The following is a 54,656-nucleotide window of genomic DNA, read 5'->3' as shown; positions in this document are numbered from 1 at the left end:
GCAACGACCACCCCCCGGCCCGCCGCTCCTACAAAGGAAAAAAGAAGGTGGCCGCTCAGTTCCGGACAATCCCCAGCACGTCATCCAGCAGCGCCGCGGCGGTGACCTCCGCACCCGCGCCAGGTCCCTGGATTACGAGTGGTTGATCGGAATAACGGTCGCTGAAAATGGCGACGCGATTGTCGGTGCCACCGCCGCCACAGAGCGGATGGTCTGTTGGCAACGCCTGCAAACCAACGCTGGCACCTCGTTCGTCGAAACGACCCAGGAAGCGAAGCTTGGCACCGTCGCGTGTTGCCTCCTGGAACCGCTGCTCTAGCGGCGCGTCCAGCAACTCCAAGGCGTCGTCCAACGCAGCCAACGGCAATGCAGCCAGAGCGGTCGGTACGAGCGACTCCACTCGCACTTCTTCGCTCTGCAAAGGCAGCCCGGCGGCACGCGCCAGGATCAGCAATTTGCGGCGCACGTCCTCGCCAGAAAGATCAATGCGTGGATCGGGCTCGGTATATCCCGCCTGTTGCGCCTGACGAACGAAACCGGAGAACGGACGAGTTCCATCGTAATGGTGGAATAGCCATGCCAGCGAACCGGACAACACGCCTTCGACACGGTGGATGCGGTCGCCGCCTGCGACCAGTGCGCGCAGGCTGCTCAACAAAGGCAGGCCCGCGCCGACGGTGGCGCTGTCGCCATAGCGTGTCGACGCTTCGTCGCGAGCTCGTTGGATCGCGTGCGCCCGACCCAGTCCACCGCCAATGCCCAGCTTGTTGGCTGTCACGACATGAACGCCACGTCCCAACCATTCTGCGTGCCAATCAGCCACTGCGTCGCTGGCGGTCGCGTCGATCACGATGTCGCCGTTGCGTAACGCTTCGGTTTCCGCCCACGGCGGCAACGAATCGGTCCGTTGCGGCGCGGCGATCGCCGAGGCCAGCGCCTCGTCCAAGGAAGTTCCCTGCGGCGGCGAGCAGGCGTGGACGGCACGCGAGTTCGCCAGCCAGGCGAAATCAGGCAGCGGCGACTCACTCTCCTGCAAACGCTGATAGCGTGCGACGAACGCGCTGCCAACCACGCCGGTACCCAGCAGCGCCAATCGCGGCGCCGAACGTTTCACCGACGCCAAGCGGACGACGCTGCTCATGCGTCAGCAAGTTTTCGTTTGGATTCGGCTACGGCGCGTTCGGCGCGTGCCAGGCCCGCCGCCAGATCGGCCAGCAGATCGTCCGCCGACTCGATGCCAACGGACAGGCGCAGCAGGCCATTGGTGATACCGGCCTTGGCACGTGCCTCGGCGGACATGGCGGCGTGCGTCATGGAAGCCGGATGAGCCACCAGGCTTTCCACGCCGCCCAGCGATTCGGCCAGAGTGAAGTAACGCAAGCCGTCGACGAAAGCGCGCACGGCCTGCTCCTGTTCTGCCGCATCGGCGCCGTACAGTTCGAAGCTGATCATCGCGCCATATCCGCGCTGCTGCCGTGCAGCCACGGCGTGGCCTGGATGCGACGCCAGACCAGGAAAATAGACCTTCGCCACCGCGGAATGCTCGTCCAGCAACGCAACGATGGCATCGGCGTTTTCCTGATGCACGCGCAAGCGCGCATCCAGCGTGCGCAGCCCACGCAGCGTCAGGAAGCTGTCGAACGGCGAGCCGGTCAGGCCCAGCGCATTGGCCCACCACACCAGCTGCTGATGGGTTTCGGCACTGCGCGCGATGACCGCGCCACCGACGACATCGCTGTGGCCGTTGATATATTTGGTGGTGGAATGGATCACCAGATCCGCGCCGAATTCGATCGGCTTCTGCAAGGCCGGCGACAAAAATGTGTTGTCCACCACCGTGGTCGCGCCCGCTTTGTGCGCGGCATCGATGACGAAGCGCAAATCGGTGATGCGCAGCAGCGGATTGGAGGGCGTTTCTATCAGCACCAGCTTGGGCGATTGCGCCAATGCATCGGCCAGCGAGCGCGGATCGGTCAGATCGGCGGTGATGAGTTCGAAATGGCCCTTGGTCGCGAGCGCGTTGAACAGGCGCCAACTGCCGCCGTAAGCATCGTGCGGCACGACCAATCGGTCGCCGGGCTGCAACAATGCGTTCAGCACCAACGTGATCGCCGACATGCCAGTGGAAGTAACGACCGCACCGGCGCCACCTTCCAATTCGGCCAGCGCCTCGGCCAGCAGGTCGCGGGTGGGATTGCCGCTGCGGGTGTAGTCGTACTGGCGCTTGTTGCCGAAGCCGTCGAAGCTGAAGTTGGAAGACAGCACGATGGGCGGCGTGACCGCACCATACGCCGTATCGCGATCGATGCCGGCGCGGACTGCCGCAGTAGCGGCGCTACAAGGAGGATTGCCCGACTCGGCGTCAAAATTGCTCATGCTTTTTCTCCAGTGCCGCGCAGGGCGGATTGCAGGATCGCATCGATGCGATCGGTTTCTTTCAGGAAGGCGTCATGCCCGTAAGGCGAGCGCAGCACGCGTAGTTGGCCGTAAGTGCCCAGGCCTTCGACCAGGGTGACTGAATCCGACAGCGGCACCAGCCGGTCGCCTTCCACCGCGACGACAATGGTGGGCACGCGGATATCGGCCGGATCAACGCGGTGTAGATCGATGGATTCGGACAGGCGCACATAGGCGTTGATCGGCGTGCGCGCCACGTACTGCGCACCCGCGGCGTCCAGATAGTCTTCGGCGGCGCAGCGCACACGGCCGTTGACGATCTCCGGTGCGGCATCGAAGCGCTCTTCGAATTCTTCCGGCGTGCGGTAACTCAACATGGCGAACTGGCGCGCCAGCGACAAGCCTTGCGCATCGGCGCATTGCAGCTGGCCCAGCACCACCGCCTTGCGCTGCAGTGCGCGACAGGCGGCGGCATAAGGGTGCGCACGATGAGCGCCGCTCACCGCCACCAGCCGCTGCAGCCGGGAAGGGTGCCGCAGCGCGAACTGCAGGCCGACCAGCGCACCGTAGGAATAGCCGACGAAAGCGTGCAAAGAAGGAATATCCAGCGCCGTCAGCAGTTGCGCGATGGCGTCGGCCTGATCCGACGAGTCGATGGGCGCATCCAGCTTGCCATCGGCACCGATGAAATCGAATGCCAGCAGGCGTCGCCGATCGGGGTCCAGCGCGCGGTCGGTACCGATGAGCGAATTCAACCAGCCCGCCTCAGGAAAAACAGCGCTGGGGGCTAAGTGACGATGGGCGGAAATGCCGCCGGCCACGAACACCACGGGTGCATCTGCCGGCCCTTGCAGTTCGTAGCGCAGCGTAATGGAGCGGTTTCCGGCATGACGCATCGTCAGTTCGATAACGATCTCGCCGCGCACAGCGCGTGCGCTTTCCTGCGCATGGGGCAGGTAAACGGATTCATCGCCCACGACATGGGCGGGCGCGGCGACAGCTTGGAGGGTGGCGTTTACGAAGCTCATGGCGGTATCCGATGGAAAACTGGACTACGACCATCGAGCTTCGCGGAGCTCGCGTTCGCCGTGCGGTGGCACGGTACGAACCATCTTTCGGCAGACGCGTGGTCTCCGCAGGATTTGGCACCTACACGGCGCTTGCGCGTCGCTGGCTGCCCCGGCTTCTTCGGGCCTGTCCCTCTGCCGGTCTCGATGGTGGCGCCAGCTTGCCACCCCCTTTTCAGAGTGTCAATCGCTTTATTCGGATGAAGAGATAGTTTCTTTTCTTACTATCGCCGGCGGTGCCCTGATACCGCATAATTTGTTAATGAATCGGAAAATCCTTCTGGCCGGCGCATGCTGGGCGCTGTTGACGGCCTGCGCCGCCGCCCCTGCCCTGCGCACCTCCACGCCACCGGCCCCCGAGCCCACCACGGCGGCGGATGCGCGGGTCGCCGAAGTTTGGATTTCAGAACCTGTCCCGGGCGACGAGCTCGACTCGGTGGCGGCATGGCCGACCGAGGATGGCCAGGTCTGGCTGATCGCCACGGCCAAATCCACCCACCGCCTGGTCGTCTACGACGCCGACAGCGGACAACGACTGCGCACCGTCGGCGAACCCGGCACAGGCCCTGGCCAATTCAATCGACCCAATGGCATCGCGGTATTCGGCGATGTCCTGTTCGTAGCCGAACGCGACAACCACCGCGTCCAGGCTTTCCGGTTGCCGGACTTCGCCACATTGGGCGATTTCGGCGCCGACGTGTTGCGGGTGCCGTACGGGCTGTGGGCGCAGGAGACTGGCCCTGGGCAGTTGGAGCTGTTCGTTACCGACAGCTTCATGGCCGACTTCCGAACCGGCCAACTGCCGCCGATGGCGGACCTCAAGCATCGCGTGAAGCGCTTTCGGATCGATTTCGACGACGACGGCGACTTCCGTGCCGAGTATCGCGGTGACTTCGGCGACATCGGCGAAGCCGGCGCCTTGCGCATGGTGGAATCGATCGCCGGCGACGCCAGCCATGACCGCCTGCTGATTGCGGAGGAAGACCGCCGGATCGGCTCGACCTTGCGCGATTACACGCTGGCCGGCCTTTACCGTGGCAATAGCCTGCCGACCTTCGATGCCGACGCGGAAGGCATTGCGTTGTGGGATTGCGATGGCGAGGACGGCTATTGGATCGCGGTGGATCAGCTCACGCCAACCCTGTTCCGCGTCTTCGATCGCGTCACGCTGGCGCCGCAGGGCATTTTTTCCGGACACGTGGTGTCGAACACCGATGGCGAAACGATCTACGCCTCTCCGACGCGACGCTTCCCCGCAGGCGCGCTGTTCGCGCTGCATAACGATGAATCACTGGCGGCCTTCGATCTGCGCGATGTCGCCAGCGCGCTGCGATTGAAGGAAAATTGCGTGCGGTGAATACGCTGAGGCGATGGTGTCTGTTGTTGTCGGGATTGGCGGTGCTGACGGCCGCTATCGTTCCGGCCGACGCTGCGCGCCTGTATCGCTGGAAGGACAAAGAAGGCTATACCCATTACGGCGATCAGCCGCCGCAACCGGATCAGTTGCCCAGCAGCGACGTGTCGGTCCAGCGCTTCCGCAATTCGCCAAGCGCGCTGATCCGCTTGCGCCTGGAAAAGCAGGGCCTGCGCTATCAGGCCTGGGCCGACAATCTGATGCACGGCCCGGTGGAAGTGCTGATGAAGTTCAAGCGCAACAGCAACGTGCGCAGCACACCCGTTCTGCCCGCCCGCGCCGTGGTGCCGGCACGCAGCAGTGTGCTGGTGGCCACCATAGCCATGACCGATCCCATCCGCGGTGGAGATTTCGAGCTGTTGCTGGATGGGCTGCCAGGCGATCCGGCCAGCCAGCCGCAGGATTACGACTACCGCCTGCCATTCGATTACGGCCGTGTCCGCGTGGACCAAGGACCCGGTGGCAGCTTCAGCCACAACGATACACAGAACCTGTACGCCATCGACTTCGCGGTGCCGGAAGGCACGCCCATCCTGGCCGTCCGCGAAGGCGTGGTGATGCAGGTGGAATCCGATTTCGAGAAAGCCGGACTGAACCGTGAAAAATACGGCGGCCGCGCCAACTTCATCCGCATCCTGCATGGCGACGGCTCCATGGCCGTCTACGCGCATCTAAAACCCGAAGGCGCGCAGGTGCGAGTGGGCCAGTACGTCCGCAAGGGTCAACGCATCGGGCTGTCGGGCAATACCGGCTTCAGCACCGCACCACACTTGCATTTTGTAGTGCAGGTCAACCGCGGCATGCAGCTGGAATCAATTCCGTTCCGGATGTTCGGCCCACTGGGACAGCTGAAATTCCCCAGCAGCACGCCGGACCGGGAATCGGCACCCGTCATGGGTGCGGGTGCCGGCCCGGCACCGCCGCCGAACCGCTAGCGGCAAGCTCATCACACCCAATGTCAGGGCTTCCGGCGCGCTGACGCTATAATTGGCCTTTCCCCTTCCTCCCAGCGCCCTCGCGGGTGCCGTCGCCATGTCCGAAGTCTCCACCGAAGCCGCGCGCCGCCGCACCTTCGCCATCATTTCCCACCCCGATGCCGGCAAGACCACGCTGACCGAGAAGCTGTTGCTGTTTGGCGGCGCCATTCAGATGGCGGGGTCGGTCAAGGGCCGGAAAGCGGCACGCCATGCGACATCCGACTGGATGGCGCTGGAAAAGGAACGCGGCATCTCCGTCACCTCGTCGGTGATGCAGTTCCCGTACGAAGGCAAGGTCGTCAACCTGCTGGACACCCCCGGACACGCCGACTTCGGCGAGGACACCTATCGCGTACTGACGGCCGTGGACTCGGCATTGATGGTGATCGACGTCGCCAAGGGCGTGGAAGAGCGCACCATCAAGCTGATGGAAGTGTGCCGCCTGCGCGACACGCCCATCATGACGTTCATCAACAAGTTGGATCGCGAAGGCCGCGAGCCCATCGAGCTGCTGGACGAAGTGGAAAGCGTGCTAGGCATCCAATGCGCACCGGTCACCTGGCCCATCGGCATGGGATCGCGCTTGAAGGGCGTGGTGCACCTGGTCAGCGGTGAAGTGCATCTGTACGAACCCGGCCGCAATTTCACCCGCCAGGATTCGACCATTTTTGCGTCGCTGGACGACCCAGGCTTGGAAGCAAAAATCGGCGCCGACATGCTGGCCAACCTGCGCGACGAGCTGGAATTGGTGCAAGGCGCCTCGCACCCGTTCGATCTGCAAGCCTATCGCGAAGGCAAACAAACGCCTGTGTTCTTCGGCTCCGCGGTGAACAACTTCGGTGTGCAGCCGCTGTTGGATTTCTTTGTCGAACACGCGCCCTCGCCATTACCGCGCGCGACCACCACGCGTACCGTGCAGCCTGCGGAACGCAAGCTGACCGGCTTCGTGTTCAAGATCCAGGCCAACATGGACCCGCAGCACCGCGACCGCGTGGCGTTCATGCGTGTGTGTTCGGGCCGTTTCGAAGCCGGCATGAAGACCTTTCATGTGCGTACCGGCAAGGAAATGAAGCTAGCCAATGCGCTGACCTTCATGGCCAGCGACCGCGAGATCGCGGCCGAGGCGTGGCCGGGCGACGTCATCGGCATTCACAACCACGGCACGATCTCCATCGGCGATACCTTCACTGAAGGGGAAGCGATCAGCTTCACCGGCATCCCCAACTTTGCGCCGGAACTGTTCCGCCGCGCGCGGTTGCGCGATCCGCTGAAGCTGAAACAGCTGCAGAAGGGCTTGGCGCAGCTGAGTGAAGAAGGCGCCACTCAGTTCTTCCGCCCCCTGATGAGCAATGACCTGATCCTCGGCGCGGTGGGCACACTGCAGTTCGATGTCGTGGCTTACCGATTGAAGGACGAATACGGTGTGGATGCCAGCTTCGAGCCTGTCGGTGTAGTGACGGCGCGTTGGGTGCATTGCGATAACAGCAAGAAGTTCGAAGAATTCCGCGACAAGAATGCGCCGAACCTGGCGCTGGATGCGGCTGGCGAACTGGTTTACCTGGCTCCCACCCGCGTCAACCTGCAACTGGCGCAGGAACGCGCACCGGATGTCCGATTCCACGCTACTCGCGAGCATGCGCATGCGGTCGCGGTTGATTGATGAAGAAGTAGAGCAGATTGATCCTTTGTGGGAGCGACGGCTTTCAACAGCCGAATGGCTGGTCAAGCCGCGACCGGAAACATCAACGTCGCGACTTGACCAGCCATTCGGCTGTTGAAAGCCGTCGCTCCCACAAGGTACTGTGCCCGACACCGCGGGCTTGACAGGTTGACAGCCGGCATAGCCTCTCTGCTCCACAAGCCAGACGCCTCCATGCCAGAACCGTCACCAGCGTATAGATGCACCAAATGACGCAGTGCGGTAATTTCCCGGCATGAGCAACGAATCCACTCCCCCTCACGATATGCACGCACGCCAGCGTGCGGACCATCTCACCGACATGCGCGATGAAATCGCCAGTGCTTTGACTCATGGAGTAGGCGCCGCCGCCGCGCTGGCGGGAGGGGCGGTGCTGATCACGCTGACCGCGCTGCACGGCGATGGTTGGCAGTTGGGCGCGGCGATCGTGTTCGGCGCGACGTTGCTACTGCTTTATGTCGCCTCGACGCTTTATCACGCCATCCAGCATCCGGTCGCCAAGGCGCGTCTCAAAGTCTTCGATCATTGCGCCATCTATCTTCTGATCGCCGGCACTTACACGCCCTTTACGCTGATCGGCTTGCGTGGCCCGTGGGGCTGGGGATTGTTCACCGCCATCTGGACGCTAGCGGTGGCGGGCGTGATCTTCAAGCTGTTCTACACCGGCCGGTTCAAGCTGCTGTCCACACTGATCTACATTGCGATGGGCTGGCTGGTGGTCGTGGCCATCAAGCCGCTATGGGCATCGCTGGACGGCTGGACGCTGGCGTGGCTGCTGGCGGGCGGTATTTTCTACACGCTGGGTACGTACTTCTATCATCGTGAATCCATCCGCTATTCCCATGCCATCTGGCATTTGTTCGTGATCGCCGGCAGCGTCTGCCATTTTGTCGCGGTTACCGAACAAGTTCTGCTACCCAGATTGGCCACCGCTTAGAACCGGGTTCTGGTCCTGCTGCGCTCGCGACGGATCGAGAACCGGTTCGTATATCTACCCTCCCCCGGGACTGAACGGGCCTTGTCCGTCGGGTGAGCCGCAGACATTGCTTTCGCGGCATCTGAACACGCCATTCCTATATTGGCGGCATGACGCGCGATCGATCCCGCACGATGCCGCTTATGGCATGGCGCCCATCACGCAAAGCGCTGATCACGGCGGCCGCGGTGGCGGTTGTGGTGATCGTGTTTATCGTGCTGTTCGACTGGAACTGGTTCAAAGCACCCATCGAGCGGCGCGTCAGTGCCGAAACCGGACGAGAATTCCGCATTGGCGGCGATCTCGATGTGGACCTGGGCCGAATAACGACCATTCGCGCCGGAGCGCTGCGATTCGGCAATGCACCGTGGTCGCGGGAGCCCACGATGGCTTCCGCGGATCATGCGGAGATGGACGTCGAGGTATGGCCGCTGATATTCCGGCGCGAGACTCGCATCCCTGAAATACGTCTGACCAATCCGCACGTGCGCCTGGAAACCGGGCCCGATGGAAAAGGCAACTGGGTATTCGGAAAGCAGGACGGTGAAAGCCAGATGGTTTTCCGGCGGTTGTGGATCGACAACGGACGGCTGGAGTTCCTGGACGTCGCACGCAAAACCGATATCGACATCCAGCTCGACAGTGCGCCGCCCAATAGCGCGGGCGGGGCGCCGCCAGTCGATATCAAAGGCCGGGGGCATTGGACCGGCAGCTCCTTCACCCTCAAGGGCCGAGCGGAGTCGCCGTTGGAACTGCGCAACGCCGATCAGCCTTATCGCATCGACCTTCGGGCCGCAGCGGGACCCACTCAGGCGCATGCGCGCGGCACGCTGCTGGATCCGCTACGCCTGCGCGATTTCGATGTGAAGCTGATGCTGACCGGCCGGAACCTGGAGCACTTGTATCCGCTCATCGGCCTCGCCATGCCACCGACGCCACCCTATCGCTTGGACGGGCGTTTCACTCGTGATGGCGATACGTGGCATTACGACGATTTCACCGGTGAGGTAGGCGATAGCGATCTGAGTGGCTCGGCCAGCATCACCGTGGGACGCGACCGGCCGCTATTGAAAGCCAATCTGGTTTCCAAGCGATTGGATTTCGACGACTTGGCCGGTTTCGTAGGCGCAACACCAAAGGACGATGACGGAGGACCTGCTCGTCGTGAACCGCCGCAAGCTGCACGCGAAAGCGCCGACGCCCGCGTGCTTCCACAGACGCCGTACGACTTGAGTAAATTGCGCGCCATGGATGCGGACGTACGCTGGAAAGCTACACGCATCAACGCACCTAACCTGCCCATCGATGACATGGATGCGTACCTGAAGCTGGATGCCGGCGTGTTACGCCTGCAACCGCTGAACTTCGGCGTGGCCGACGGGGATCTCCGTTCGAACATCCTGATGGATGCACGCGGGCAGGTTATAAAAACGCGCGCGCAGGTTTCAGCTCGCAGGATCAACTTGGCCAAGCTCTTTCCCGATGCGGAACTCACGCGGAATGCCATAGGCCGTATCGGCGGAGATATCGCCATCGTGGGAAACGGCAATTCTGTCGCGCAGATCCTGGGGAGCGCCGACGGCGACATCGCGCTGGGCATGGGCCAGGGCCAGATCAGCAACTTGCTGATGGAGCTGGCTGGCCTCGACATCGCCGAGGCGCTGAAGTTCATGCTGACGAAGGACCGCACGATTCCCGTCCGCTGCGCCTTCGGCGACTTCGCAGTGAAGGATGGCGTGATGGATGCACGGGCGTTGGCGTTCGATTCCACCGACACGATCATCATCGGCAAAGGCCGGATCAATCTGAAAAACGAGACGCTGGATCTGGAACTGCGGCCACGCCCCAAGGACCGCAGTTTGTTGGCGCTGCGCTCGCCCTTGGTGGTGGGCGGTACATTCAAGGATCCCTCTTTCCGTCCAGACTTCAAACGCCTGGGCCTACGCGGCGCCACGGCGCTTGCGCTTGGCAGCATCGCGCCACCCGCTGCCTTGCTGGCAACGTTGGAGCTCGGACCGGGCGAAGACTCGCGGTGTGGCGGCGAGTATGCGAAGTGAGGTGTGGCCGGAGCCAGAGGCCGGGGGTCAGAGGCCAGGGGTCAGAGCGGCAAGACTTTTGTGTTCGCCGACCGCCATTCGGCTGATCCGCGTGCACTCAATCGATAACAGGCTTCAGCTCTGGCCCTGGCCTCCGGCCCCTGATCCCTCTTCAGTCAACTCGCGATATACCGCTGCAGCTGATCCAGCTCCAATTGCTGGTCTTCTATCACCGCCTTCACCAGATCGCCGATGGAGACCACACCTATGACATTGCCGCTTTCAACTACGGGGAGATGGCGGATGCGGTGGTCGGTGACGATCTGCATGCAGCGGTCGACGGTGTCGTCCAAACGGACGGTCACGACATCGGCGGTCATGATGTCGCGTACGGGTGTGTTGGAAGACGAACGCCCCTGCAAGACCACTTTTCGCGCGTAATCGCGTTCGGAAATGATGCCGACCAGCCGGCCATCCTGCATCACCAGCACCGCGCCGACGCCTTTCAGCGCCATCAGCTTGATCGCATCCAGCACCGAATCGTCCGGAGATACGGCGAAAACCTCAGGGGCCTTGGCCCCCAACAACTGACGTACCGTGCGCATGAGACTCTCCCTTTACGCTGGACTGTCCAAAGGATACTCCTGCCGCGCCCGGTTGCCACACGTCCACCAGGTACAACGGGCGTTGCTTTGATTCGTCGTATAGCCGGCCCAGGTATTCACCGATCATTCCCAGCGCGACCAGCTGCATGCCGCCCAGGAACAGGATCACTGCCATCATGGTCGGCCAGCCCGCCACCGCATCACCCCATAACAACGCCTTCACCACGATCCACAACCCGAAGACGAAAGCGAACAACGCTGTCGTCACGCCCAGGTAAGTGGCTACCCGTAGCGGCGCCGTCGAAAAACTGGTGATGCCCTCCAGGGCGAAGTTCCACAACCTCCAAAGCCCAAAGTGGCTGTCGCCCGCTACTCGCGGCTCGCGCCGGTAGGGAATGGCGATCTGTCGGTAGCCCACCCAGCCGAACAGGCCTTTCATGAAGCGATGGCGTTCCCGCAACTGCCGCAATCCTTCCAGAGCACGCGGAGACAACAGGCGGAAGTCGCCGGTATCAGCCGGAATGGGGGTTTTAGAGAGACGGCCGATAACGCGATAAAACAAGTGCGCCGTGGACCGCTTCAACCAACCTTCACCCTCGCGCTGGATACGGGTGCCGTGCACGTTGTCGTAGCCTTCGCGCCACCGCCCCACGAATTCGGGAATCAGCTCCGGCGGGTCCTGGCCATCGGCGTCCAGGACGACGGCCGCTCCAGATTCCACCTGGTCCAATCCGGCGGTCAACGCCGCTTCCTTGCCGAAGTTGCGCGACAAGCGCAGCAACGACACTTTGGCGTCCTGCCGTGCCAACCGCTGCAGTACCTCCCAGGTTCCATCGGTACTGCCATCGTCTACGTACAGCACGTGACCATCGACCCCCTCCAGTTGCCGCAGCGCCGAAACGATGCGCGGATGCAGCAGCGGAAGCGCTTCAGCTTCGTTGTGCGCGGCGATGACGACAGTCAGGCGATCCATTGATGTCAATTATCCATGGTCTGTAGATATCCAGCGCCGCCGATCTGGCGCACTTGACGCTGGATCCAACGAGCGCGGCGCTGCACATAAGGGCCCGCGTTCTTCGCATCGTACCGGCGTGGCGAGGGGAGCACCGCCGCCAGGCGCGCGCTCTCGTCGGCGGTCAAACGGGACGCATCCTTGCCCCAGTAGCGACGCGATGCCGCCTGCGCGCCATAGACACCGTCGCCGAGCTCAGCGACGTTGGCGTAGACCTCCAATATCCGCTTCTTGGGCCATATCACTTCGATCAGCAAGGTGTACCAGGCCTCGATGCCCTTGCGCAGCCAGCTTCGGCCCTGCCATAGGAACAGGTTCTTGGCGACTTGCTGGCTGATGGTACTGGCGCCACGCATCTTGCGTCCTTTGGCATTGTTGGCCCGCGCCTTCTGGATGGCCTTCAGATCGAAGCCGGAATGCTCAGCGAAATTCTGGTCCTCTGCAGCTACCATCGACACCGGCAGGCTAGGCGCGATCCGCTCGATGTCCCGCCAGTCGTAGGAAATCCGGAATCGCCAATCACCCTCGCTCCAGGCTTCCAATTGCCGCGCGGCCATGAACGCGGACAGCGGCGGATCAATGAAACGCAGCACCGCCACTTGCAGGATGCTGGCCGCCGCGAACAAAAACGGAAAGGCGAGCATCCAACGCAGCCAGCGGCGGAGACCGGCGCGAGGAGGGGAAGACGAACTCATACTTCCTCGCCTGGGTTGAGGATGGTCTTCATCGCCCCCATCGTGATGCTTTCCTGCCGATTCGTAGTCGCCTCATTATGCCGATGCGGCACGGCCACCTGTATAAATTCCCAAGGCACCCCCGATGACAGCCACCAGCACCGACGACGTATTGACCCGCTTCCTGCTGCCGAAAGCCGGCGTGCGCGGCGTCATCGTGCACCTGGACGACGCCTGGCAAACAGTGCGCGGCCGCGCCGACTATCCGAAAGCAGCAGCCGAACTATTGGGCGAGGCGTGCGCCGCGGCCGTGCTGTTCACGGGGCACACCAAAGTGGACGGGCGGTTATCCATCCAGCTTCGGAGCCAAAGCGACTTGCGCACTTTGTTTGCCGAGTGCACGGCTGCCGGCACCATTCGCGGCCTTGCACAGCTGACGGAAGGTGGCGATGCACCGCGAGACTTGCTGCAACTGGGCGATGGCACGCTGCTGGCTATCACCATCGAAAATCCGGGCCTGAACCCGCGCGAGCCTCAGCGTTATCAAAGCCTGGTGACGCTGCAGTCCAGCCGACTGGCAGAGGCGTTCGAAGACTACTTCCGACAGTCCGAGCAGCTACCTACCCGCCTGCTGCTGGCGACCAATGGCACAAGGGCGGCTGGGCTGATGCTGCAAAAACTGCCGGGTGACGAGGGCGACGCCGACGGCTGGGTGCGCGCGGGCGCCTTGTTCGACACGCTCGGCGAGGCCGAGCTGCTGGAGGTGCCGGTAAATCAGCTGCTGCACCGTTTGTTCCACGAGGAATCTCCTCAAATACTGACCGAGCGCCCAATTCGCTTCGCTTGTTCTTGCTCTCGGGAACGGGTGGCGAGCATGCTCCAGTCGCTGGGAGAAGAGGAAGCGACCGCCGCGCTGTCCGAAGGCGTCGCCGAAGTGCGTTGCGAGTTCTGTGGGCAGCGCTATCTGTTTTCACCGGCCGAAGTCGGGGAACTCTTTACATTACCGTCTGTCGGAATAGATGCCCCGACGAGGCTCCAATGAGGCTATTGGATGAGGTTTCACGGCTTCGGGGACTTGTTAAAGAAACATAAATCACATAGGATTGGTTCCCCCTTTGGTGGGAACTCCGTCCGTTATCGGGAGTCTCAAGCGAGCCATGAAACTGCGTTGTCTGCGACTGTCGTTTGCCGTGTTGCTCGCCCTTGGCGTGGCAGCAGGCGCGCACGCGCAGTCCGGACCGGTGAAGGCTCCCGCTACCAAACGAAACACTACGACCGCCCTGCCCGTCTGGAACAACAGCAACGGAAAAGTAGAGGCGGTACTGCTGCTGGAGCCTACAGGCGAGGCCTCCGCCGGCGCCCGCTGGCGCTTGGGCGGCAACACGCTTAGCGCGGCATTCGGGCTGGATGCGGACGATTCGCTAGGACTGGTCTGCAATCGTCAAAGCGGCATTGTAGGAAGCATCGGCAGTTTGGCCAGTCACTGCATGCTCGCGACCCTGGGCGAAGACCACGATGTCGGAAGCCAGCGCGTTTCCATCGGCGCAACGTTGAGCCGCCCCGGCGGCAAGCTGGGACTGTCGGCCGGCACGGGGCGCGACACCCTTCCCGCCTGGCTATCCGCCGGCAAGGCTGCAGGTGGCCAGGTGGAACAGAACGACCTGGCTGTTTTCGGCCAGAAAGACATTGGTAGCGAAGGCTTCTTTGTATCGATCGGCGGCAACGTCGCGCGCGCCCGTCTGGTCCCCGCTTCCGATTTGCCCGCGCTCGCCGACCGCTGGAACAGCAAGAGCATCAGCCTGGGCGGCGGCTACGGCCCCTTCAGCGCGAATATCGTCGGCCGCGTGGTCGACGTCCCGGGCCAGCCGGGCAAGGTGGAAGGCGTTGGCCTAGGCCTGACCTGGCGCACGCCGTGGAGCGGCCAATTGACCGTCGGTGCCGAAAACGTCGTCACTCGCGGCAAGAATCCATTCTCATTAACCAATGAGAATGCCGACGAAGGCACCGTGCCTTACGTCCGGTACGAGCAAGATCTCTAAGATTCCATAGCGGCAGTCCGTCAGGATGCCCGTTAGCCGAAGTGGGTCACCCCTAGATTTTGCCGTCTGCCGTCTCATGGCACATGGACTATGGCGTCACGCAACGTTTCTTAATTCTTTACACATCTTTAATTCTTTCTCAAACCCGATTAGTATCCGGTTACCCCTTAACTGTGCAGATTTCGACTTTTGGCTGTGCTAAGGGCAACTTTGGGATTACCCCTTCGGGAGAGAGAGAGAAATGAACTGTAAAACCAGCAAACTGCGCGATGCGATTGCCCTCGCGCTTGTCATTACCATGGGCGGCACCGGCGTTGCCTTCGCTCAGGAACAGCAAGACGAAACCACCACCCTCGACCGCATCAACGTCACCGGCTCGCGTATCAAGCGGTCTGAGATCGAAGGACCTAACCCGGTCACGGTAATCAGCCGCGCTGAAATCGAGTCTGCGGGTGAAATCTCGATTTCCGACTTCCTGCGCAACAACGTTTACAACTCGTTTGGCTCCACCCGCGAGTCCTCAGGCTCAGCGACTGGCTCTCAAGCAACCATCAACCTACGTGGTCTAGGTTCCGAATACACATTGGTTCTGTTGGATGGCCGTCGCATGACGACCTCGGCAGCCCTGGATGGCGGCGCAGCCAACATCAACCTGATCCCCACTGCGGCAGTTGAGCGCATCGAAATCCTGCGCGAAGGCGCCGGCGCCATCTATGGCTCGGACGCTATCGGCGGCGTGGTCAACGTAATCCTACGCAAGGATTATGAAGGGCTGACCTTGAGTGCAGGCTATGAAAGCCCAACGGGTCCTGGCCCGGACGGCAATACCGCTAGCATCACCGGCGGTTTCAGCTCTGAGCGCGGCAACGTCACCTTCGTCCTGGATCACCAGGAACGCGAAATGATGTACAACCGCGACATCAAGAATCTGGTAACGGGTGCCGGCATCCCGTGGGCATACAGTGCGTTCAATTCTTCGGCTGGCTTCTTCAGCACAACCACCGGCCTGGTCAGCGTCGCGAACTGCGATCAGTACGAGAACAGCGTGCGTACTGGTCCGAATAACTGTGGCTTCGACCATGGCGCTACTTCGGCCAACGAATCTTCGCTTTCGCGCGACTCATTGCTGATCAACGGCAATTACCAGATCACGGATAACACCTCGTTCTACTTCCGCGGCATCGCCTCAGATACGAGCAGCCTCGGAGTATATGCTTCGGCTCCGGTTGATACGTTCCCGACCATTGCTGCCGACAACCCATACAATCCCTTCGGCATCGACGGCACGCTGTACTATCGCTTTACGCCACTGGGCACCCGTGATTCGATCCGCAAGGACAGTTATCGCGACTACAGCTTTGGCTTGCAAGGTTCCAACGATTGGTTCGGTGGTTCTGATTGGCAGATCGGGGCCGGCCATGGCCGCGTCACCCAGAGCAGCGTGAACTACAATTATGGTATCGGCAGCATCCTGCAAGACGTGATCGATGCGGGTGAGTACAATCCGTTCGATCCCACCCACCCGAGTGTGACCGCAGCTGCTCCACTGGTTGCGCACACCGTGTACGTCGAGTCTGCACAGCGCACCGTCAGCGTTGACGGCAATATCTCTTTTGATCTGTTTGACATCGGCGACCGTCCGGTAGGTTTCGTCACAGGTTTTGAGTACCGCGACGACCGTCTTTCGCAGGTTTACGACGCTCAGAGCGCAGCAGGTAACGTATTCGGATCCGCCGGTGCCGGTGCGGGTGGTGAGCGCGCTTACTACGCAGCCTATTTCGAGACACTGATTCCCTTGCTGGATAATTTGAACGTTACTCTGGCCGGCCGCTACGACAGCTACAATGACGTCGGCAGCAAGTTCTCGCCACGCGTATCGCTTGAGTTCCGTCCGATCGAGGAGCTGTTGGTACGCGGCTCGTGGGGCAAGGGCTTCCGTGCTCCGACCTTGGTCGACATGTATGGCTCTTCTTCAACAACCAACTTGAACAGTCCACCGTTGGCCAGCGCTGGCTTGCCGGGCGGCGATCAGCTGGCTTGCACCGCACTTCAGGCGGTACGCACCGCTACTGGCAACGCTGCCTACCAGCCGTATCCAGTCGATCCTTGTGCTACCAACGGCCAGTACCAGTGGCTAGTTTCTTCCAACCCGTTCTTGGAACCGGAAGAATCTAAGAATTGGGGCGTCGGTGTAGTGTGGAGTCCAAGCGAATCGCTGTCGTTTGCGGTCGATTACTATGATGTCAAACTGGAAAACGTGATCTCAACCGTACCGCGCGCGCTGGCGTTCGCCTACGGCGACGCGGGTGTAGCTGGTTACGGCGTGGAGCGTAGCGCATCGATCGTCGCCCCCAACGGCACGTTGCTGCCGGGTGTGCCGCAAGAGATTCTGCTGCCCGTCGACAATGGTGCTCTGCAGACGGCTCGAGGCGTCGACGTGGAAGCCAACTACCGTTTCGAAACTGCCAGCGCTGGTACGTTTGCGACCAAACTGGCTTGGTCGCACCAGTTGGAGTATGACTTCACACCGATCGCTTCAGGTATTGTGGAGCAAGCCGGCACGGCGGGCTTCCCGAAAGACCGCGGTCAGCTGACTCTGGGTTGGAGCAAGGCTGATGTCAGCGCCACCTTGATCACCAACTACATCGATGGCAGCACTGATGGCACCCCATCCACCACGCTTCCGTCGTGGACCACGTTCGATGCGCAAGTCAGCGTGACCCTGCCCTGGAATGGCAAGGTCACAGTCGGTGTCCGCAACTTGGGTAACAAGATGCCCCCGTTCAACAACAGCCTTTATGGCTTCCCGTTCTACGACAACACCATCTACAACATCTACGGGCGCGTGCCCTACCTCCGCTACGAGCAGAATTTCTGATCCGAACCATCAGATCTACGTAGCACTAAACGGCCCGCCTTGCGCGGGCCGTTTTTATTGCCGCACAATCAAAGACCATAAAGAAGCCAGATGTCTATGGACTAGCAACCGCTAGTTAACCGCCAACGAGCTCTGCTCGAATCGAACGCCAATCCCTGACTGCAGCGCTGTAGATGCACGCCACTGCTCCCTTCGTGCTACACACTCGATGAAGAGGTAAAGGATGTTTCCTTCAGGCTCCGCATGGTGGCCACATCCAGATGTTCAACTGGAACGGCTATTCTCGACCGGTGATGCTGCCGCTCTGCTGCAGGGGATCCAACATCCTCGCGTAGCTGCCGACCCATATGCGCGGCTTCGCATCCTCGACAGGCTCCACAACGACTTACCTGATAGTGAGGAGATCGCGACAGCTTGGAGGCAAGCGATGTTGCTAGCCAACCGCCCAGCCCCAGTTTGGACTGAGACACATGCATGGGCTATCGGCGAAACGGTTGAACTTGCACCGCAGTTGTTGGCGGCGCAGGTTGCCCAAGTAGTTGGTGAGTATGATGAAGCCCGCCAACGCTACTTGGATCTGTTACAACGCTTTCCAAGCTCCGTTGACGCGTGGCAGAAGTACATCGAGTTCGAGGACGGCGAGCGGCTGCCGTTTAGCCATCCCGAGCAGTTACAACGATTACACGACTCAGCCGCCACCAGTTACGAACGCGAGAAGACTGCATTCGCTCTTGCTCACTACTGGAAAACGCGGCAACCAGGCCGGGCTTTTGAGCTAGCTAGTAGTGCACATCAATTGAAGAGGCGTCGCATCGGAGGTTGGAGTTCGGCTGAAAAGCAGCAGCAGTTGCAAGCAGACCTGAGATGGCTTCCGCAACAAGAATCACCCTTATCATCGCCGCCGCGGCTGGTCTTCATCGTTGGCCTGCCTCGGAGTGGAACTACTCTGCTCAGTAGCATCCTCGCAGCTAATCCACAGATCGCGAATGCAGGAGAACAAAACCTGGTGGCCAGTCTTGCGGCCGGTCCCTGCCGATCCCCCGGCGCAGTCGATCCCAAGCTCAGCAGATTCGTCCAAGCCTGGTATCGTGCCGCGGTCGGAGATATCTCCAGAGAGGCTGCCGCAGTAGTAGATAAGCTACCTGGAAATGCCGAACAGTGCGGCCTGATCCTGGCCATGTTTCCCGATGCACTGGTCATACATATAGAACGCGGCTTGGCCGATTGTGCCATATCGATTCACTTGCACGATTTCGAGTACGGCTGCCGCTATGCAGACGACCCCATCGACCTCGCCGCATACGCAACTATGCTATCCGCACATCTCCGGCACTGGCGTTCAAAAGCTCCCAATCGAGTTCTGCATCTCCAATTCGAAGACCTGTTGCAAGATCCCCAACGAGCGCTTGAGCCTGTAATGATTGCTCTCGGTCTGGCATGGGATCCAGGCATGCTCAGTTTCTGGAAACAAAAGGAAATAATAGGCACCTATAGCGAGAAGCAAATCCGTCGCCCCCTCAATCAGGACGGTGTGGCGACTTGGCATCGCTACCTTCCCCAGGCAGAGGGCTTTTATCGAGCCCTCGGCCACTGATCTGAGGGTTAATCTGGCCACTCGTTTAGGCAATGCGTCCATGGCATATTACCCACCATTGACATCTAGAACACGTTCGACATGACCGCTCCCAGAGACATTCATGCCACGGTGCATCCGCTTTACGCCACACCGATGCTGCAGAGTCAGCTACCGGATGCAGCAGAAATAAACCGGCAATTGACACTGCTATTCCTTTCCTTGGAATCCGAGGGGAAACGGCATCGGGATATCATAGAAAGAGACACACAATACGGAATATTCGAAAGCAACTTCTACTTGCATAAGCGCAAGGAACCGCCCGTACGGATGCTGTTCGATTTCATCGATAACGCACTACTGGCGTTCATACAAGGCATCAGCGCGTACTCCGATGAGCAGATGAGCAATATAGAGTTCGAGATGCATTCCTGGTTTCATGTTACGCGCCAAGGGGGCTTCCAAAGCGCCCACAACCATCCAAATGCCAGCTGGTCAGCGATCTACTGCGTAGATTCTGGCGATTCCAGTGCCGCTCATAGCGGCGCGGTCCGCTTCCACGATCCGCGGACTGGCAGCGATATGTATCGAGACCCAGCGAATGAGAACTTGCAGATTCCCTATCGGTTAGGGTCTTGGCAGCTTAATCATAAACCTGGGCAGTTGCTGGCATTTCCATCATATCTGCTCCATGAGGTATTTCCCTATATAGGAGAGCGCCCGCGGATCGTCGTCGCGCTCAACGCCTGGTGCCGATGGAAGAACCCTCCACTCTGACTGAAATCATAGATGCCGCACCGTGGAATATACCCCTTCACCAACTAGCCACATCACACCAAGCGATCTAGAGGCCATGGAGACAATATCGCCGTGGTCGCGATTCTGGAGGAGTGGCGTATTGCATTCTTGCTCGACCGCAATCTCCGGCAACTACGACGGCGCGATTCGCACGTTTTGGAACGCTCAGTTTGACGCGCTGCAGAATGGGGAACGCGTTGTCGACATAGGCACAGGAAATGGCGCTCTGCCACTGTTAGCCAAGGATTCCGCGGCTCGCCGCGGTATATTTCTGGATATCCACGGCGTGGATATCGCCGACATCGATCCACCAGCGACGGTAAAAGGCGGAGAGAAAACGTACGAAGGAGTAAAATTCCACCCAAAAACGTCATCCGCTCATCTGCCGTTTCCGGACGGATCGGTGACGCTGGTATGTTCGCAGTTCGCGTTCGAGTACACCCCGCGCCAAGCGACCATATCGGAGATCTTGCGAGTTATAGGTCGAGATGGGCGCGCAGCGTTCGTAGTTCATAGTGACCGGTCTATTATTGCCACGATCTCCGAGCAACAGCTCGCAGGCTGCTGCTATCTACTACAGGGCGACATTTTTGCGAACGCCCACGCAATGATAGGAGTACTTTCGAAAGCCCCCAACCCAGCACTCCGCTCCGCTCTGGCTAACGATCCCCATGCCGAATCGGCACGTACAGCTTTCAATACTTCTGCAGCTGCGCTAATGGAAATGATGGCAGCCAATGAAAATGCCGCGATACTGCGAAAAACAGCGGATCAAATACGTAACGCCCTGTCCGCCGCTGGGCATCAAAAATCAATCGCACTGAGTATTCTTGATTCAGCACAGGCTGCAGTCAATGACGAGAAACTCCGTTTGCAGCAGCTGCGGAGAGCTCTTGTCAATCCTGATGAGCTTGCCGCTATCGCGAGTTTCTTTCGATCAGCCGGATACACCGTCACGTCATCTTCGCTTGAGCAACGTCCGGGTATAGAAATGGGCTGGACACTGGTAGTAGGCAATGGATGATGCAGAGCAGGCACGAAGCTTCCACCAGCGAGGAGATTTTGTCGCTGCGGCTCGTCATTACTTAATTGCCATAGATGCAGCGCCAGACGATCTTCAGATTCGTCATGACTACGCTGTACTGCTTATGCAGTGCCGGCGAGAGGCTGATGCTTTGCCAATGCTCGAGTCGATCCTGACTGCATCACCATCACGTCCCAACACAACTACGGTTCTGGCATTGTGTCTCCGCGCAATGAGGGACATTGATAGAGGACTGAAAATTTCCTACCGTGCGACCAAGTTGAGCCCCGGAAACCCTTTAACGTGGCTGGCCAGAGGAAGTCTGGAAATGGCATGCGGCGACGCCGCCGCCGCGGAGACGTCTCTGCGTCGATGTCTCTCAATGGCACCGGCCTTTGGGGAAGCATGGCACTACCTGGGAGAATCACTGCAGGCCCAGGGGCGTTGGCGCGAAGCGGCACAGGCCTACCGCAACGCCATGATTGAGCAACCTTCCGATGTCATGAATGTCGCAATCTGTGCCGAACTTTCCGGTCAGATGGATATTGCACGTCAAGGTTACGAACGCATGCACCATTTGCACCCAGAAAGAGGTGACTGCCTCATGCGATTGGCGCAGATCGAAGCCATGATGTGTGATTTCGAAGCCGAGCAAACCACTTCCCGGAAGCTAGAATCCAAGCTGGCTGACGCCAGCCTGCTAGCGCATGATGATATCGCAGAGGTATTTCCGTTATCTTTCCTGCCCTTATCCGACGCGTCGAAGCGTGTTGCGCTGGAGCGGTATGCGCGTCGAGTCACCGATCATGTCAGATCATTTTCATCGCCCGGTCAAGCAGCACCCAGGCAAGGCATCCCCTTACGACTTGGTTACTTGTCGCCCGACTTCGGCAATCATGCGGTAGGAAGCTTGCTACGCGGCCTGTTCAAAGCGCACGATAGAGATCGATTTCAAGTCTTCGGATACTCGCTACGTGCTTACAAGGATGAAATCGCCCTGCATATCCACGAAGAATTCGATGTTTACCGGAACTGTCAGTCGATACGTAGCGACCAGTTGGCAAAGATCATCCACAACGACGGCATCGACGCTCTGATCGATCTCGGCGGCTATACCCAAGGCTCTCGGCCCGAGGTCCTGGCGTTACGCCCGGCCCCCCTTCAACTTGGCTGGCTTGGATTCATTCACGGACAGCAAGCACCTTGGCTGGACGGCGTCATCCTCGACGAGCAACTCCTCCCCAAAGGCTTCCAATGGCCATATTCAGATAGAGTCGTATACGCATCAGGGTTCTCGCTTCCAGCAGCACCGATGGCGTCGGGTACCAGGGATCGAGCCAGGTTTGGTTTGCCGGAACATGTACCGGTGCTTGCCAGTTTTAACAACAGCTATAAGTTCAACGAAGAACTCTTAACTGCATGGATAGAGATTCTCGGCCGCGCACCACAAGCCCATCTTCTGGTGTACTTACCCCAGCATGCTCGCGAAGGTTTCCAACGCAACTGGAGCCGTTTGGGTGGCAGTTCCGCACGCTTACATTTTGCCGAGAAGCTCCCCGCAGGCGAACACGCTGACAGGATGGCCAGTTGTGATCTGTTCCTGGACGCCTTTCGGTATCAAGCCGGCGCTACCGCGATCGCAGCGGCGGCGGCAAACCTACCAGTACTCAGCCGTGTAGGTGAGACCCCGTTGGCGCGCCTTAGCGTAAGCCTGAACCGCTTCCTCGGCCTGGAGGATCTGGTCTGCGCCGATACCGCCGCATATATTGAACGCGCGGCATTTCTCGCCAATTCTCCAGAGAGCTTAGAATCGTTACGTAAGGAGATGCGCTGCGCCGTTCAGCGTACGGGCTTGTTCGATCAACGGCGATCAGCCTCCGCTATCGAGGACATCGTAATCCGCCATCTCGATCGAAAGAATTGACGCGTCCTTGCCAGACCAATTTCATTTGTAATCTTACATGTAGAAGCTATGCCCATTGCTACTGACAAGCTGGAACCAGCACGCGAGGCGCTAAGGGCCGGACAAATGGAACGGGCACTGGCGTTGTTGGGCCCCATGCTTACGGCAGCTCCCAAAGACGCTGAATTGTATTATCTGCGGGGCATGGCTTACTCGAACTCAGGACGCCTCCGCGAGGCGCTGACCGATTTCGATGCCGCACTCATGCTTTCTCCTGGGGCACCACCTGTTTTGTTCAATCGTGCCCTGACGTTCTACCGCATGGAACGCTTAGAAGAGGCGTTGGCCGATTTTGAGCTATTGGTTAAAGTCGATCCAAATTCCGTCGAGGCTCTTGCAAACGCGGGAATCATTCATCTTCGGCGTGAAAGTTATTCTCAAGCCGTCAATCATCTCCAACGGGCTCTTGCATTGGCCCCCCGGCAACCACAGCTCATGCGCAGCCTCGCCAATGCATTTCGCGGCGAAGGCAAAGTGGACCAAGCATTACGACTGCATCTTGACGTAGAAGCCGCCATTCCGGACGACGCTGCCGCACTGACCGATCACGCGCTTACACTCCTAACGTCGAATCAAGTGGAGGTAGCTCAGTCTTATTACCTGAAGACACTGCGCTTGCATCCAGGGGATCAAACGGCGCTTGCTGGCTTGTACATGACAGCCAATGAGCTAGGGCAAACAGAATTGATCGATACACTGATGGATTATCACAGACTGTTGGCGTGCAGTATCTGCGGGCCGGAAGAGATGCTCGACTTAAACAGCCTTCGAGCTTCCATTCTCAGCCATGAGCATTTGACTTGGGAGCCAATTGGCCGCTCTACCCGCCGGGGTCAGCAAAGCGCGATGCTGGACATCTCGAGCAGAGCGCCGTTTAGCCATTTCGGACAAATATTGCGCAGCTTCATCGCTCGAAGATTCGAGGATCTCGAAGTTGCATTCTCTTCGCAAGCACACCCATGGCTAGTCGTGCGCCCTAGCCATTGGCGGCTGCAAGTTTGGGCTACCGTTCTTCACGAGGGAGGCCGGCAAAGTCCCCACATCCATCCCGCGGGCTGGATGAGTGGCGTTTTTTATGTGGATGTAGGTGATGCAGTCGGCGAAGACAGCGGAGCACTTGTCTTTGGCCATCCCCCTCATAACCTCCCTCTTTCTGCGGATGCTCGCGAATGGACGCATCGCCCACAAAACGGGCAATTTATTACCTTTCCATCCTATTTTTTTCACCACACTCTGCCATATGCTGGCAAACGGCCGCGAATCAGCCTGGCTTTTGACGTGATACCGACGACGTCTCCCCACTTTCAGTAGCGTTCGGATCTAGAGTCCGGGTTTGATGGTATCTGCGTTGGTCGCCAGCGGTTGTGCATAGACGGAGGGGATTAGTCCTCCAAATGCTCTTTTCGGTCGTTCCTCGTTGTATTCGCGGCGCCAGCTTTCGATGGGATGCGGGCAGTAGCAGATCGGGAGATCACCGGGAGTTGGACCACAAATCGTCGCGCTACTCAAAAGTGGGGGAACATCCGTTAGGGCGCTCCATTCATGGACTCAAGGAGAGAGTCGTTGGAAGAGATCACACGGACCTATTCAGAATTGTCAATGAAGTTTCATTTACTTAAATTTTGCAGGGTTCCGCTGAGGACTTAACGACACTTTAATTCTTCTGCGAGCGCGTCTATGATCGGGCCACCCCCGTTTTTGTGGCTGTTCTTTGGCAGCCAACGGGTTCCTCAGCGCTTAACCAGACTCATTTGGAGAGAGAGAATGAACTGCAAAGCCACCAAGTTATGCGAGGCCATTGGCTTCGCTCTTACCATAGGCATGATCAGTATCGCGGGTACGGCCACCGTAGCCGCGCAGGAAACCAGCGACGAAGCAACGACCCTGGACACTATTGAGGTTACCGGTTCGCGCATTAAACGAGCTGACTTGGAAACCTCCAGCCCGGTATTCACGATTGAACGCCAGACTATCGAGAATTCCGGTGCTGCAACCGTAGGCGAATTCCTGCAGCGCAGCCCTGCCATCTCGGGCGCTGCTACCAACCCACAGGTGAACAACGGCGGCGGCGCGGGCGCGGCCACCGTGGACTTGCGCGGCCTAGGCGTGAACCGCACGCTGGTCCTAGTGGATGGCAAGCGCTGGATCGGTACTGTTTCCAACGCCAATGGTGCTGTCGACATCAACTCGATCCCGATGGGATTGATCGAACGTGTTGAAATCCTGAAGGACGGCGCTTCGGCAATTTACGGGTCGGATGCCATCGGCGGCGTAGTCAACTTCATCCTCCGCAAGAATTTTGACGGATTGGAAGCCAGCGCGTTCTATGGTGTGTCCTCGCGTGGTGACGCCGATACAGAACGCTACGACGCGATCTTTGGTATGACCGGCGAGCGCGGCAATCTGATGCTGGGTGCCAGCTACGACAAGGAAGATTCCGTTAGCGCTGCTGATCGCAGTTATTCCAGCCAGCCCTACCAACTGTATGCTGGTGAGCATGGCATTGGCGGTACCAGCCGCATACTGACCGGCCGTTATGTCGTGCCGCGCTCCGCCGCTACGGGTGTGGACCTCACCGATCCTAATTGTGGAGCCGGCGCCAACGTGGTGCTGACCCGCATCGAAGGTACCCCCGGCTCTTCACAATCGAACTTCCGCTGCTTCAATCCTTCGACTGATGTCTATAACTTCCAGGCCGACGGCAACCTCAATCTGACACCACAAGAGCGCACCGCACTGTTCTTGAGCGGCAACTACCAGATATCGGACAACGTCGAGGCGTTCCTGCTCGGTTCGTGGTTGCGCACTGATTCCTCGTTCTTTATTGCGCCACTACCGTTCGATGGCCGTGCCGCGGTTGACAATGTGCCGATCAGCGCGGACAGCATCTACAACCCGTTCGGTGTGGACATCACCGACGCCCGTCTCCGCCTGCGTGACTTCATCCCAACGCGCACCACTCGTTTCGAAACCGAAACGTACCAGATCACAGCCGGTCTTCGCGGTGCATTCGGTGACAGTAGCTGGACGTGGGACGCATCGTATGGATACGGCCGCACACCCCAATCCTCAACCGTCCGTGGTTACCTGTACAGCCCCGCGTTAACGCAGGCACTGGGTCCGTCCATGATCGACCCGGCAACGGGCAATCCGATCTGTGTCGGCACCCCCGGAGATCCAACGACTGCAATACCCGGATGTCTGCCTGTCAACTTTATGGGTCCCGCACCAGACCCGAATACGCCAGGGGGTCAGGCGCAGCTGGCAGCACTGGATCTGATCAATCCGACTATCCACAACACGAACGAGAACGTGCTGAAAGTCTTCAGCGCGAACGTCACCGGCGATTTGTTCGAACTTCCGGCCGGCATGGCGTCGCTGGCCGTCGGCGTGGAAAGACGAGAGGAATCGGCTAGTTCTTCCAGTGACTTCCTGACCATCATCGCGCCTGGCGAAACCGTCTGTAAGATCACTCAGGAAGCCTGCACCTTCGGTGACATCAACGGCTCGTTCGACGTCAACGAAATCTATGCCGAGGCGCTGATCCCAGTGCTCTCCGACATGCCGTTCGCCGAGAAGTTGAACATATCGCTAGGCACTCGCTATTCGGACTATTCCAACTTCGGTGGCACCACCAACTCCAAAATCGGTATTGAATGGAAGCCTATCTCCGACCTGTTGATACGCGCCACCTATGCCGATGTTTTCCGCGCTCCGACCATTGGCGATCTGTTTGCGCCTACCGTCCCCAGCGCAAACACCTACACCGATCCTTGCAATGGTTACGTCGGTCAAACCACAGCCGACCCACGTGCTTGTGCCGGTGTACCCACCGATGGCTCCTTCCGCCAGAGCAACAACCAGGTCACTTCTTTCCAAGTTGCCAACCCCAATTTGGAAGCTGAGCAAGGCGACGTGCTGACATACGGCTTCGTCTACAGCCCGAGTTACCTGGAAGGCTTCAGCGTGACGGTCGACTATTGGCGGGTGAAGCTGGATGACTTCATCACCAACTTGCCTGAGAACGTAATGCTGAACCAATGTTTCAACTTCGGCCGGTTCTGCGATACCTTCATCCGTGACGACAGTGGCGATGTCGCGCAGATGACCAACGTCATCGGCAACTTCGGTACGATGAAGACCAGTGGCGTCGACATTGGCTTCCGCTACCTATTTCCGGAAAGCTCGTGGGGCAAGTTCCGCTGGAACCTGGACAGCACCTATCTCGCTGAGTACGACGTGCGGTTGCTGGCCAACGACCCAAGCAGTGACGTAGGTGCCTTCCCAGGCATTCCACAGAGCACAGGGCTGGCGGGAACCTTCGTCGACTCGACCTCATCCGGCTTCGGCAACTTGGCCCGCTGGCGTGCGCTTAACGACATCAGCTGGACACTCGGCAACGTTAGCGCAAGCTTGACTACCCGCTATGTGCACCACGTCTATGAGTCGCCAGACGTGGCCGATGTAAGCGAACCGGGCTATGTAGCCAAACGCCGTGTACCGTCGTTCACTCAAACCGACTTCCAAATCGGCTATCGGTTCGAAGGTCTGAACAACAGTTCGATTCAGATCGGCGTGCGGAACCTCACCGACCGTCAGCCGCCTTTGGTCTATTCTGGCTTCAATGCCTCCACCGACATGCGGACCTACGATGCCATCGGCCGGTTCTACTGGATGCGCTGGACAGCCCGTTTCTGATGGGTTGGTGAAGCAGGCGGCCGCTGCGGCAGATGCCGCAGCGGTTATGCCCAGCGACACGCTTCGGCATTTTGTCCGCTGCTACGACAACAATCTGCCGGCGGACCTGTGCCGCCGGCTGATTGATTCTTTTAATACGCTGGCACGCTTCCAGGTACGCAATGGCCGCGGCGTGCGACCGGGGTTGGAGAACAGTGCCTGGACCGAACTGGACGTCAGCCGGCTGTCCGACAACGCGTTCCTGGCTTTTTTCCGAGCGCAGATCAGTGGGCAACTGAAACGCTACAACCAGGATGTGGGTCTACCAATTCCTATACCCGACAGCCCGCTATTGAGTCCGCTGATCCTTAAACGCTACAGCGCGGGCAGCGATGAGAAGTTCCAGACCCATTTCGATGCGATAAACGAAGTTTGCGACCGGTACCTGGTGTTCCTCTGGTATCTTAATGACGTGGAAGATGGCGGCGAAACTCGGTTCCCCGGACTGGACATGGGCGTGTCGCCGCGTATCGGGCGATTGCTGATGTTTCCGCCATATTGGATGTACGCACACCAGGGCCTGCCTTCTCCGAGCCAGGACAAATACATCTTGTCCACCTATCTGCGCTTTCCGCAGCATCACTCCAAGCTGTAGCCGTAGCGCGCCACCCAGGGACGCAGCAGGTCGAGCGTATTTTGGCCGAAATGACGGCGGTAGCGTTGCCAGCGGCCGACGGCCGACGAGTTGACGGGCTGGATCACCTGCGAATAACTGGGCGTATTGATCCGTCGATCACGGCGGGCCGCCTGTACGCTGAAGTCATCCTGCGCAGCTGTCCGCGCAAGTGACAAAAAGGCCATCATGCAGTCCAACTGACCGTGGAAATCCATCACCAAGTCCTCATAGCGCAGCACATGGACCGGCATGCGCATTTTCGATATCTGCGATTCCCAATGCTCCATTACCGCCGCATATGCCTCGGCAGTTGTTTCAAGGGATCGAAAAACAAGCGCCCCGCCATTCATTCCAAATGCCTGCATATGGCAACTGAGTACGCAATCACAGGGATGGCGTAACAGCAGCAGCCAATCGCTTCTGGGAAATAGCCGGGCCACGTAAGGCACTCGCGTTAGATAGAGTGGATACTTGTCCACCAATCTTCCATGCGGCACCACATGTCGCTTCGCTTCCCGCCAGTAGGTGCGCCTGGCAGTCTGGAGCATTACTGGATCGAGGCCGTCCAATGCATCAGCCAGACTCTGGCCGTGCCAGCCTGGCAACCGCTGGAGCCCAGCAATCACGGCCTCCAGTGCTGGTCGTTCGTCTAATACATCCAAAGCCGGGTGCGCAGCGAGTACGCGCTCAAGCAAAGTGGTACCAGAGCGCGGGAATCCCACCAGGAAAACTGGATCCTGTGCAGCGCCATCCTCAATGGGCGACTGCCAAGTCGCAGGCGCGTCCTGATCGATCCGCTCGTTTAGCCATCCTAGAACATCACGGCGCGATACATGTGGGAAGCGCTGTCCAAACGCCACTTCCGCCTGCTCGTGTGCAACAGCCAGCGCCGCCATGCAAGCCTCAGGCTGGTTCGTACCTTCATGGCACTTGGCTAACTCAAAGTGGAGTTGCGCCATCATGGCGCCAGGCGACGCGAGCGTGCGGGCCTGCTCCAGCACCATGGCGGCACCTGCAGGGTCCCCCGATCTCCGTCGCAGCCTTCCCAGCGCCAATGCCTTCATTGCGTCCATAGGCGCCTGTGCGACCGATCCGTGGCGCAACAGTGCGTCGGTCTGGTCAAGGCGATTCAGCCGCTCAAGCAACAATGCCAACTTGATCCGTGACTCCACATCCTCAGAATCCTCCGCAAGCAGTCGCTGGTACGCGGCCACCGCCCGCTCGTCGATGCCTGCCTGTGCCAGCAACCATGCATGCACGCGCCGCTGCTCCCGTGTCAGCACCTCATCTTCCAACGATCCGACAAGCCCTTCTATGCGGTCGAAGTATTCCAGTTCGGCCAGACACTGCGCGTATGCCAGACGCACATCCACGGCATCGGGTTCCAGCGCATGGGCGTCTGCAAGCAATTTCCGCGCCTGCTCGAACTTCGCGCAGGCGAGCAGCGCCAAGCCATGCCCAAGCAAGCGAACCACCCCTTCTGCGCCCTTTGAGCGGGCCTTTTCGAATGCCTCGACGGCGGCGTGCGGGTCCCCTGCTTCAAGACAGGCATTGCCAAGATTGAGCAGATGTGCCGGCTCGTGGGGCTGTACACGGGCAAGCCTTGCGAATATCTCCCGCGCCTCCTGTGGACGCGCCTGTGCCGCAAGGCTAAAGGCAAGCAGGTTCAGCCACTGCGCTTCGATCTGCGCATTCTGCACACTCACTAGCGTTTCGCGCGCCAGCGTTTCAACTTGATCGTATCGCCCCTCGTGAAACAGCGCCTCTACTATTCCGATTTCCATGCCCTCACTCCCGGTGTCCCGCATGGGCATCCTTCATCCTTACCGAGCCGTGCTCTACCGCCCGGCAGTCCATCGAGCACTGCTCTACCCGGTGCGCGGACTATGCCGCTATCCGCATCACCAGGCCGGATAATACGGCAGCGGTCGGCAGAGATGCTTACTCCATTCTCACCACTTCATTCCTTGAGATCGATATACGCTGAGGTCGTCGTCACCGTCGGGTTCGGAAAATGGGCAGACATCAGGTCAGGTCGCTGCCGGTCAATACCGTCTTGATTTTCCTTTGGCGCCATGAGCGGTAGCAATGCCGGCATCGCCATTGACAGTGCTTGCGCTCAATTTCGCGGCGTTCGCCCCGGACGGTAGCCGGGGCTGCCAAAAGCGGTATCGGCACCAATATCGGGTAACGTCATTCCAGCCTGATCTCCGCACTACCCGAAAACGCCTGCAGGCCGATGTCGCCTGATCCGTCGCCGTAGCGGGTGGAGAAGCTGGAACCAGGGCCTTGGCGTTTTTCCACCGTCACGCCAGTGGCCTTCAAATCGCCGCTGAAACTCTCGCCGCGCGCCTGGGCCGATACGTCCTTGGGCAGACGCAGCAGCAGGTCGCCACTGACGGATTCCAGCTTGATCTCGCCTTTGGGCGCCAACGCGGTACGAACATTCACGTCACCACTAACGGTATTCGCCTTTAACTCGCGGATACGTTCGCCGACGACGTCGATTTCGATATTGCCGGAGACGGTTTCCGCGTCGATATCGCCGTTCAAGCGGCCGCGCAGCACCATATCGCCGCTGACGGATTGCACGTCGACATCGCCACTATTGAGGGTGAGAGCCAGGTCGCCGCTGACCGCGTCGATGCTGGCTTTTGCGGGCGCAGCCGCGACCATCACGTCTCCGCTGACCGCATTGATCGACAGCACCGACGAGGCAACGCCGGTGACGTGGACATTAGCGGAAACAGATTCTATTTTCAGGTCGGCACGGCGGGGCACGTTCAACAGCATCTCGGTGGGGCCCGACTTGTCTCGGTTGCCCCAACCGCCCTTTGGATAGCGCACTTCCACGACCAAATGCTGGCGGTTGCCTTCGATAACCAGTTTTTCCACGCCTTCGCCCAGCGTGCCGGATATCTTCACTTCATCGCGATCCCAGGCGCGTACTTCGATCCGGCCTTTTACGTTGCCGATATCGATGCGGCCGCGCGCGTCCAACGGGCGGGTCTCGTCGATCGGTGTCTGAGCGAACGCTGCCGCTGCCAGCAACAGTAGCGGGAGACTCAATGAGCGGAAGAAGATGTGGGACATGGAAACTCCTCAAGTCATGGCGGCGCGTTGGCTCAATGCCAAGCGTCTTGCATAGGTGCGACGCAGCTGATCCAACAGGAAGCGTGCGTTGGGATCGGTGTCGATGGCAGTGCGGATCTGAGCCGCGCTGCGGTCCAGCGCATCCAGCGCCGCCGCCAATTCGGGAGGCGCTTCCGTACTGCTGAACTGGATCAGCGCTCCTTGGTATTCACGGGTAAGAGCCGTAGCTTCGCGCTGAAATAGCGATGCCTCGGGTTCTGGAGGTGCCTGGTGCTGCCAAACCAGTCCGACTGCGAGCAGCACCGAGGCAGCCACGGCCCACGGCGCCAGCCGCCGGACATGGAGCGGCCGCGTAGGCTCCGACACCTGTGGCGTCACCGCGATGCGTTCGGCGATGCCAGGCCATAAATCGCGTTGGGGCGGGTTGTCCTGACGCAGGCCCCGCAATCGCCAGCGCAGGGAATCGTCTTGTGTGCTCATGCTTCTACTCCTAACCGGCCGCGCAACAGATGGCGCGCGCGGTGTAACTGGGCTTTTGAACTACCGACCGCCATGCCCAACTCGGCGGCGATCTCTTCATGCTTCCAACCTTCCACGTCATAAAGCACCAGCACGGCGCGGGCGCGCGGCGGCAGCGTGGCGACCGCCCGCTCCAAATCCATGGAAAGCGCTGTGCCCTGGCCCGCGGAATCCAGCATGCCCAGATCCTCCAGCGCGTCTTCATCGTCGTCGAAACGCGGCTGCGCACGGCGACTGCGAAGCTCCATCAGAGCGGTGTTAACGGCCAGCCGGTGCAGCCAAGTGGAGAAGGCGCTCTCGAACCGGAACTTGGGCAGCGCCTGCCAGGCGCGCACGAAGGCTTCCTGGGTCAGATCCTCGGCACGCACGCCTTGTCCGCCGACCAGCCGCATGATCACGCCGTGCACGCGGCCGGCATAGCGGCGGTACAAGGCTTCGAAGGCCTGCATGTCACCGCCCGCCGCTGAACGCACCAGCACGGCATCGGTTTCGGCGGCCACCTCGTCGGTGGTCGTAGCGGTCATGAAGTCGCTCACGGCTGAGTTCAGCATAACGACTTGGATGCGGTTGGGCGCACCTGGGTTTAAAGCGCTGCGGAGGCGGAGGTTTTTCTTCTCCCTCCGGGAGAAGAGCCTGCCCCCGCGAAGGCGGGGTGGCGCGCAGCGACGGATGAGGGCATCAAGTATCCGTTTGTCGCGGCGTTGGCTAGCGAGTCACTGCCCTTCCCTCATCCGCCCCCGTATCAAGGTACGGGGCAGGCTCTCCCGGCACCTTCTCCCGGAGGGAGAGGAGCTGAGATTCGACACTAATCAGGTTTACCGGAGAGCTTTTCAGCCCCCCAGCAAGGCCGCGATACGCTGCTGCTCATCCTTCAGCGCTTGCGGAGTACGCTCGCCGAACTCGCTGAGAAACCCGCCAATGCTGGCGACTTCCGCCTGCCACCCTGCCCGATCAAAATCGAAGAGCTTGGCTTGCGCCTCTGCGGACAAAGTGACGCCGTCCAGATTCAGACTGTTGCTGCCGGGCAGATAGCCGATAGGGGTTTCCAGCGCTTCGGCCTGGCCGGTCACTCGGCCCACCATCCACTCCAGCACGCGCAGATTGTCGCCAAAGCCCGGCCATAGGAACTTGCCATCCTCGCCCTTGCGGAACCAATTGACGTGGAAGATCTTCGGCAGCCGCGCGCCAGGCTGGTCGAAAGACAGCCAATGCGCAAAATAGTCGGCGAAGTTGTAGCCACAGAAAGGCTTCATCGCCATCGGATCGCGACGCATCACCCCGACCGCACCGGTGGCTGCCGCCGTGGTCTCCGAGCCCATGGCCGCACCGACCAACACGCCATGCGTCCAGTCGCGTGCTTCGAAAACCAGCGGCACCAGCGATGCGCGACGACCGCCGAACACGATGGCGGAAATCGGCACGCCTTGCGCATCTTCGGCGCGCGACGAATAGCTGGGACATTGCTTGGCTGACACGGTGAAGCGGGAATTGGGATGCGCGGCCGGGCCATTGGCGGGATCGTACGGGCGGCCCTGCCAGTCGGTGGCGGGCGTTCGGGAGTCCAAGCCTTCCCACCACGGCTGCTGATCGTCGGTCAGAGCGACATTGGTGAAGATGGCATCGTGCGCCAATGTCGCCAACGCATTGGGATTGGAGCTTTCCGAAGTGCCCGGCGCCACGCCGAAGAAACCGGCTTCCGGATTGATGGCGTACAACCGCCCGTCGCTGCCCGGACGCATCCAGCAGATGTCGTCGCCGATGGTCCATATCTTCCAGCCGTCCTGGCGATAGCCTTCCGGTGGAATCAGCATGGCGAGGTTGGTCTTGCCGCACGCGGACGGGAACGCCGCGGCGATGTAGTGAGTGTCGCCCTGCGGATTCTCGATGCCCAGGATCAGCATGTGCTCGGCCAACCAGCCCTCGCGGCGCGCCTGATACGACGCGATGCGCAACGCGTGACACTTCTTGCCGAGCAACGCATTGCCACCGTAGCCGGAGCCGTAGCTCTTGATCGCCAGCTCTTCGGGAAAATGCATGATGAAGCGGCGGTCTGGATCGAGCTCCCCGATGGAGTGCAGCCCTTTGACGAACGCGCCGCCCGACCGGCCTTCCCGCTCTATACGTGCAAGCGCTTCGCTCCCCATGCGCGTCATGATGCGCATGTTGGCGACAACGTAAGGCGAGTCGGTGATTTCGATGCCGCAGCGCGCCAGTGGCGAACCGATCGGCCCCATGCAGTAAGGCACCACATAAAGCGTACGGCCACGCATGCACCCCGCGAACAAGGCGTCCATCTTGGCGTGCGCCTCGGCGGGCGCCATCCAATGATTGTTGGGGCCGGCGTCTTCCTGCTGCGGCGTGCAGACGAAGGTCAGGTGCTCTACGCGCGCAACGTCGTTGGGGCTAGAGCGGTGCAGCCAGCTATTGGGATTGGTTTGCGGGTTGAGCGGCAGCAGAGTGCCGTCAGATTGCATCAGCGCCAGCAAGGCGGCGTATTCGGCATCGCTGCCGTCGCACCAGTGAACATGATCGGGCTGAGTGAGGGCGGCGACTTCATCAACCCAGGCATTGAGTGTCTCCAATTCGCTGCCGGGGGAATCCTTCGTCCTGAAATGGTCGACCGCTGCGTTCATGCCTTGCCCTCAATAAGTCAGACCAAAATGATACCAATGTCCTGGGTCAACATGCGAGAACAATCATGAATAGCCGGCGCGCCGACATTCAGGGCAAGCAAACACCCGCCGGGCGGCGTGGACGGCCCAGCCTGTCCGTGCTCAACGGCGAAGAACGGTGCAGCGCTAGGCTTGCGACCGCCGATAGGGGTGGAACAACTGCAGCAGCCAGGGCTTCTGCGCCAGCACCAGACTGACGCCCACCCGTTCCTGCGGCGACAAGGTGGCGTCACGCGCCAGCAGCGCATCGAACTCGCGCGCCACTTCTTCAAGCCGCTGCCGCAACTGCTTGATGCCATCGATGCTCAGACTGCCGCTAAGCAACAGCAGCGCATCCTGCTCGCCGTCGAAGGGATCGGCGAAATAATCGCCCAGCAATGTATGCCGGAAATAGCGTTCCATGGGGCCGTCCGCACGCCAACGGAAATTGCGCGCGGTCAAAGCGCGCCCGCGGTTCCCGGGCATCAGTTCGATGATGCCCAATCGATCCAGCTTCACCAGCAGCCCCGTCCATTGCGCTTGGGTGAAGCCGAAGTGCGCCAGCACGTCGTCCTGGCGCCAGCGATTGAGGGTCAGGAACAGCGCCAGCAACAGTGCAGGCTCGCTGACCAGCGCTTGCTCCTGCGCCTCGCTCAGGCGCGCCATGGCTGTGCGTCCACGTGCCGCTTCAGCACTCAATTCGGCCAGGCCTACGTCCAGCACGTCGCAGATCTGTTCCAACCGGAGCAGGCTCATCGCCCGCCGCGAGAACATCCGCTTCACTGCGGCCTCACTGAGCTTCACCCGCGCCGCCAAATCGCGGTACGTCATTCCCTGAGCGCGCAGACAGCGCTTCAGTGCGTCAATCAAGTCGAAAGAGACAGCCATGAGTAGCGGATTCCTATACCTTTCGTTCCGCGGGAGCTTACCTTGTCGATGATGCTTGAGCATTGTCTCGGCGCGTGCCCACTCTCCGGCATCAATGGAGACACTCTTATGGCAAGCCCGAACTCCCTGCTTCTGACCGCACTTACCTGGGCCGCGGCAGGTCTCGCCTTTCCGACGGCAGCCGCGCCTCAGTCCGACGGCGCCAGCCGGCAGTCGCAGGCCAGCTTGGCGGCTTCGGTCGAAGTACCCATCGCCGTTGCCCATGCGCTGTCGCATGGCGCGGCGGCTGTGGTCTCGGGCGTCGCGGTGTTGGGTGGCAGCGTAGCCGTCACTGTTTCCGTGGCGGCGGTCGGTGCGTCATTCGTGGTCTATCTGTCGACGGAAGCGATTCATCGATTGGGAATCGTGGCGGGCACTGCGATCAGCGTTACCGCGGTGGCCACTGGGTGGATATTGAGCGCCGCCGGGGAAGCGTTGTGCTTCATCGGCAATGACGCCGTGCGCCCGCACATTCACAGCCACCGTTACGGCAACTAAGCGCGATGAAACACTTGCTTATTGCCTTGGTGTTGCTGTTATCGCAACTGCTGTCAGTTGCCGATGCATATGCGGGTGACGCCTGCGTTGAGCAACACGTCGCTCCCCACAAAGTCGCGGCAGCGGCGCAGACCGCATTGTTGGCAGTGGCGGCACTGGACAAAGCCGACGCGCCGGTGGCGTTGATCGCCCGTGTCGGCACCGACCTGTCCAAGCATGGCTTGGTCTACAGCCACGCCGGCTTCGCTGTGCGCGATCACGCGCATGGACGCTGGACGGTTGTGCATCTATTGAACGAATGCGGTAGCGACCGCTCCAGCCTTTACGCACAAGGCCTGGTGAATTTCTTTTCCGATGATCTGGTCAACCAGGATCTGCGGATCGTCTGGTTCAAGCCCGATGTGGCGAAGCGGCTCGCCGAAAGGATCAAGCAAATGCCGCGTCACAGCCTGCACCATCCGCGTTACAACCTGATCGCACGCCCAGGCAGCCGCGACTACCAGAACTCCACCGCCTGGATCGTTGAAACGATGGCAAGTGCACTGGCAGGCCACGATTTTTACGACCGTGCCACCGCTTACACCTTCGCCCGCAGCGACGGCTTCGTGCCGGACATAATCCATATTCCGTATTCAAAACGCGTTCTTGGTGGACTCTTTTCGGCGAACACCGTATTTACCGACCATCCGGTCGCGACGCGGCTATCGGGCGACTATCCGGTAGTCACGGTGCGTTCGATCTTCCATTATCTGGATAAAGCCGGATATATCGAACGTCAGCGGGAATGGCGTGATGGCGAGTTGCAGGTGCGGATTGGGCCTGCGTGAGTGCGATGCCTCTAATGTAGAGCCGAGATCCTATGCTGACTGTCAACCGGTCGTAACGGCAGCGTCGACATAGCATCCTAGTGGGAGTGGTGCCGGCATGCCGGCGCCGGTGAGTCGCGACCGGAAACATCAACGTCGCGACTCACGTCGCTCCCACAAGGAATTCATCCGTGCCTTTGTAGAGCCGAGCTTGCTCGGCTGCTTCTAACATCAGACGAAGAGCAGCCGAGCAAGCTCGGCTCTACGATAAAGCTAGGTCGGAATCAACGTCGAAATGACGTGTTCCAGATACGCCTCGAACTCATCGTGCGACATTCGCGGCTGTTGCAGCTGTAGCGACAGTTGCAGAAAGCCCACGTAAGCGGCATAGGTCAGACGGGCGCGGTGATGCGCATCGGTTCGGCCTAGCCCCGCCTGCCGAAAGGACGCAACCAGATATTCAAGACGCCGCTGCGATACGCGATTGATCACCGGCTGCACCGCAGGATGATCCAGCGCTTTCAGCAGCTCGCTATAGATGATGTGCGGTTTGACTTCGTGACCGACCAACTGGAACAGCGCGCGCAGACGCTCGCGCGGATCGGGCACTTTTTCCAGATTGCCGAACACGCTTTCCTGTTCGACCACTTCCCAGCGTTCCAGCGCCGCTTGCAACAGCGCATCGCGAGAGGGGAAATGCCAATAGAAACTACCCTTGGTGACGCCCAACCGGCGCGCCAACGGCTCCACCGCGACAGCCGAGACGCCCTGCTCGGCAATCAGATCCAGCGCCGCCTGGGCCCAATCTTCGGCGCTCAAGCGGGAGCTGCGAGCAGGAGAGGCGCTAGTGGATTCGGAAGCGGATGTTGTCATATTCGGCATTTAACCATACGCCGAGGTTTGTTGCGGTACGTTTGCTGCAACGCAACACAAAATTAATAAAAATCATAGGCTTGTACAGCCACGGTTGTTGAGAAACCGATTGACTGCTCTAAATTCAGAGGTCCATACTAGACCGTATGGTTACGCCTCAGTCCTCCACTTCGTATTCGTCGGCCGAGCCGTTCCCCGGACCGGGCGAAGCCGCCACGTCGCGCCTTACCGGCGCCGGCGGAATATCGCTGGCCACCAGCACCTTTCCTTCCATGGCTGCAGCGCTTCAGACCGACCCTGCCCTGGTCTATGCGCACGGTTTCGGACAGACCCGCGGGGCTTGGTCGCGCACCGGCCATCAACTGGCTGCCCACGGCTATACCGGCCTGGCCTATGACGCCCGCGGCCATGGCGGTTCGGAGCGCAATCCCGCCGACTTGCCCTACGCGGGGGAACAGTTCGCCGACGACCTGATCATCGTCGCTGGGGAGCGGGCGCAACCGCCCGTGTTGGTCGGTGCGTCGATGGGCGGATTATTCGGACTGATCGCCGAGGCACGTTGGCCAGGACTGTTCCGGGCCATGGTGTTGGTGGACATCACCCCGCGCTGGGAACAGGCCGGCATGCAGCGCATTCTCGGGTTCATGACCGCCTTTCCCGACGGCTTCGAGTCGCTGCATCACGCCAGCGACGTGATCGCCGCGTACCTGCCGCATCGCCGCGCCCGCAAATCCCCCGAAGACCTGCGCGAGCTGTTGCGCGAAGGCGAAGACGGCCGCTGGCGCTGGCACTGGGATCCCCGTCTGGTCGATGAACTGGCACGCGATAGCGCACAGCATCAGGACGCTATCGCCGACGCGGCGCGCGCCATCCAATGCCCCATACTGCTGATCAGCGGCGGGCGCAGCGACCTGGTGTCGGAAAAAACCGTCGAGGAATTCAAGTCGTTGGCGCCGCATGCGCGCCACGCGTACTTGCCGGAAGCCACACACATGGTGGCTGGCGACGACAACGATGCTTTCAGCGCCACCGTACTGGAATACCTGGCCGATCTGCGGACCGCCAGCGTCGCAAATGAATCCGACGTCGCCGAGGACGTCACTGAATCCGTTACCGGAGCAAGCCCATGAGTTCGCTTTTCAGCATTGCCGCCCCGTTCCTCGCCTTCCTGCTGGCGGGCGCTTTCGCCGCTTACCATCGCTTGCGCTTGGCGTACTGGGCGGCGATCACCGCCACTTTGCTGGTGGCCTGCTGGCTGCTGGGTGCCCACCCGACCGCCACGATCATCGCTGCGATTATCGTCGCTGCCATCGCGGTACCGCTGCTGATCCCGGCCATCCGCAAGCCGCTGATCACCGCGCCGCTGCTGGGCTTCTACCGGAAGATCCTGCCGCCGTTGTCGCAGACCGAGCGCATTGCGTTGGAATCGGGCTCGGTAGGTTTCGAAGGCGAACTGTTTTCCGGCGATCCGGATTGGAACCAGCTGCTCTCGCAGCCCAAACCGGTACTGACGGCCGAAGAGCAGGCATTCCTGGATGGCCCGGTGGAAGAACTGTGCCGGATGACCAACGATTGGGAAATCACTCACGTCCATGCGGATCTGCCGCCGGAAATGTGGGAGTTCATCAAGAAGAACAAGTTCTTCGGCATGATCATTCCGAAGTCCTATGGTGGTCTTGGCTTCTCCGCGCTGGCGCACCACAAGGTCATCCAGAAGCTGGCGTCGGTGTCCAGCGTGGTCAGTTCCACCGTGGGCGTACCCAACTCGTTGGGCCCAGGCGAACTGCTGATGCATTACGGCACCGAGCCGCAAAAAGATTACTACCTGCCGCGCCTGGCCGATGGCCGCGAAGTGCCCTGCTTCGGTTTGACCGGACCGTTCGCCGGCTCCGATGCCACGTCGATTCCTGATTACGGCATTGTGTGCGCAGGCGATTGGAACGGCGCCAAAGTCGTTGGCATCAAACTGACCTTCGACAAGCGCTACATCACCCTGGCGCCGGTCGCCAGCATCATCGGCCTGGCCTTCCGCATGTACGATCCGGATGGCTTGCTGGGCGACAAACGCGACCTGGGCATCACGCTGGCGCTGATGCCGCGCGAAACGCCCGGGGTAGAGGTCGGCCGCCGTCATTTTCCGCTGAATTCGCCATTCCAAAACGGGCCGGTACGCGGACAGGAAGTGTTCCTGCCGCTGTCGCAGATCATTGGCGAAGAAAAAGGCATCGGTGAAGGCTGGCGCATGCTCAGCGAATGCTTGTCGATCGGCCGCTCCATCACCCTGCCCTCCACCGCCAGCGGCGGCGCCAAGCTGGGCGCGGTAGTGACAGGCGCCTACGCGCGCATCCGCAAGCAGTTCGGCCTGTCGATAGGTCGCTTCGAAGGCGTTGAAGAGGCGCTGGCGCGCATTGCCGGCAAGGCTTACGCGATCAGCGCACTGTCGCAGGCCACGGCCGCCGCGGTGGATCGTGGCGAAAAGCCCGCGGTGCCGTCGGCCATCGCCAAGTACCACTGCACGTCGATGAGCCGCGAAGTCGTGAAGGATGTGATGGACGTGGTGGGCGGCAAAGGCATCATCCTGGGGCCGCGCAACTTTGTGGGCCGCGCGTGGCAGGCATCGCCGATCGCCATCACGGTGGAAGGCGCCAACATCATGACCCGTAGCCTGCTGATCTTCGGACAAGGTGCCATCCTGTGCCATCCGTGGGTACTGAAGGAGATGAAAGCGGCGCAGAATCCCGACGTCGCCGCTGGCATCGATGAGTTCGATCGCAACCTGTTCGGCCACATCGGCTACGCGATCTCGAACGCAGTGCGGTCGTTCTGGTTCGGACTGACCGCTGCCCGCTTCGGCAGTGCGCCGGGCGATGAGTACACCCGCCGCTTCTTCCGCAAGTTGGATCGCTACTCCGCCAATCTGGCATTGATGGCCGATATATCGATGCTGACGCTGGGCGGCAAGTTGAAGTTCAAGGAATCGCTGTCCGGCCGTCTGGGCGACGTGCTGAGCCATCTGTACATGACCAGCGCCATGCTGAAGCGTTACCAGGACGAGGGCGCGCCGGTCGCCGATCGCACCTTGCTGGCATGGGCCTTCCATAACAGCGTGCACGAAATGGAACTGGCGCTGTCGGCGGCATTGCGTAACTTCCCCATCCGTCCTGTCGGCTGGCTGATGTGGGCGTTGATCTTCCCGTGGGGCCGCCGCGCAGAAGCGCCCGGCGACCGCCTGAGCCATCGCGCCGCGGCGCTGTTGATGACGCCGAACGAAGCACGCGACCGCTTGGCCCAAGGCGTGTTCACCACGCCGTGCGAGAACAATCCGGCCGGCCGCATTGACAGCTACCTGGCCAAAGCGGTGTTGGCAGAACCGGTGGAGCGCAAGTTCCTGAAGGCGCTGAAGACCAAGGGCATCGAAGCGCTGGACTTCACTTCGCAGCTGGAAGAAGCCGTAAGCGAGGGCTGGATCACCGCCGACGAACGCAAGCAATTGGAAGAGTTGCGCGTGATGACGCTGGACACCATCACCGTGGACGACTTCGATCCGCATGAACTGCGTGCGGCCAGCTATTACGACCAGCACAAGCCGCACGACAAATCGCGTGCTGCGGCGTGATCCAGCCCCTCCCCTTGCGAAGCAGGGGGAGGTTGGGAGGGGGTAGCCGGAGCCGGCAAGCATTCGGCAAAAAATTATGTCGAGTGCTGGCCCTTCTCTTCCTCGCTCAACCCTAGCGAGCCGGCAACTATATCGGCTCCATACGCTCTCCCTCCCTCAGCGGCTGTGATGAAACCGAGACTTCCCAATGAGCGCCGACGTTCTGCAGATCTACCGCAAGCTAGACAGCAAACCATTTGGAAAGTGGCTGTTCTCAAAGCTGATCTGTTTCAAGGCGCCGTATTTCGGAAGCATCGGTCCACGTGTCTTGGTGCTGGAGCCCAACCGTGGCGAGGCTCGCATCACTCATCGCCGCAAAGTCACCAACCACCTGGGCACCGTGCATGCCATCGCGCTGTGCAACCTGGCGGAATACATTGGCGGGTTGACCACGGATGTCAGCATCCCTAAATCGATGCGCTGGATTCCAAGAGGGATGACTGTCGAATATCTGAAAAAAGCTGTGGGCACGATGCACGCCGTCGCCACACCGGCATTCACGCCGCACGAATCCGCCGAAGGTTATGAGTTACCGATGGACGTATCCATTGCCAATCCACAGGGCGAAGCGGTGTTTCGCGCCCGTATCAGCATGTGGGTGTCGCCAAAGCCAGCACGCACGCCTCATTGAGCATCCGACTTAGGGGAACGGCCATGTCTCGTGATCTAGCAATCCAGCTCGCCGGCCTGCATAGCTTCGCTTTCGCCCTGTTCCATATGGGCTTCTGGAAACTATTCCGCTGGGATCGCGAATTGGCAAAAGTTGGCCTCGCTACTCGCGCCATCACTCAAATACTCAACTTGCGCCTGATCTATGTGCTCCTGGGAGTGGGAGCGCTTTGCTTCCTGTTCACCCGCGAGCTGCATACAACACCGCTGGGACGTGCTCTGCTGGTGTTTATGTCATTGTTCTGGGTAGGGCGAACCATCGAGCAGTTCGTTTTTTTGCGCGTCAACCGGCCGATGGTGCATGTGCTGACGGTGCTGTTCGTGATTGGCGCGGCGCTGTTCGCATTGCCATTGTTGCCCTTGTAGGAGCAACTATCTTCTTCCGCCCGTGATCTTGTAGGAGCGGCGTCCCGCCGCGAGCTTTTCGCATTTTTCGTTATCTGGCAGGAAGAGCTCGCGCCGGGACGGCGCTCCTACATGGATGCGAGCACGGCAGTCATCGCCGCAATGGCCGGAATTCCCTGCACAAAGAAAATCCGCTTGTTGACGCTATAGGCGCCATAGAGCCCAGCGACGATGACGCAACCCAGGAAGAACAGCACGACGTTCCACTGTGCTGTGCACAGGCCCCAAATGAGGCCCGCGGCAAGAAAGCCGTTGTACAACCCTTGGTTAGCCGCCAGAACTCGAGTGGTCTCCGCCTTCTCCGGCGTGTTGCGGAACGTCTTCAGCCCCAGTGGTTTGGTCCACAGGAACATTTCCAGCACCAGGAAATACAGGTGCAGCAAAGCCACCAGCCCAACCAAAATCTGCGCAAGCCACATCATTCAACTTCCCCTGCCATCGGCTTGGCAACAGCATAACGGCAAGACGTAATCAGTGAGCGTTGCGGGCGTTACTTTGCCGCGCGCGCATGCCAGGCTTTCAATACTTCCGCTTCGCGTTCGGCGGAAATCCCGGCCTTCGGCTTGGCGCGGCGCTCTTCCGGCAGCGACAGCCACCACTGCAACGTATCGCGCACGGTGGTTTCCAATGGCCGATAGGTCAATCCCGCCGCCTGTGCACGCGCGATGCTGCGTTGGCCGAAGCCCGCGTATTCGCCGCGTGCGGGGACCCAGGCCGGTATGTCCTGCCAAGCGCTGACTTTATGTTCTTCGAGAAAGTCGGCCGGCACCCAGGTGGCGATAGACGTGGCTTCCGGCGGCTGCTCGCAAGGCGCACGCACGCATTGGATGCCGTTCGCGCTTGCCGCGGCCGCCTGGCTGGCAGCCAGCACGGCGCCCATGGTCAGCGTGCCGGCCGGAGCATCCGCATTGAAGACATCGAAGTTGCGGGTTTCGATGAGATGCACGAGGAACGCCGCCAGATCGCGCACGTCGATCACCTGCGTGGGATCTTCGGATGAACCAGGCGCCAGTATCTCGCCGCCTCGTGCGGCGCGCGCCGGCCAGTAGGTGAACCGATCGGTGCTATCGCCAGGACCTACGATCAATCCGGGTCGGACCACCGTGGTACGGCCAGGCAACGCCTTCTCCGCCGCCTGTTCGCATAAGGCCTTTAAAGGGCCATAAGTCTCGCCTGTGATTTCCGTGACCGTCGGGTCGGGAATGGTGCCCACCGCCGCGGTTTCGTCAGCGCCCGGCCTGCTGTTGTCGGCGTAGACCGAGATGGAGGAAATGATGACGTACTGCCCCACGCGCGGCGCCAGCAGTTCCGCCGAACGCTTCACGTCGCCTGGCAGATAAGCGGACGTATCCAGCACTGCGTCCCAGCGTCGCTTGCCTTCCAGTGCAGACAGGTCGGTCTTACGATCGCCATGCAGCTGCTCGATGTCCTTGAACTCTTCGCCACTAAAACGAGTGGGATTGCTCTTGCCGCGATTGAACAGCGTCAGCTTGTGGCCTTTGGCGCGAGCGGCTTCGACGAAGTGCGGTCCCAGGAAACCGGTACCGCCCATCACCAGGATGTTCAGCGGCTTGCCGGCTTTCCTGGTAGCAGCCTGGATGGCGTTGGGCAGCGCCAGCCAGGCGGTGGCGGCGGAAGCGATGATGAGGAATTCTCTGCGACCTTTCATGGGTCCGTTCCTGTCGGTGCCGCCGCTGCGGCGCGTTCGGAGGGCAGCTTGGACTCCTCCCGTAACAACCGCCATGCGCCGAAAGTCATACCCGCAGCAGCCAGCAAGCCGGCCGCGAAGACCACGCTGGAGCCGAACGCGGAAAGCAATTTGTGCAGCCAGACAAAGCTCAGGTCACCGCCGCGATAGATCACCGTGTCGATCGCCGCACCGGCCTTGTAGCGCCATTCGCGGCCGACCCGGGTATAGATCGTCTCCCGCGCCGGCTTCGCCAGCGAGAATTCGCTAGCGCGGGTGATCACCTGCACGATCGCCACCATCATCGGCAGCGGCGAGGCGGCGAGTAGCGAAAAGCCCAGGATGACCGCGCACCCGGGAATCAACAGCGCCGGAGCGATGCCATAGCGCGACATCAGCAAGCGCGTGAGCGATAGCTGCACCACCAGGGTTAGCGCGTTGACCGCCAGATCCAGGGTGGCGTAGTAGGCGGTGCTGGCGGCAGGATCGGTATAGAAGCGGCGGACGATTGCGGCCTGCTCGTTGTAAAGCAACGTTCCTACCCCCACACCCAGCACCACCATGACCGCCAGCCAGCGCAACAGCGGCTCGCGCACGATCAGTTTCAACCCGGCGAGCACTTCGCCACCCATCGGCACTTCCCCGCTCACCAACTTTCGCTCGTGCTCGCGCGCGACCGCCCATAGGCGCAGGCGCAGCAGGCACAGCAAGCACACGGCCAGGAATCCGGCCGACACCAGCATCAGATTGGCGATGCCGATCTGTCCGACCAGGCCGCGCGTCAGCATCGGTCCTAAAAATGCTCCGAGCGTGCCGGCAGCCCCGATATAGCCGTAGTACTTGCGAGCCTCCACGTTAGTGAAAATATCGGCCATGAAGCTCCAAAATACCGCCACGGCAAACAGGTTGAAGACCGCGGTCCACAGAAAAAAGGCCATGCCTCGCCCGGGCGCGCCAATGTGGAAAAGCGCGTAGAACAGCAACAACGTGACGATGAAGAATCCGTATACCCCCGGCAGGAACACCCGCCGCGGGTAACGGCTGACGACCCAGCCGTATATCGGTTGCAACAGCAGCATGATCAGAAATGTGCAGGTAAACAGCACTTGCAGGGTGAAGTCCTTCAATGCCATGCCGCGTGTCGCGAAGAACTCGATCATCGCAGGCGGAAACACTGCCTGGACGTCACTGGAGGCGGCCATTGCTTCTCGCACAGGCCGCAGCACGTAGTAGCCGCTCAGCAAGCAGAAGAAATAGAGGAAAGCCCACAGCAGCGGCGGCGATTCGGCCAGCGCCGCTCGGAAGCGGCCCAAGGACCCTGACAACGGGTTGGAGTGACTCATAGATAGTCGCAGACCGTTTGGACTCGGTAATTCACAAGCATCCTTGGTGCCCCGTCACGCGCGCAAGGTATACGATGCACTGCAACATCGCCAGCGGTTTTCCCCCACTCACCGTTCCGAATCCCAAGCTGGACGCACACCTGCGGCCAGCGGGGCGCTCCGCCGAGCATTTGCTCTACGCCCGGCCGATAGGTTCGGACGTTCCTCGCAACAGGTCCGCGCGTGTACGACTACCTCATCATCGGTGCCGGCTCCGCCGGCTGCGTGCTGGCCAACCGCCTGAGCGAAGACCCTGACTGCCGCGTGCTGTTGCTGGAAGCCGGTCCGCGCGACTGGCATCCCTTTATCCATATGCCCGCTGGCTTGGCCAAACTGGTCGGCCAAAAAGGCGTGAACTGGAACTACGACACCGCCCCCGAGCCGCAACTCAACGGCCGACGGCTGTGGTGGCCGCGCGGCAAGGTGCTGGGCGGCTCCAGTTCCATCAACGCGATGTGCTACACGCGCGGCGTTGCGGATGACTACAACGACTGGGCAGCACAAGGCGCCGACGGCTGGGATTGGAGCCACGCACTTCCGTACTTCAAACGCGCCGAACGCAATGCGCGCGGTGCCGGCGCGTTGCACGGCGCCGAGGGCCCGCTGTACGTCTCCGATCTTCGCTATACCAATCCTCTGTCGTCTGCGTTCATCGACGCCGGCCAGCAGGCCGGCTATCGCCGCAACGACGACTTCAACGGTGAAGACCAGACCGGCTTCGGCTTTTACCAAGTGACCCAGAAAGAAGGCGCACGCTGCTCGACGGCGGTGGCCTATCTCGGCCCCGCGCGCGGCCGTCCCAATCTGAAGGTCGTTACTGGCGCATTGGTACGGCGCGTCCTGCTGGAGAACGGCCGTGCCGTAGGCGTCGCTTATGCGCGTGGCGGTCGCGAGATCAAGGCACGCGCTGCCCGCGAAGTGCTGCTGAGCGGTGGCGCCATCAATTCGCCGCAACTGCTGATGCTGTCGGGTATCGGCCCTGCCGATCACCTCCGGCGGCATGGGATCACCGTCAAGGTCGATTCACCGCAGGTCGGACAGAACCTGCAAGACCACCTGGACATCTGCACGCTGCAGTATTCCACTCAGCGCGTCACCTACGACCGCACCAGCGAGCTGAAGACTGCATACGATTATTTCCTTCGCGGCCATAGCGGCCCCGGCAGCAGCAACATCGCCGAAGCAGGCGCTTTCGTGCGTTCGCCGCTGGCGCCGGATCATCGCGCCGATATCCAGTTGCACTTCGTGCCTGCGATGCTGGACGACCACGGCCGCAATCGGCTGGCGGGTGACGGCTACACCTTGCATGCGTGCTTCCTGCGTCCGCGTAGCCGTGGCCGGATCAGCCTCAATAACGCCGATCCACGCACCAATGCGCGCATTGAGGCCAATTACCTGAGCGACCCGGACGGCTTCGACCTGAAGATGATGGTCGAATGCGCCAAGTTGTCCCGCGAGTTGTTCGCGCAGAAGGCCTTCGATGCTTACCGCGGCGCGCTCATCTATCCCTCTCGCAGCGATCTTTCGGATAACGAGCTGGTCGAGTTCATCCGCGCCAAGGCAGAGACGGTCTATCACCCCAGCGGCACCTGCCGCATGGGCAGCGACGAGGCTTCGGTAGTCGATCCGCAGCTGCGCGTGCGCGGTGTGGAAGGGCTTCGTGTTATCGATGCCTCGGTGATGCCGCAACTGATCGGCGGCAACACCAATGCACCGACGATCATGATCGCGGAACGCGCTTCGGACCTGATCCGGAAATTGATCGAAACCGAGCCGGCGTCGGAACGTGCTGTCGAGTCGCTAACCGTAGCCTCCGCCGTGGGCTGATACGTGCAAATCGGCGCGGATCTATCCTTGCTCCAACATCGCCGGCAACGGACAGTGCAGCACCCCGCAGATCGTCCGCAGCAACTCCGACTCCGCCACCCTGACGCGTCCGTCGTGACTGATCGCGGCGGTGATGGCTTCCACCATCACCTGCTTGGCCAGCGGGTCCAATGCATCCAGCGGCTCCCAAACACCATCGAGCGCCAGTACGCCCTCGGCGGGCGGCGCATAGGGCATGTGATCGCGCGGTAATACCCGTTGCAGACCGACCAAATAGGCGCGTTGAGCCTCGGCCGGGTCGGCATTGCCCGCTTGCGCGACGACCGCCAGCAAGGTGGCGAATTCCTGCTTCACGCTGCCGGGTTTGCGGCGGCCGAACCGGGCATACCTGGAAGGGTCCAGCGACTCGCGCAGTTGCACGTGCAGTAGCCGTCCCAGGCAGTACTCGAACAGCGACGTCTTGCCGTCGGCATGCACGGCTGCTTGCACGGTATCCAGGAAAGTTTCCAACGCCGGCCGTGGACGCATTCTCAACAGCGGAAACGCCAGCGCCGCCAATGGCAGGCGCAGCATCGGGTGGAGATCGACCAGGTGTTGGTTGCGGATCTCGGCTGCCTGCCGCGCGATCGCCGGCCCCATGCGCGACGTGATTTCGATCTGCTGCTTGGCTGCGATCTGCGGTGAGGCGTCCAGCAGCAATGCCAACAGCAACGGCATGACCTGTTCGCGCTGCCGGGTTATCGCGGTGAGTTCTGGCGATATCGTGCCCACCATGGCGCCCGCCCGCAGGTAATCGTTCCGCGTTGGCGTGGCCACTTGTGCCGCGACCATGGGCGGCGTGACGTTCATCCGATGCGATACCGCCGGTAGCGGTGGCGGTGTTGCATTGCCCAGCCCCATCGCCAGGTCTTCCTGCAGCCCGTTGGGTGGCGCCACCGACCAGCGGCGCGACAGTTCGTTCAATTGCCCAGGATCGAACAAGGGATCCAACTGGCGAATACGCTCCACCAGCGGTGGATGGGTGGCGAACAAACGCGAGAAGGACCGGCCTTCGCCAAACAGCATGTGGCTGACCTCCTCGGTCTTGGCGGGATCAGCCAGCTGCGAGCCTTCATGCAGGCCGCCGATCTTCTTCAGCGCGCCCGCGAGGCCGACGGTCTGGCGAGTGAATTGTACCGCCGAGGCATCGGCCAACAGTTCGCGCTGGCGGCTGACGCCCGCCTTGATCATGCGGCCGAAAAACAAACCGATGCCACCCACGATCATCGCCACAACCGCAATGACCAGCACCGCCGTACCTTCCTTGCTGCGGCCGCCGCGCCCGAAGATCAGCACGCGCTGGCCGATGATGCTCAGCATCATGATGCCGAACAGCACGCCCATCAGGCGGATGTTCAGGCGCATGTCGCCGTTGAGGATGTGGCTGAACTCGTGGGCGATGACGCCTTGCAGTTCGCTGCGGTTGAGCCGCTCCAGCGCACCGCGTGTCACCGCCACCGCCGCATCGGACGGCGAGTAGCCCGCGGCGAAGGCGTTGATGCCGGCTTCGTGCTCCATCACGTAAAGCTTGGGCACCGGCACGCCAGACGCGATGGCGATCTCCTCGACCACGTTGCGCAGACGGCGCAGCTGCAGATCGGTGCTGTCTTCAGGCACTTCGGTGGCGCCCATCTGCAGCGCCACCGCCTCGCCGCCTCCGCGCAAGGATGCCAGACGGTACAGCGAACCCAGGCCGATGATCGCCAATGTCGCCAAGGTGCTGAAGACCAGCAGGCCGACCACAGCGCCGCCGTCCTCGCGCATCTGACTGCCCAGCAGCACCAGCACCGCAACGTCGACCGCTATCACGATGCCTATCACCGCCAACGCGAACAGCACCACCATGCGCGTTGAAGTGCGCCGTGCGGCTGCTTGGTGTTCGAAGAAGTTCATTGGAAGGCGGGGAATCGGGAAACGCGAAACGGGAGACGTGCGATTCGTCCTGCTGCCGATAGCGGCCGCGTTCTATGACCCGCGGTTCGACCACGGAAATAAACTGCACTGATGCTTCGCTTCATGGCCTCCCCTCTCCTCTCTCCCCATTCCCGTTTCCCGGCTTCTCAGAACTTCACTTTCGGCGCCTCGCGCACTTCGGCCTTATCGGCAGGAATATCCAGCAGTGCGGCGTGCACAAAGTTGAACATTCCTGCGATCACGCTGCTTGGGAATACTTCTCGTTTGTTGTTGTAGCTCATCGCCGCATCGTTGTAAGCCTGCCGCGCGAAGGCGACCTTGTTCTCGGTGGCGGTCAATTCTTCTGTGAGCTGCATCATGTTCTGGCTGGCCTTCAGATCCGGATACGCCTCCACGATTGCCAGCAAACGGCCCAGTCCAGTGTTCAACTGCGCCTGCGCCGCAGCCAGTTGCGCCATCGCTTCCGGATCACCTGGATTGGCTTTCGCTGCCGCCAGGCCTGATTGCGCGGCCGATCGCGCCGCTACTACCGCTTCCAGCGTTTCTCGCTCGTGGCTCAAATAGCCTTTGGCGGTCTCCACCAGGTTGGGAATCAGGTCGAAGCGGCGCTGCAGTTGGACGTCGATCTGGGCGAAGGCGTTCTTGAAGGCATTTCTGGCGGTCACCAGCCCGTTGTAGATGCCGACACCCCACAGCGCCAGGACGATTGCCAGGCCGATAATCACCAGCAAGATGAACAAGATGGACATTAAATCTCTCCTGTTTGTGCAATCTTAAAAACCGGCGCTATTATCCGGAACAGCATGAGCTTACGCAGGGCCGACACACGATGAAAGACAATCCTACACGGCGGCCATTACGAGCCCTGCGCTTAGGACTGGTGGGCATGCTGTTGCCGCTCACCCTTTCGTCCACTGCCCAGACGCCCCTTCGCTGGAATTCCACGGCGACGGTCGACACCACGCAGCACCGCGAAGCGCCTGCGCAACCGATGCCCTACCGTGTCTCGCTGGCGCAACGGCAAGTACTGCCCCCCGCGCAAGGGTTCGACGTCAGGGCGTTCGAGGCCATGGCGCAGCAACTGACGGTCGGCCAGCGCGTGCCGGGCCTGTCGATGACCATCGTGCAGAACGGCCGCGTACTCAGCGCGCGTGGCTATGGCGTGACCGATGTCGCCGCGCCACAGCCAGTCGATTCGCACACCGTGTTCCGCTTGGCATCGCTCTCGAAGGCTTTCGCGGGCACCATGACTGGGCTGCTGGTGGCCGACGGCTCGTTGCGCTGGGATAGCAAGGTCAGCGACTACGTTCCCAACTTTCAGCTGAGCGATCCGCTGGCGACGCGACGCGCCACCGTGGCCGACCTGCTCAGCCATCGCGTCGGGCTGCGTGCCTACAACGCCTACGACAGGGACATCGAAGCCAACGCCGAGTATTACTCCGTGGCGCAGAAGCTGGCGTACGCGCCGCTCGAATGCGCACCCGGCCAATGCTATGCCTACCAGAACGTGGCCTTCAGTCTGATCGGCGATGTGGTCTTCGCCGCCACCGGCAGCTTCTATGATCAGGCGGTCGATCGCCGTATCTTCAAACCGTTGGGCATGAACGACGCCAGCATCGGACTGACCGGCATCCAGAGCAGTGCGCGCTGGGCGCGCCCGCACGTGCGTAGTCGCAACGGTTGGGTGTCCGTGTCGCCCAAGCCCACGTACTACCGTCTGCCGCCCGCGGCCGGTGTCAACGCCAGTGCCAGCGACATGGCGCAATGGCTGATCGCGCAGACCGGGCACCGCCCCGATGTGCTGCCCGCGCCGCTGTTGGCCACGCTGCATTCGCCCATCATCGCCACTCCAGGCGAGATGCGTGCCGGCTGGCGGCGCGAACGTATTTACTCGGCAAGCTACGGCCTGGGTTGGCGAGTGTTCGACTACGCCGGCCAGCAGGTGGTTTTCCACGCCGGCGCGGTGCAAGGCTATCGCGGCCTGGTCGCCCTGGTACCCGGTCGCGATCTAGGTATCGCGATTCTCTGGAACAGCAGCAGCAGCGTGCCGTCGGGCTTGCTGCCCACCATTCTGGATCGCGCCATTGGCTTGCCTGCGCAGCAGTGGCTGGACGTGCCGTACGAAAGCGATCTCCTGATGGCCGATACCCCAGACACGCGCACCAATGACAGCGGTTCGTCCGCCACCCGCGCGGCCGCTTCGCCTGATTGAGTCTGATGGGTTCGCCCAGCCGCGGTTCGGTTGAACCGATCTGCCGGGTGTGTATCGATCCGATGTTGAGGCGAGCCTGCTTGGCGGATTGTCTGCGGTGCCGATGGCATTGAGCAGCGGAGCTCTTCCCAAGGCTCCCCGACGGGAAGCGCCTTTGAGCGGTTGTTCGCAATCTCCTGCCGTTGCGATGGCCACGTTGCTACGGACGCGGCGCTATCGCGAGGCGCGGTTCCGCTCTACAAGAAGCGCCTTTAGGGGCTATTCGCTAACACCCGCCGTTGCAACGGCCTCATTGCGACCGGCCCGGTACTAGCGCGGGCCGCGGCTCGCTTTCCAGCAAAGCCTTCAACTTCGCCAAACCACGCTCGTAGTCTGGGCCGATCATGCTGTCGAACAGCAAACCGAACATACGCGAGATCGGGTTGTATCCGTGGTGGGTGTCGAAGCTCCACGTCAGCCGGGTACCGCTGCCTTCGGGCGCCAGCGTGTATGCCGCTTGCGCTAGGTTGCCGTCGAAGTTCAGCGCAATGCCAACTCGCCGGCCGGGCAGGCTTTCCACAATCTCCTGGCTGCCGCTGCCCACTGATCGATTCCCGGTCCAGCTCATGCGCGCCCCGACACCCGAGGCCGGACCTTCCAACGTGTACTTTGCATCGGGGTCGTACGCGGCCCAAGGCGACCACTCGTGGAAGCGCTGGAACGAGTTGACCGTTGCGAACACTTGCACAGGCGGGCGATCGATCACGACCGAGCGCTCAACATGCGTGCTGGCGGGCAACAGCAGACTACCTGCCACCAGCAGCAATCCCAGCACGACCACAACCGCCAGTCCCATCCTCAAGAACTTCATAACACCTTCCTTCTTCAACCCGGCAACTTCAGACCGGCGACAGGCTACCCCTTCGCGCATAAAAAAACTCTCTCCCCGCTGGGCACGAGGAGAGAGTCATGTTTTTACGGCAATCGGGTTGGCTTAGATCAACGGAGCCGGGGTGGCCGGCAGCGCTACTGGAGCCGCTCGCTTCTTGGACTTTTTGGCAGGCTTCTTAGCGGCCTTTTTTGCGGCCTTCTTCGCCGGCTTCTTGGTTGCTTTCTTGGCAGCCTTCTTGGCGGTCTTCTTGCCAGCGGCCTTCTTGGTGGCTTTCTTGGCAGCCTTCTTGGCAGTCTTCTTCGCTGCCTTCTTGGCCGGACGCTTGGCTACTTTCTTGGCGGCTTTCTTGGTGCCTTTCTTGGCAGCCTTCTTGGTCGCCTTCTTCGCGGCCTTCTTGGCAGGACGCTTGGCTACTTTCTTGGCGGCCTTCTTGGCGGTCTTCTTAGCAGCCTTCTTGGCTACCTTCTTGACTGCCTTCTTGGCGCCGGTCTTCTTAGCAGCCTTCTTGGTGGCCTTTTTAGCGGCCGGTTTTTTCTTCGCAGCTTTCTTCGTTGCCATGTTATGGCTCCTCGTCAGTGAACTATGGATTGGTACATCTGGTACAGCACATCTGCCCTAAGGCAGGCCCAGTTGCAAAAAACGCCGCGGGAGTCGGACCCGCAGACAGCCGCCGCCGCGCCACGCGCGACGAACCGGATTCCTGGAAAGGCGAGCGCAAAACCCGCCTCCCTATAAATACAGAAACACCCGCGTCGCGGAGCGACACGGGTGCGTCAGGTAGAAGGCGTTGCGTTTTTTTGGGGGAAGCGAGCCCTGCGTCCACCGCGATTGGGTTGCGGACGGCTGGCCCTGTTGTCTCTCGCACTGATGTGTTGATTCGACTCACTCGCTTCCGCAGTATGTCTGCTTGGGGCGAAACCTAATCACGCTTTTTCAAGGTGTCAACTGTTTTGCGTAATTTTTTTTCGGGCGCGGCACCCGCTGCGCGGCCGATGAGCGCATCCGACATCCACGCCGACTCGCCCTTGTCCATCGGGCGACGTGCCGAACATGCAAACCTATTTTTGGAAACCCCTATAAATCTAGGTGTTTTTTTAAACACGATGACGGAAGCGTTCGCTGCGTTGTCTTTCGGCGGAATCTTCTTCGCTCTTTCAAGAGCGGCCGGCGCGGCTAAACCTAGCCTAAAAAAAAGTTGTCGGAGCCAGCTTGGATTTCGCGTCGCACAAGCTCGAATGCGCCGATTTGCGCAAAAATTTTTCGGTCCATGAGGCAGTTCGAAGGACGTTCGACGTCGGGTAGCCGACGCGTGCGATCGAACGAACGACACTTCGTTCCCGTGCCGAAGAGCGGAAGAGCGACGCCTACTCCGGGCGCGATGTACTCCTCCGACACAGGAGGCGACGGCTCCCAACGTCGGCGTAGAGCGGAGCTGCGCCTCGCAATAGCGCCGAGTCAGTAGCAATGAGGCGCCGCAACGGCAGGAGATTGAGAGCAGCCGCTTAAAGGTGCTTCCCGTCGAGGAGCCTTGGAGAGCTCGACTGCTTTTTTGACGCACCGCCCTCCAGTTCGCATTGCCTCAGATGCCAAGCGCGTGGATGGAACATCTGTCGAGGAGAAAATGCGGGCTCAGACATCTCTGCCCTATCGCAGCCGGATCAGTAACGGCAATTTCCACCGGCCCGTGGCCAGCGATACGAGTGATGAAAGGGTGAGGATGACGGGCGACGCCGGCTGGAATGCAGTTGGCATATCGCACCGGGGAACTCATCGGGCGAGGAAACCGGAGCCTCAGACCGGCGCATGACTTCTGCATGGCTCGGTGGCGACTGTCCCCGGGTAACGCGCCGTGGTGTGGCCACGCATCGGCGGCAGCGGGAGCGGGAGGAAAGCCGCTGCAATGCCAAACCGCAGAAACAAAAAGGGAGCCGCGGAAGGAGTGGCGATCGCCTATCCTTCCCGGCTCCCTGATCAGAGCGACGCGCTTAGTGGTCGTCGTCTTCCAGAAGCTCGGCGTAGTCGTCGGGAGCGAGCAGTTCTTTGAGCTGGTCCGGCTCCTCGGCTTCGACCACGAAGATCCAGCCTTCGCCATACGCGTCTTCATTGATCGTTTCCGGCTTGTCGGCCAGATCGTTGTTCACCG

The 54,656-nt window shown here is 60.7% G+C and carries 44 protein-coding genes, 1 pseudogene and 1 riboswitch (1 of these 46 cut by a window edge); of the genes and pseudogenes, 24 read left to right on the top strand and 21 right to left on the bottom strand.

Translation table 11 applies throughout. The features are described from left to right. Positions 1-55: 55 nt before the first annotated feature. Genes AB6O04_RS00960 through AB6O04_RS00950 form a run of 3 tightly spaced genes read right to left on the bottom strand, consistent with a single transcriptional unit; the run spans position 56 to position 3,425 of the window. Positions 56-1,141 (bottom strand): homoserine dehydrogenase, encoded by a 1,086-nt coding sequence (locus AB6O04_RS00960; RefSeq protein WP_368561737.1) that lies wholly within the window; start codon positions 1,139-1,141, stop codon positions 56-58. Continuing rightward, on the bottom strand, positions 1,138-2,376 hold the full coding sequence (locus tag AB6O04_RS00955) for an O-succinylhomoserine (thiol)-lyase (RefSeq protein ID WP_368561736.1): 1,239 nt from the start codon (positions 2,374-2,376) through the stop codon (positions 1,138-1,140). Before AB6O04_RS00955 ends, AB6O04_RS00960 begins: the two co-directional genes overlap by 4 nt. Continuing rightward, positions 2,373-3,425: a homoserine O-succinyltransferase gene (locus AB6O04_RS00950; RefSeq protein ID WP_368561735.1), complete on the bottom strand. Its 1,053-nt coding sequence runs from the start codon at positions 3,423-3,425 to the stop codon at positions 2,373-2,375. The genes AB6O04_RS00955 and AB6O04_RS00950 overlap by 4 nt, the downstream gene beginning before the upstream one ends. 77 nt (positions 3,426-3,502) lie before the next feature. Continuing rightward, positions 3,503-3,618: riboswitch (SAM riboswitch) on the bottom strand. Between the two features lie 108 nt (positions 3,619-3,726). Here AB6O04_RS00950 and AB6O04_RS00945 point away from each other — a divergent pair. From AB6O04_RS00945 to AB6O04_RS00925, 5 genes are all read left to right on the top strand, one after another. Further along, on the top strand, positions 3,727-4,821 hold the full coding sequence (locus tag AB6O04_RS00945) for a phytase (RefSeq protein ID WP_368561734.1): 1,095 nt from the start codon (positions 3,727-3,729) through the stop codon (positions 4,819-4,821). After that, positions 4,818-5,813 (top strand): peptidoglycan DD-metalloendopeptidase family protein, encoded by a 996-nt coding sequence (locus AB6O04_RS00940; protein WP_368561733.1) that lies wholly within the window; start codon positions 4,818-4,820, stop codon positions 5,811-5,813. The genes AB6O04_RS00945 and AB6O04_RS00940 overlap by 4 nt, the downstream gene beginning before the upstream one ends. Positions 5,814-5,910: 97 nt before the next feature. Beyond that, positions 5,911-7,515 carry a peptide chain release factor 3 gene (locus AB6O04_RS00935; RefSeq protein WP_368561732.1) on the top strand — a complete coding sequence of 535 codons (1,605 nt, stop codon included), beginning with the start codon at positions 5,911-5,913 and terminating at the stop codon, positions 7,513-7,515. 304 nt (positions 7,516-7,819) lie between these two features. Beyond that, positions 7,820-8,491 carry a hemolysin III family protein gene (locus AB6O04_RS00930; RefSeq protein WP_368561745.1) on the top strand — a complete coding sequence of 224 codons (672 nt, stop codon included), beginning with the start codon at positions 7,820-7,822 and terminating at the stop codon, positions 8,489-8,491. A 182-nt stretch (positions 8,492-8,673) separates the two neighbouring features. Then, the gene (locus AB6O04_RS00925; protein WP_368561731.1) at positions 8,674-10,587 is read left to right on the top strand and encodes an AsmA family protein; all 1,914 of its coding nucleotides are present in this window, start codon (positions 8,674-8,676) and stop codon (positions 10,585-10,587) included. 155 nt (positions 10,588-10,742) lie between these two features. Here AB6O04_RS00925 and AB6O04_RS00920 read toward each other — a convergent pair whose 3' ends face one another. Genes AB6O04_RS00920 through mtgA form a run of 3 tightly spaced genes read right to left on the bottom strand, consistent with a single transcriptional unit; the run spans position 10,743 to position 12,878 of the window. Beyond that, a complete protein-coding gene (locus tag AB6O04_RS00920; protein WP_368561730.1) occupies positions 10,743-11,171 on the bottom strand; it encodes a CBS domain-containing protein in 429 nt (142 codons plus the stop codon). Next, on the bottom strand, positions 11,131-12,144 hold the full coding sequence (locus tag AB6O04_RS00915) for a glycosyltransferase family 2 protein (RefSeq protein ID WP_368561729.1): 1,014 nt from the start codon (positions 12,142-12,144) through the stop codon (positions 11,131-11,133). Before AB6O04_RS00915 ends, AB6O04_RS00920 begins: the two co-directional genes overlap by 41 nt. 5 nt (positions 12,145-12,149) lie before the next feature. Next, positions 12,150-12,878 (bottom strand): monofunctional biosynthetic peptidoglycan transglycosylase, encoded by a 729-nt coding sequence (gene mtgA, locus AB6O04_RS00910; protein WP_368561728.1) that lies wholly within the window; start codon positions 12,876-12,878, stop codon positions 12,150-12,152. A gap of 124 nt (positions 12,879-13,002) precedes the next feature. Here mtgA and AB6O04_RS00905 point away from each other — a divergent pair, with 124 nt between their 5' ends. The 8 genes from AB6O04_RS00905 (at position 13,003) to AB6O04_RS00870 (ending at position 24,443) form a co-directional block, all read left to right on the top strand. After that, a complete protein-coding gene (locus tag AB6O04_RS00905) occupies positions 13,003-13,899 on the top strand; it encodes an Hsp33 family molecular chaperone HslO (protein WP_368561727.1) in 897 nt (298 codons plus the stop codon). Between the two features lie 151 nt (positions 13,900-14,050). After that, positions 14,051-14,896, top strand: a complete 846-nt coding sequence (locus tag AB6O04_RS00900; RefSeq protein WP_368561744.1) for a hypothetical protein — start codon at positions 14,051-14,053, stop codon at positions 14,894-14,896. A 241-nt stretch (positions 14,897-15,137) separates the two neighbouring features. After that, positions 15,138-17,774 (top strand): TonB-dependent receptor plug domain-containing protein, encoded by a 2,637-nt coding sequence (locus AB6O04_RS00895; RefSeq protein WP_368561726.1) that lies wholly within the window; start codon positions 15,138-15,140, stop codon positions 17,772-17,774. Between the two features lie 427 nt (positions 17,775-18,201). Further along, the gene (locus AB6O04_RS00890; protein WP_368561725.1) at positions 18,202-19,368 is read left to right on the top strand and encodes a sulfotransferase; all 1,167 of its coding nucleotides are present in this window, start codon (positions 18,202-18,204) and stop codon (positions 19,366-19,368) included. Between the two features lie 81 nt (positions 19,369-19,449). Continuing rightward, entirely contained in the window at positions 19,450-20,124 is a 675-nt protein-coding gene (locus AB6O04_RS00885) for a TIGR02466 family protein (protein WP_368561724.1), read from the top strand. 121 nt (positions 20,125-20,245) lie between these two features. Next, complete coding sequence (locus tag AB6O04_RS00880; RefSeq protein WP_368561723.1) at positions 20,246-21,169, top strand: class I SAM-dependent methyltransferase; 924 nt, start codon at positions 20,246-20,248, stop codon at positions 21,167-21,169. Beyond that, entirely contained in the window at positions 21,162-23,093 is a 1,932-nt protein-coding gene (locus tag AB6O04_RS00875) for a tetratricopeptide repeat protein (RefSeq protein ID WP_368561722.1), read from the top strand. The genes AB6O04_RS00880 and AB6O04_RS00875 overlap by 8 nt, the downstream gene beginning before the upstream one ends. A 48-nt stretch (positions 23,094-23,141) precedes the next feature. Then, on the top strand, positions 23,142-24,443 hold the full coding sequence (locus tag AB6O04_RS00870; protein WP_368561721.1) for a tetratricopeptide repeat protein: 1,302 nt from the start codon (positions 23,142-23,144) through the stop codon (positions 24,441-24,443). 9 nt (positions 24,444-24,452) lie between these two features. On the opposite strand, the pseudogene AB6O04_RS00865 reads toward AB6O04_RS00870, so the two are convergent. Further along, positions 24,453-24,575 (bottom strand): annotated as a pseudogene (locus tag AB6O04_RS00865) (IS3 family transposase); the annotation flags it as partial. A 321-nt stretch (positions 24,576-24,896) separates the two neighbouring features. On the opposite strand from AB6O04_RS00865, the gene AB6O04_RS00860 reads away from it, so the two are divergent. Both AB6O04_RS00860 and AB6O04_RS00855 read left to right on the top strand, forming a co-directional pair. Beyond that, positions 24,897-27,830, top strand: coding sequence for a TonB-dependent receptor (locus tag AB6O04_RS00860; RefSeq protein ID WP_368561720.1), 2,934 nt, complete (start codon positions 24,897-24,899; stop codon positions 27,828-27,830). A gap of 46 nt (positions 27,831-27,876) precedes the next feature. After that, positions 27,877-28,464 carry a 2OG-Fe(II) oxygenase gene (locus AB6O04_RS00855; RefSeq protein WP_368561719.1) on the top strand — a complete coding sequence of 196 codons (588 nt, stop codon included), beginning with the start codon at positions 27,877-27,879 and terminating at the stop codon, positions 28,462-28,464. Here the strand turns inward: AB6O04_RS00855 and AB6O04_RS00850 are convergent. From AB6O04_RS00850 to AB6O04_RS00825, 6 genes are all read right to left on the bottom strand, one after another. Further along, positions 28,449-30,269 (bottom strand): sulfotransferase, encoded by a 1,821-nt coding sequence (locus AB6O04_RS00850; protein ID WP_368561718.1) that lies wholly within the window; start codon positions 30,267-30,269, stop codon positions 28,449-28,451. The two genes, AB6O04_RS00855 and AB6O04_RS00850, sit on opposite strands and share 16 nt — an antisense overlap. Positions 30,270-30,678: 409 nt before the next feature. Then, the gene (locus AB6O04_RS00845) at positions 30,679-31,578 is read right to left on the bottom strand and encodes a DUF4097 domain-containing protein (protein WP_368561717.1); all 900 of its coding nucleotides are present in this window, start codon (positions 31,576-31,578) and stop codon (positions 30,679-30,681) included. A gap of 9 nt (positions 31,579-31,587) precedes the next feature. Continuing rightward, positions 31,588-32,058, bottom strand: coding sequence for a hypothetical protein (locus tag AB6O04_RS00840; protein ID WP_368561716.1), 471 nt, complete (start codon positions 32,056-32,058; stop codon positions 31,588-31,590). Then, positions 32,055-32,621 (bottom strand): RNA polymerase sigma factor, encoded by a 567-nt coding sequence (locus AB6O04_RS00835; protein WP_368561715.1) that lies wholly within the window; start codon positions 32,619-32,621, stop codon positions 32,055-32,057. Before AB6O04_RS00835 ends, AB6O04_RS00840 begins: the two co-directional genes overlap by 4 nt. 306 nt (positions 32,622-32,927) lie before the next feature. Then, complete coding sequence (locus tag AB6O04_RS00830; protein ID WP_368561714.1) at positions 32,928-34,730, bottom strand: phosphoenolpyruvate carboxykinase (GTP); 1,803 nt, start codon at positions 34,728-34,730, stop codon at positions 32,928-32,930. 165 nt (positions 34,731-34,895) lie between these two features. Beyond that, the gene (locus tag AB6O04_RS00825; protein ID WP_368561713.1) at positions 34,896-35,636 is read right to left on the bottom strand and encodes a helix-turn-helix domain-containing protein; all 741 of its coding nucleotides are present in this window, start codon (positions 35,634-35,636) and stop codon (positions 34,896-34,898) included. Between the two features lie 108 nt (positions 35,637-35,744). On the opposite strand from AB6O04_RS00825, the gene AB6O04_RS00820 reads away from it, so the two are divergent. Continuing rightward, complete coding sequence (locus tag AB6O04_RS00820) at positions 35,745-36,173, top strand: hypothetical protein (protein ID WP_368561712.1); 429 nt, start codon at positions 35,745-35,747, stop codon at positions 36,171-36,173. Positions 36,174-36,178: 5 nt separating this feature from the next. Then, positions 36,179-37,000: a DUF2145 domain-containing protein gene (locus AB6O04_RS00815; protein ID WP_368561711.1), complete on the top strand. Its 822-nt coding sequence runs from the start codon at positions 36,179-36,181 to the stop codon at positions 36,998-37,000. 252 nt (positions 37,001-37,252) lie between these two features. On the opposite strand, the gene AB6O04_RS00810 is transcribed toward AB6O04_RS00815, so the two are convergent. Next, on the bottom strand, positions 37,253-37,861 hold the full coding sequence (locus AB6O04_RS00810; RefSeq protein ID WP_368561710.1) for a TetR/AcrR family transcriptional regulator: 609 nt from the start codon (positions 37,859-37,861) through the stop codon (positions 37,253-37,255). Between the two features lie 263 nt (positions 37,862-38,124). On the opposite strand from AB6O04_RS00810, the gene AB6O04_RS00805 reads away from it, so the two are divergent. From AB6O04_RS00805 to AB6O04_RS00790, 4 genes are all read left to right on the top strand, one after another. Then, positions 38,125-38,982: an alpha/beta fold hydrolase gene (locus tag AB6O04_RS00805; RefSeq protein WP_368561709.1), complete on the top strand. Its 858-nt coding sequence runs from the start codon at positions 38,125-38,127 to the stop codon at positions 38,980-38,982. Further along, on the top strand, positions 38,979-41,468 hold the full coding sequence (locus tag AB6O04_RS00800; protein ID WP_368561708.1) for an acyl-CoA dehydrogenase: 2,490 nt from the start codon (positions 38,979-38,981) through the stop codon (positions 41,466-41,468). Before AB6O04_RS00805 ends, AB6O04_RS00800 begins: the two co-directional genes overlap by 4 nt. Before the next feature lie 187 nt (positions 41,469-41,655). Beyond that, positions 41,656-42,138, top strand: a complete 483-nt coding sequence (locus AB6O04_RS00795; protein ID WP_368561707.1) for a hotdog fold domain-containing protein — start codon at positions 41,656-41,658, stop codon at positions 42,136-42,138. A 23-nt stretch (positions 42,139-42,161) separates the two neighbouring features. Then, on the top strand, positions 42,162-42,542 hold the full coding sequence (locus AB6O04_RS00790; protein WP_368561706.1) for a hypothetical protein: 381 nt from the start codon (positions 42,162-42,164) through the stop codon (positions 42,540-42,542). Between the two features lie 107 nt (positions 42,543-42,649). Here the strand turns inward: AB6O04_RS00790 and AB6O04_RS00785 are convergent, their stop codons facing one another. From AB6O04_RS00785 to AB6O04_RS00775, 3 genes are all read right to left on the bottom strand, one after another. Then, complete coding sequence (locus AB6O04_RS00785; protein WP_368561705.1) at positions 42,650-43,003, bottom strand: DUF1304 domain-containing protein; 354 nt, start codon at positions 43,001-43,003, stop codon at positions 42,650-42,652. 68 nt (positions 43,004-43,071) lie between these two features. Further along, positions 43,072-44,250, bottom strand: a complete 1,179-nt coding sequence (locus AB6O04_RS00780; RefSeq protein ID WP_368561704.1) for an NAD-dependent epimerase/dehydratase family protein — start codon at positions 44,248-44,250, stop codon at positions 43,072-43,074. Next, positions 44,247-45,611 carry an NTP/NDP exchange transporter gene (locus AB6O04_RS00775; RefSeq protein ID WP_368561703.1) on the bottom strand — a complete coding sequence of 455 codons (1,365 nt, stop codon included), beginning with the start codon at positions 45,609-45,611 and terminating at the stop codon, positions 44,247-44,249. Before AB6O04_RS00775 ends, AB6O04_RS00780 begins: the two co-directional genes overlap by 4 nt. A 222-nt stretch (positions 45,612-45,833) precedes the next feature. Here AB6O04_RS00775 and AB6O04_RS00770 point away from each other — a divergent pair, with 222 nt between their 5' ends. After that, entirely contained in the window at positions 45,834-47,477 is a 1,644-nt protein-coding gene (locus tag AB6O04_RS00770; RefSeq protein ID WP_368561702.1) for a GMC family oxidoreductase, read from the top strand. 21 nt (positions 47,478-47,498) lie between these two features. On the opposite strand, the gene AB6O04_RS00765 is transcribed toward AB6O04_RS00770, so the two are convergent. Together AB6O04_RS00765 and AB6O04_RS00760 are read right to left on the bottom strand one after the other, a co-directional pair. Further along, positions 47,499-49,409 carry a M48 family metallopeptidase gene (locus AB6O04_RS00765; RefSeq protein ID WP_368561701.1) on the bottom strand — a complete coding sequence of 637 codons (1,911 nt, stop codon included), beginning with the start codon at positions 49,407-49,409 and terminating at the stop codon, positions 47,499-47,501. 167 nt (positions 49,410-49,576) lie between these two features. Continuing rightward, positions 49,577-50,179: a LemA family protein gene (locus AB6O04_RS00760; RefSeq protein WP_368561700.1), complete on the bottom strand. Its 603-nt coding sequence runs from the start codon at positions 50,177-50,179 to the stop codon at positions 49,577-49,579. 80 nt (positions 50,180-50,259) lie between these two features. Here AB6O04_RS00760 and AB6O04_RS00755 point away from each other — a divergent pair, with 80 nt between their 5' ends. Beyond that, positions 50,260-51,642 carry a serine hydrolase domain-containing protein gene (locus AB6O04_RS00755; RefSeq protein WP_368561699.1) on the top strand — a complete coding sequence of 461 codons (1,383 nt, stop codon included), beginning with the start codon at positions 50,260-50,262 and terminating at the stop codon, positions 51,640-51,642. Positions 51,643-51,931: 289 nt separating this feature from the next. On the opposite strand, the gene AB6O04_RS00750 is transcribed toward AB6O04_RS00755, so the two are convergent. Next, positions 51,932-52,492, bottom strand: coding sequence for an SRPBCC family protein (locus tag AB6O04_RS00750; protein WP_368561698.1), 561 nt, complete (start codon positions 52,490-52,492; stop codon positions 51,932-51,934). Positions 52,493-52,667: 175 nt separating this feature from the next. On the opposite strand from AB6O04_RS00750, the gene AB6O04_RS00745 reads away from it, so the two are divergent. Beyond that, positions 52,668-53,132 carry a hypothetical protein gene (locus tag AB6O04_RS00745; RefSeq protein WP_368561697.1) on the top strand — a complete coding sequence of 155 codons (465 nt, stop codon included), beginning with the start codon at positions 52,668-52,670 and terminating at the stop codon, positions 53,130-53,132. A gap of 1,366 nt (positions 53,133-54,498) precedes the next feature. Here the strand turns inward: AB6O04_RS00745 and gcvH are convergent. Continuing rightward, positions 54,499-54,656, bottom strand: the 3' portion of a protein-coding gene (gene gcvH, locus AB6O04_RS00740; protein WP_368561696.1) for a glycine cleavage system protein GcvH. 238 nt of this gene lie beyond the right edge of the window; 158 of the gene's 396 nt are visible here — the last part of the coding sequence; the start codon falls outside the window, past its right edge; it ends in the stop codon at positions 54,499-54,501.

The sequence above is a fragment of the Pseudoxanthomonas sp. UTMC 1351 genome (genome assembly GCF_040948865.1).
In the GTDB taxonomy this organism is placed as follows: domain Bacteria; phylum Pseudomonadota; class Gammaproteobacteria; order Xanthomonadales; family Xanthomonadaceae; genus Pseudoxanthomonas_A.
The sequence above is the reverse complement of the archived record's forward strand: the minus strand, read 5'-3'. Positions and strand labels throughout refer to the sequence as shown.

What these genes read in the sequence shown, in the direction of transcription:
- AB6O04_RS00960 (WP_368561737.1), bottom strand. Translation starts at nt 1,141, where the DNA reads ATGAGCAGCGTCGTCCGCTTGGCGTCGGTGAAACGTTCGGCGCCGCGA.
- AB6O04_RS00955 (WP_368561736.1), bottom strand. Translation starts at nt 2,376, where the DNA reads ATGAGCAATTTTGACGCCGAGTCGGGCAATCCTCCTTGTAGCGCCGCT.
- AB6O04_RS00950 (WP_368561735.1), bottom strand. Translation starts at nt 3,425, where the DNA reads ATGAGCTTCGTAAACGCCACCCTCCAAGCTGTCGCCGCGCCCGCCCAT.
- AB6O04_RS00945 (WP_368561734.1), top strand. Translation starts at nt 3,727, where the DNA reads ATGAATCGGAAAATCCTTCTGGCCGGCGCATGCTGGGCGCTGTTGACG.
- AB6O04_RS00935 (WP_368561732.1), top strand. Translation starts at nt 5,911, where the DNA reads ATGTCCGAAGTCTCCACCGAAGCCGCGCGCCGCCGCACCTTCGCCATC.
- AB6O04_RS00930 (WP_368561745.1), top strand. Translation starts at nt 7,820, where the DNA reads ATGCACGCACGCCAGCGTGCGGACCATCTCACCGACATGCGCGATGAA.
- AB6O04_RS00925 (WP_368561731.1), top strand. Translation starts at nt 8,674, where the DNA reads ATGGCATGGCGCCCATCACGCAAAGCGCTGATCACGGCGGCCGCGGTG.
- AB6O04_RS00920 (WP_368561730.1), bottom strand. Translation starts at nt 11,171, where the DNA reads ATGCGCACGGTACGTCAGTTGTTGGGGGCCAAGGCCCCTGAGGTTTTC.
- AB6O04_RS00915 (WP_368561729.1), bottom strand. Translation starts at nt 12,144, where the DNA reads ATGGATCGCCTGACTGTCGTCATCGCCGCGCACAACGAAGCTGAAGCG.
- mtgA (WP_368561728.1), bottom strand. Translation starts at nt 12,878, where the DNA reads ATGAGTTCGTCTTCCCCTCCTCGCGCCGGTCTCCGCCGCTGGCTGCGT.
- AB6O04_RS00905 (WP_368561727.1), top strand. Translation starts at nt 13,003, where the DNA reads ATGACAGCCACCAGCACCGACGACGTATTGACCCGCTTCCTGCTGCCG.
- AB6O04_RS00895 (WP_368561726.1), top strand. Translation starts at nt 15,138, where the DNA reads ATGAACTGTAAAACCAGCAAACTGCGCGATGCGATTGCCCTCGCGCTT.
- AB6O04_RS00890 (WP_368561725.1), top strand. Translation starts at nt 18,202, where the DNA reads ATGTTGCTAGCCAACCGCCCAGCCCCAGTTTGGACTGAGACACATGCA.
- AB6O04_RS00885 (WP_368561724.1), top strand. Translation starts at nt 19,450, where the DNA reads ATGACCGCTCCCAGAGACATTCATGCCACGGTGCATCCGCTTTACGCC.
- AB6O04_RS00875 (WP_368561722.1), top strand. Translation starts at nt 21,162, where the DNA reads ATGGATGATGCAGAGCAGGCACGAAGCTTCCACCAGCGAGGAGATTTT.
- AB6O04_RS00870 (WP_368561721.1), top strand. Translation starts at nt 23,142, where the DNA reads ATGCCCATTGCTACTGACAAGCTGGAACCAGCACGCGAGGCGCTAAGG.
- AB6O04_RS00860 (WP_368561720.1), top strand. Translation starts at nt 24,897, where the DNA reads ATGAACTGCAAAGCCACCAAGTTATGCGAGGCCATTGGCTTCGCTCTT.
- AB6O04_RS00855 (WP_368561719.1), top strand. Translation starts at nt 27,877, where the DNA reads ATGCCCAGCGACACGCTTCGGCATTTTGTCCGCTGCTACGACAACAAT.
- AB6O04_RS00850 (WP_368561718.1), bottom strand. Translation starts at nt 30,269, where the DNA reads ATGGAAATCGGAATAGTAGAGGCGCTGTTTCACGAGGGGCGATACGAT.
- AB6O04_RS00845 (WP_368561717.1), bottom strand. Translation starts at nt 31,578, where the DNA reads ATGTCCCACATCTTCTTCCGCTCATTGAGTCTCCCGCTACTGTTGCTG.
- AB6O04_RS00840 (WP_368561716.1), bottom strand. Translation starts at nt 32,058, where the DNA reads ATGAGCACACAAGACGATTCCCTGCGCTGGCGATTGCGGGGCCTGCGT.
- AB6O04_RS00835 (WP_368561715.1), bottom strand. Translation starts at nt 32,621, where the DNA reads ATGACCGCTACGACCACCGACGAGGTGGCCGCCGAAACCGATGCCGTG.
- AB6O04_RS00830 (WP_368561714.1), bottom strand. Translation starts at nt 34,730, where the DNA reads ATGAACGCAGCGGTCGACCATTTCAGGACGAAGGATTCCCCCGGCAGC.
- AB6O04_RS00825 (WP_368561713.1), bottom strand. Translation starts at nt 35,636, where the DNA reads ATGGCTGTCTCTTTCGACTTGATTGACGCACTGAAGCGCTGTCTGCGC.
- AB6O04_RS00820 (WP_368561712.1), top strand. Translation starts at nt 35,745, where the DNA reads ATGGCAAGCCCGAACTCCCTGCTTCTGACCGCACTTACCTGGGCCGCG.
- AB6O04_RS00815 (WP_368561711.1), top strand. Translation starts at nt 36,179, where the DNA reads ATGAAACACTTGCTTATTGCCTTGGTGTTGCTGTTATCGCAACTGCTG.
- AB6O04_RS00810 (WP_368561710.1), bottom strand. Translation starts at nt 37,861, where the DNA reads ATGCCGAATATGACAACATCCGCTTCCGAATCCACTAGCGCCTCTCCT.
- AB6O04_RS00805 (WP_368561709.1), top strand. Translation starts at nt 38,125, where the DNA reads ATGGCTGCAGCGCTTCAGACCGACCCTGCCCTGGTCTATGCGCACGGT.
- AB6O04_RS00800 (WP_368561708.1), top strand. Translation starts at nt 38,979, where the DNA reads ATGAGTTCGCTTTTCAGCATTGCCGCCCCGTTCCTCGCCTTCCTGCTG.
- AB6O04_RS00795 (WP_368561707.1), top strand. Translation starts at nt 41,656, where the DNA reads ATGAGCGCCGACGTTCTGCAGATCTACCGCAAGCTAGACAGCAAACCA.
- AB6O04_RS00790 (WP_368561706.1), top strand. Translation starts at nt 42,162, where the DNA reads ATGTCTCGTGATCTAGCAATCCAGCTCGCCGGCCTGCATAGCTTCGCT.
- AB6O04_RS00785 (WP_368561705.1), bottom strand. Translation starts at nt 43,003, where the DNA reads ATGATGTGGCTTGCGCAGATTTTGGTTGGGCTGGTGGCTTTGCTGCAC.
- AB6O04_RS00780 (WP_368561704.1), bottom strand. Translation starts at nt 44,250, where the DNA reads ATGAAAGGTCGCAGAGAATTCCTCATCATCGCTTCCGCCGCCACCGCC.
- AB6O04_RS00775 (WP_368561703.1), bottom strand. Translation starts at nt 45,611, where the DNA reads ATGAGTCACTCCAACCCGTTGTCAGGGTCCTTGGGCCGCTTCCGAGCG.
- AB6O04_RS00765 (WP_368561701.1), bottom strand. Translation starts at nt 49,409, where the DNA reads ATGAACTTCTTCGAACACCAAGCAGCCGCACGGCGCACTTCAACGCGC.
- AB6O04_RS00760 (WP_368561700.1), bottom strand. Translation starts at nt 50,179, where the DNA reads ATGTCCATCTTGTTCATCTTGCTGGTGATTATCGGCCTGGCAATCGTC.
- AB6O04_RS00755 (WP_368561699.1), top strand. Translation starts at nt 50,260, where the DNA reads ATGAAAGACAATCCTACACGGCGGCCATTACGAGCCCTGCGCTTAGGA.
- AB6O04_RS00750 (WP_368561698.1), bottom strand. Translation starts at nt 52,492, where the DNA reads ATGAAGTTCTTGAGGATGGGACTGGCGGTTGTGGTCGTGCTGGGATTG.